General features: G+C 69.1%; 53 protein-coding genes and 3 tRNA genes (1 of these 56 only partly in view). 21 read left to right on the plus strand and 35 right to left on the minus strand.

Annotated features, from left to right (window positions below):
- The 8 genes from pulA to FHG54_RS00325 all read right to left on the minus strand — a co-directional run.
- Positions 1-1,669, minus strand: partial view of a pullulanase-type alpha-1,6-glucosidase gene (pulA, locus tag FHG54_RS00290; protein WP_139415386.1) — the start only. Its footprint begins 4,406 nt before the window's first position; only the first 1,669 of its 6,075 coding nucleotides appear in the window; its start codon is at positions 1,667-1,669; the stop codon falls past the left edge of the window.
- Positions 1,670-1,867: 198 nt separating this feature from the next.
- A complete protein-coding gene (locus FHG54_RS00295) occupies positions 1,868-2,098 on the minus strand; it encodes a hypothetical protein (RefSeq protein WP_139415387.1) in 231 nt (76 codons plus the stop codon).
- Between the two features lie 126 nt (positions 2,099-2,224).
- Positions 2,225-4,807: an ATP-binding protein gene (locus FHG54_RS00300; RefSeq protein WP_139415388.1), complete on the minus strand. Its 2,583-nt coding sequence runs from the start codon at positions 4,805-4,807 to the stop codon at positions 2,225-2,227.
- A 56-nt stretch (positions 4,808-4,863) separates the two neighbouring features.
- Positions 4,864-5,823: a c-type cytochrome biogenesis protein CcsB gene (ccsB, locus tag FHG54_RS00305; RefSeq protein ID WP_139418208.1), complete on the minus strand. Its 960-nt coding sequence runs from the start codon at positions 5,821-5,823 to the stop codon at positions 4,864-4,866.
- Between the two features lie 57 nt (positions 5,824-5,880).
- Positions 5,881-7,677: a cytochrome c biogenesis protein ResB gene (gene resB / locus FHG54_RS00310; RefSeq protein WP_233437814.1), complete on the minus strand. Its 1,797-nt coding sequence runs from the start codon at positions 7,675-7,677 to the stop codon at positions 5,881-5,883.
- The gene (locus FHG54_RS00315) at positions 7,661-8,413 is read right to left on the minus strand and encodes a cytochrome c biogenesis CcdA family protein (protein WP_139415389.1); all 753 of its coding nucleotides are present in this window, start codon (positions 8,411-8,413) and stop codon (positions 7,661-7,663) included. Before FHG54_RS00315 ends, resB begins: the two co-directional genes overlap by 17 nt.
- A 3-nt stretch (positions 8,414-8,416) precedes the next feature.
- Positions 8,417-9,010 carry a TlpA family protein disulfide reductase gene (locus tag FHG54_RS00320; protein WP_139415390.1) on the minus strand — a complete coding sequence of 198 codons (594 nt, stop codon included), beginning with the start codon at positions 9,008-9,010 and terminating at the stop codon, positions 8,417-8,419.
- The gene (locus FHG54_RS00325) at positions 9,010-9,654 is read right to left on the minus strand and encodes a histidine phosphatase family protein (RefSeq protein ID WP_139415391.1); all 645 of its coding nucleotides are present in this window, start codon (positions 9,652-9,654) and stop codon (positions 9,010-9,012) included. The genes FHG54_RS00320 and FHG54_RS00325 overlap by 1 nt, the downstream gene beginning before the upstream one ends.
- Positions 9,655-9,744: 90 nt before the next feature.
- Between FHG54_RS00325 and aspS the strand changes: the two genes are divergently transcribed.
- The gene (aspS, locus tag FHG54_RS00330) at positions 9,745-11,103 is read left to right on the plus strand and encodes an aspartate--tRNA(Asn) ligase (RefSeq protein ID WP_232333779.1); all 1,359 of its coding nucleotides are present in this window, start codon (positions 9,745-9,747) and stop codon (positions 11,101-11,103) included.
- Between the two features lie 59 nt (positions 11,104-11,162).
- Positions 11,163-12,080, plus strand: coding sequence for a formylglycine-generating enzyme family protein (locus FHG54_RS00335; RefSeq protein WP_139418210.1), 918 nt, complete (start codon positions 11,163-11,165; stop codon positions 12,078-12,080).
- A 360-nt stretch (positions 12,081-12,440) separates the two neighbouring features.
- Here FHG54_RS00335 and FHG54_RS00340 read toward each other — a convergent pair whose 3' ends face one another.
- Both FHG54_RS00340 and FHG54_RS00345 read right to left on the minus strand, forming a co-directional pair.
- Complete coding sequence (locus FHG54_RS00340) at positions 12,441-12,710, minus strand: glutaredoxin family protein (protein WP_139415393.1); 270 nt, start codon at positions 12,708-12,710, stop codon at positions 12,441-12,443.
- 75 nt (positions 12,711-12,785) lie between these two features.
- On the minus strand, positions 12,786-12,884 hold the full coding sequence (locus FHG54_RS00345) for a 30S ribosomal protein bS22 (protein ID WP_003792170.1): 99 nt from the start codon (positions 12,882-12,884) through the stop codon (positions 12,786-12,788).
- A 118-nt stretch (positions 12,885-13,002) separates the two neighbouring features.
- Here FHG54_RS00345 and FHG54_RS00350 point away from each other — a divergent pair, with 118 nt between their 5' ends.
- Both FHG54_RS00350 and FHG54_RS00355 read left to right on the plus strand, forming a co-directional pair.
- Entirely contained in the window at positions 13,003-13,512 is a 510-nt protein-coding gene (locus tag FHG54_RS00350; protein WP_233437815.1) for a GNAT family N-acetyltransferase, read from the plus strand.
- 25 nt (positions 13,513-13,537) lie between these two features.
- Positions 13,538-13,717: an anthrone oxygenase family protein gene (locus FHG54_RS00355; protein WP_139415394.1), complete on the plus strand. Its 180-nt coding sequence runs from the start codon at positions 13,538-13,540 to the stop codon at positions 13,715-13,717.
- Positions 13,718-13,723: 6 nt separating this feature from the next.
- On the opposite strand, the gene FHG54_RS00360 is transcribed toward FHG54_RS00355, so the two are convergent.
- A complete protein-coding gene (locus FHG54_RS00360) occupies positions 13,724-14,164 on the minus strand; it encodes an ArsR/SmtB family transcription factor (RefSeq protein WP_139415395.1) in 441 nt (146 codons plus the stop codon).
- A gap of 72 nt (positions 14,165-14,236) precedes the next feature.
- Here FHG54_RS00360 and FHG54_RS00365 point away from each other — a divergent pair, with 72 nt between their 5' ends.
- On the plus strand, positions 14,237-15,682 hold the full coding sequence (locus tag FHG54_RS00365; protein ID WP_233437816.1) for a TrkH family potassium uptake protein: 1,446 nt from the start codon (positions 14,237-14,239) through the stop codon (positions 15,680-15,682).
- Entirely contained in the window at positions 15,675-16,343 is a 669-nt protein-coding gene (locus tag FHG54_RS00370) for a potassium channel family protein (RefSeq protein ID WP_139415396.1), read from the plus strand. The genes FHG54_RS00365 and FHG54_RS00370 overlap by 8 nt, the downstream gene beginning before the upstream one ends.
- A 30-nt stretch (positions 16,344-16,373) precedes the next feature.
- Here the strand turns inward: FHG54_RS00370 and FHG54_RS16190 are convergent, their stop codons facing one another.
- A complete protein-coding gene (locus FHG54_RS16190) occupies positions 16,374-16,769 on the minus strand; it encodes a hypothetical protein (protein WP_168197029.1) in 396 nt (131 codons plus the stop codon).
- Between the two features lie 184 nt (positions 16,770-16,953).
- Positions 16,954-17,532, minus strand: a complete 579-nt coding sequence (locus FHG54_RS00385) for a ribonuclease FAU-1 family protein (protein ID WP_168197042.1) — start codon at positions 17,530-17,532, stop codon at positions 16,954-16,956.
- Between the two features lie 33 nt (positions 17,533-17,565).
- On the opposite strand from FHG54_RS00385, the gene rlmC reads away from it, so the two are divergent.
- Positions 17,566-18,690 carry a 23S rRNA (uracil(747)-C(5))-methyltransferase RlmC gene (rlmC, locus tag FHG54_RS00390; protein ID WP_139415399.1) on the plus strand — a complete coding sequence of 375 codons (1,125 nt, stop codon included), beginning with the start codon at positions 17,566-17,568 and terminating at the stop codon, positions 18,688-18,690.
- A 102-nt stretch (positions 18,691-18,792) separates the two neighbouring features.
- Positions 18,793-19,044 carry a hypothetical protein gene (locus FHG54_RS00395; protein WP_139415400.1) on the plus strand — a complete coding sequence of 84 codons (252 nt, stop codon included), beginning with the start codon at positions 18,793-18,795 and terminating at the stop codon, positions 19,042-19,044.
- A 165-nt stretch (positions 19,045-19,209) separates the two neighbouring features.
- Here the strand turns inward: FHG54_RS00395 and proC are convergent, their stop codons facing one another.
- Positions 19,210-20,061, minus strand: a complete 852-nt coding sequence (proC, locus tag FHG54_RS00400; RefSeq protein ID WP_139415401.1) for a pyrroline-5-carboxylate reductase — start codon at positions 20,059-20,061, stop codon at positions 19,210-19,212.
- Between the two features lie 79 nt (positions 20,062-20,140).
- On the opposite strand from proC, the gene FHG54_RS00405 reads away from it, so the two are divergent.
- On the plus strand, positions 20,141-21,103 hold the full coding sequence (locus FHG54_RS00405) for a cation diffusion facilitator family transporter (protein WP_139415402.1): 963 nt from the start codon (positions 20,141-20,143) through the stop codon (positions 21,101-21,103).
- 165 nt (positions 21,104-21,268) lie between these two features.
- Here FHG54_RS00405 and FHG54_RS00410 read toward each other — a convergent pair whose 3' ends face one another.
- Positions 21,269-21,709, minus strand: coding sequence for a nucleoside deaminase (locus tag FHG54_RS00410; protein ID WP_139418213.1), 441 nt, complete (start codon positions 21,707-21,709; stop codon positions 21,269-21,271).
- A gap of 72 nt (positions 21,710-21,781) precedes the next feature.
- On the opposite strand from FHG54_RS00410, the gene upp reads away from it, so the two are divergent.
- The 3 genes from upp (at position 21,782) to FHG54_RS00425 (ending at position 24,685) form a co-directional block, all read left to right on the plus strand.
- Entirely contained in the window at positions 21,782-22,417 is a 636-nt protein-coding gene (upp, locus tag FHG54_RS00415) for a uracil phosphoribosyltransferase (RefSeq protein ID WP_139415403.1), read from the plus strand.
- 655 nt (positions 22,418-23,072) lie between these two features.
- Positions 23,073-23,768 (plus strand): winged helix-turn-helix domain-containing protein, encoded by a 696-nt coding sequence (locus tag FHG54_RS00420; RefSeq protein WP_233437817.1) that lies wholly within the window; start codon positions 23,073-23,075, stop codon positions 23,766-23,768.
- A 473-nt stretch (positions 23,769-24,241) separates the two neighbouring features.
- Positions 24,242-24,685 carry a MarR family winged helix-turn-helix transcriptional regulator gene (locus FHG54_RS00425; RefSeq protein WP_139415405.1) on the plus strand — a complete coding sequence of 148 codons (444 nt, stop codon included), beginning with the start codon at positions 24,242-24,244 and terminating at the stop codon, positions 24,683-24,685.
- Between the two features lie 345 nt (positions 24,686-25,030).
- Here the strand turns inward: FHG54_RS00425 and FHG54_RS00430 are convergent, their stop codons facing one another.
- The 6 genes from FHG54_RS00430 to FHG54_RS00455 form a co-directional block, all read right to left on the minus strand.
- Positions 25,031-25,324, minus strand: a complete 294-nt coding sequence (locus FHG54_RS00430; RefSeq protein WP_139415406.1) for a GNAT family N-acetyltransferase — start codon at positions 25,322-25,324, stop codon at positions 25,031-25,033.
- Positions 25,287-26,663 (minus strand): DUF998 domain-containing protein, encoded by a 1,377-nt coding sequence (locus FHG54_RS00435; RefSeq protein WP_139415407.1) that lies wholly within the window; start codon positions 26,661-26,663, stop codon positions 25,287-25,289. Before FHG54_RS00435 ends, FHG54_RS00430 begins: the two co-directional genes overlap by 38 nt.
- Before the next feature lie 95 nt (positions 26,664-26,758).
- Positions 26,759-26,831: transfer RNA gene (locus FHG54_RS00440), tRNA-Arg, on the minus strand.
- A gap of 100 nt (positions 26,832-26,931) precedes the next feature.
- Positions 26,932-27,312 (minus strand): MmcQ/YjbR family DNA-binding protein, encoded by a 381-nt coding sequence (locus FHG54_RS00445; protein ID WP_168197043.1) that lies wholly within the window; start codon positions 27,310-27,312, stop codon positions 26,932-26,934.
- A gap of 98 nt (positions 27,313-27,410) precedes the next feature.
- Positions 27,411-27,641, minus strand: coding sequence for a hypothetical protein (locus FHG54_RS00450; RefSeq protein WP_139415409.1), 231 nt, complete (start codon positions 27,639-27,641; stop codon positions 27,411-27,413).
- A 69-nt stretch (positions 27,642-27,710) separates the two neighbouring features.
- Positions 27,711-28,109: a DUF7882 family protein gene (locus FHG54_RS00455; RefSeq protein ID WP_232331352.1), complete on the minus strand. Its 399-nt coding sequence runs from the start codon at positions 28,107-28,109 to the stop codon at positions 27,711-27,713.
- Between the two features lie 154 nt (positions 28,110-28,263).
- Between FHG54_RS00455 and FHG54_RS00460 the strand changes: the two genes are divergently transcribed.
- Both FHG54_RS00460 and FHG54_RS00465 read left to right on the plus strand, forming a co-directional pair.
- Positions 28,264-28,530: a DUF7218 family protein gene (locus tag FHG54_RS00460; RefSeq protein ID WP_139415410.1), complete on the plus strand. Its 267-nt coding sequence runs from the start codon at positions 28,264-28,266 to the stop codon at positions 28,528-28,530.
- 12 nt (positions 28,531-28,542) lie between these two features.
- The gene (locus tag FHG54_RS00465) at positions 28,543-29,520 is read left to right on the plus strand and encodes a DNA topoisomerase IB (protein ID WP_139415411.1); all 978 of its coding nucleotides are present in this window, start codon (positions 28,543-28,545) and stop codon (positions 29,518-29,520) included.
- A 40-nt stretch (positions 29,521-29,560) separates the two neighbouring features.
- Here the strand turns inward: FHG54_RS00465 and FHG54_RS00470 are convergent, their stop codons facing one another.
- Positions 29,561-32,044: an ATP-dependent DNA ligase gene (locus FHG54_RS00470; RefSeq protein WP_139415412.1), complete on the minus strand. Its 2,484-nt coding sequence runs from the start codon at positions 32,042-32,044 to the stop codon at positions 29,561-29,563.
- 84 nt (positions 32,045-32,128) lie between these two features.
- On the opposite strand from FHG54_RS00470, the gene ku reads away from it, so the two are divergent.
- Positions 32,129-33,085, plus strand: coding sequence for a non-homologous end joining protein Ku (gene ku / locus FHG54_RS00475; protein ID WP_139415413.1), 957 nt, complete (start codon positions 32,129-32,131; stop codon positions 33,083-33,085).
- 81 nt (positions 33,086-33,166) lie between these two features.
- Here ku and FHG54_RS00480 read toward each other — a convergent pair whose 3' ends face one another.
- Entirely contained in the window at positions 33,167-33,607 is a 441-nt protein-coding gene (locus FHG54_RS00480) for a hypothetical protein (RefSeq protein WP_139415414.1), read from the minus strand.
- 173 nt (positions 33,608-33,780) lie between these two features.
- Here FHG54_RS00480 and FHG54_RS00485 point away from each other — a divergent pair, with 173 nt between their 5' ends.
- Complete coding sequence (locus FHG54_RS00485; protein ID WP_139415415.1) at positions 33,781-34,155, plus strand: sigma-70 family RNA polymerase sigma factor family protein; 375 nt, start codon at positions 33,781-33,783, stop codon at positions 34,153-34,155.
- Positions 34,156-34,216: 61 nt separating this feature from the next.
- Here the strand turns inward: FHG54_RS00485 and FHG54_RS00490 are convergent, their stop codons facing one another.
- A complete protein-coding gene (locus tag FHG54_RS00490) occupies positions 34,217-35,263 on the minus strand; it encodes a nitronate monooxygenase (protein WP_233437818.1) in 1,047 nt (348 codons plus the stop codon).
- A 3-nt stretch (positions 35,264-35,266) separates the two neighbouring features.
- Positions 35,267-35,355: transfer RNA gene (locus FHG54_RS00495), tRNA-Ser, on the minus strand.
- 226 nt (positions 35,356-35,581) lie between these two features.
- Here FHG54_RS00495 and FHG54_RS16195 point away from each other — a divergent pair.
- The 4 genes from FHG54_RS16195 to FHG54_RS00520 all read left to right on the plus strand — a co-directional run bounded on the left by FHG54_RS16195 (position 35,582) and on the right by FHG54_RS00520 (position 41,620).
- Positions 35,582-37,522, plus strand: a complete 1,941-nt coding sequence (locus FHG54_RS16195; RefSeq protein ID WP_168197044.1) for an Hsp70 family protein — start codon at positions 35,582-35,584, stop codon at positions 37,520-37,522.
- Entirely contained in the window at positions 37,519-40,122 is a 2,604-nt protein-coding gene (locus tag FHG54_RS00510) for a LuxR C-terminal-related transcriptional regulator (RefSeq protein ID WP_139415416.1), read from the plus strand. The genes FHG54_RS16195 and FHG54_RS00510 overlap by 4 nt, the downstream gene beginning before the upstream one ends.
- A gap of 120 nt (positions 40,123-40,242) precedes the next feature.
- Positions 40,243-40,995, plus strand: a complete 753-nt coding sequence (locus tag FHG54_RS00515; protein ID WP_139415417.1) for an IniB N-terminal domain-containing protein — start codon at positions 40,243-40,245, stop codon at positions 40,993-40,995.
- A 49-nt stretch (positions 40,996-41,044) separates the two neighbouring features.
- On the plus strand, positions 41,045-41,620 hold the full coding sequence (locus tag FHG54_RS00520) for a hypothetical protein (RefSeq protein ID WP_139415418.1): 576 nt from the start codon (positions 41,045-41,047) through the stop codon (positions 41,618-41,620).
- Here FHG54_RS00520 and FHG54_RS00525 read toward each other — a convergent pair.
- The 9 genes from FHG54_RS00525 to serS all read right to left on the minus strand — a co-directional run bounded on the left by FHG54_RS00525 (position 41,510) and on the right by serS (position 51,856).
- Complete coding sequence (locus FHG54_RS00525) at positions 41,510-43,072, minus strand: dynamin family protein (protein WP_139415419.1); 1,563 nt, start codon at positions 43,070-43,072, stop codon at positions 41,510-41,512. The genes FHG54_RS00520 and FHG54_RS00525 overlap by 111 nt on opposite strands.
- The gene (locus tag FHG54_RS00530; RefSeq protein WP_338025687.1) at positions 43,069-44,967 is read right to left on the minus strand and encodes a dynamin family protein; all 1,899 of its coding nucleotides are present in this window, start codon (positions 44,965-44,967) and stop codon (positions 43,069-43,071) included. Before FHG54_RS00530 ends, FHG54_RS00525 begins: the two co-directional genes overlap by 4 nt.
- Before the next feature lie 103 nt (positions 44,968-45,070).
- The gene (locus tag FHG54_RS00535; protein ID WP_139415420.1) at positions 45,071-45,331 is read right to left on the minus strand and encodes a hypothetical protein; all 261 of its coding nucleotides are present in this window, start codon (positions 45,329-45,331) and stop codon (positions 45,071-45,073) included.
- The gene (locus tag FHG54_RS16200; protein WP_168197030.1) at positions 45,321-46,637 is read right to left on the minus strand and encodes a hypothetical protein; all 1,317 of its coding nucleotides are present in this window, start codon (positions 46,635-46,637) and stop codon (positions 45,321-45,323) included. Before FHG54_RS16200 ends, FHG54_RS00535 begins: the two co-directional genes overlap by 11 nt.
- Before the next feature lie 210 nt (positions 46,638-46,847).
- Complete coding sequence (locus tag FHG54_RS00545; protein WP_232333777.1) at positions 46,848-48,146, minus strand: LCP family protein; 1,299 nt, start codon at positions 48,144-48,146, stop codon at positions 46,848-46,850.
- 33 nt (positions 48,147-48,179) lie between these two features.
- A tRNA-Ser gene (locus FHG54_RS00550) sits at positions 48,180-48,264 on the minus strand.
- A 116-nt stretch (positions 48,265-48,380) separates the two neighbouring features.
- Positions 48,381-49,691 carry an LCP family protein gene (locus FHG54_RS00555; RefSeq protein ID WP_139415422.1) on the minus strand — a complete coding sequence of 437 codons (1,311 nt, stop codon included), beginning with the start codon at positions 49,689-49,691 and terminating at the stop codon, positions 48,381-48,383.
- 72 nt (positions 49,692-49,763) lie between these two features.
- A complete protein-coding gene (locus FHG54_RS00560; protein WP_232331349.1) occupies positions 49,764-50,594 on the minus strand; it encodes an HAD family hydrolase in 831 nt (276 codons plus the stop codon).
- The gene (serS, locus tag FHG54_RS00565; protein WP_139415423.1) at positions 50,591-51,856 is read right to left on the minus strand and encodes a serine--tRNA ligase; all 1,266 of its coding nucleotides are present in this window, start codon (positions 51,854-51,856) and stop codon (positions 50,591-50,593) included. Before serS ends, FHG54_RS00560 begins: the two co-directional genes overlap by 4 nt.
- Before the next feature lie 46 nt (positions 51,857-51,902).
- Here serS and FHG54_RS00570 point away from each other — a divergent pair, with 46 nt between their 5' ends.
- Complete coding sequence (locus FHG54_RS00570; RefSeq protein WP_168197045.1) at positions 51,903-52,910, plus strand: diacylglycerol/lipid kinase family protein; 1,008 nt, start codon at positions 51,903-51,905, stop codon at positions 52,908-52,910.
- Positions 52,911-52,960: 50 nt separating this feature from the next.
- Here the strand turns inward: FHG54_RS00570 and FHG54_RS00575 are convergent, their stop codons facing one another.
- A complete protein-coding gene (locus tag FHG54_RS00575) occupies positions 52,961-56,026 on the minus strand; it encodes an alpha-N-acetylglucosaminidase TIM-barrel domain-containing protein (protein WP_139415425.1) in 3,066 nt (1,021 codons plus the stop codon).
- Positions 56,027-56,141: the final 115 nt, after the last annotated feature.

The following is a 56,141-nucleotide window of genomic DNA, read 5'->3' on the forward strand; positions in this document are numbered from 1 at the left end:
CGGGCTGGCCGCGCGTGAGGAAGAGCAGCTCGTGCGCGAGCTCGTCTCGTGCGAGCGGGGCATCCGTCGACTGCAGGAAGTAGCCCACGCGGCCCATGTCGTGGTTGCCGAGGAAGGTCGGCAGCGCCGTCGCCGAGGAGTCAGGCGTCGTGTAGTAGTCGTCGCCGGCGAAGAGCGACTGCAGGTTCTTCGCCGAGTTGCCGGCCGCGAAGCTCACAGCCTGCGACTGGAACGTGAAGTCGAGCACCGAGTTCATGTCGGTCCCCCGCACATAGGGGCTCAGCTTCACGGGGTCGGCGTCGTAGACCTCGCCGAACATGAAGAAGTCGGGCTTGCCTGCCGCGTGCGCGTAGTCGAGCACCTCGGTCGACCACTGCTCCCAGAACTCGAAGTTCACGTGCTTGGCGGTGTCGATGCGGAAGCCGTCGATGCCGAGATCGACCCACTGCTCGTACACGTCGACGAAGCCGTTCACGACGGTCGGGTGCTCGGTCATGAGGTCGTCGAGACCCGAGAAGTCGCCGTAGGTGACCGACTCCCCCTCCCACGTCGAGTCGCCGCGGTTGTGGTAGAGCGTGGGGTCGTTGAGCCAGGCGGGCACCTTGAGCTCGGCGTCGTCGGCCGTGAGGCTCGGCGTGTAGGGAAAGCTCGTCGCGGGGTCGAGCGTCGGGAAGCCTGCACCGGTGTCAGCGTCGGCGAAGTCGGCCGGGTCGAACGCGGCGCCGTCGGCGTCGAGGTACGGCGACGTGGCCTGATCGATGTAGGAGTACTGCTGCTCCTCGTAGTCGATGACGTCGGCCGTGTGGTTCGTGATGATGTCGAAGTAGACCTTGATGCCCTTGGCGTGGGCCTCGGCGATGAGCGCCTCGAGCTCGGCGTTCGTGCCGAGGTGCGGGTCGATCTGGGTGAAGTCGGTGATCCAGTAGCCGTGGTAGCCGGCGCTCGCGTTCGCGCCCTCGCCCTGCACGGGGCGGTTCTTGAAGCTCGGCGTGAGCCAGATCGCGGTCGTACCGAGTCCGTCGATGTAGTCGAGCTGCTGACGGAGGCCCGCGAGGTCGCCGCCGTTGTAGAAGCCCTTGTCGGTGGGGTCGTACCCCGTCGTGAGGCGGTCGCCGGTGAGCCCGCCCTCGTCGTTCGTCGGGTCGCCGTTGGCGAACCGGTCGGTCATCACGAAGTAGAAGACCTCGTCGCTGCCCGGCTGGCGCACGGGGTCGACGACGAGGGCGGCATCGGATGCCTCGTCGTAGGCGCCGCGGAGCGTCGCGTCGGTGGCCTCGAGCCCGACCTTCTTCAGGGTGTCGTCGAACACGACGCGAACCGGAGTGTCGCCGGCGACCGTGAGCGGGATGTTGTCGCCGCCGCCGTTCAACCCGTACGCCTCGTCCCACGAGTCGTTCACGGCGACCTTGTACTCCCACGTGCCGGCGGGAACCGTGAACTCGGCCGCGTAGACGCCGGGCGTGCCGGTCGCGGTCAGTTCGGTCTCGGCGCAGGCGGGCTGCCAGTCTTCGGCGCATCCGAGCTCGTGCTGCAGGTCGCCGACGAGGGCGAAGGTGCGTGGTTCGTCTGCCGCGGCGGTGAGGCCCGGCAACACGGTGAGCATGGATGCCGCGAGCCCTCCTGCCACCACGAGGGCGAACCAACTGCGGGCATGTGCGCGTTGCGTCATCCTTGACTCCCGATTCCCGGCACGACCCCGTGCCTCCGACCACTGCGGGTGACGCTAGCAGCGGATCGCGGATTAATGCAAGCGTTTACACGTCACGACCTCAGTTGACCCGCCGAACGCACGTCAGCCTTGCATTCCGGGCTGTCGCCCCCGGCTCAGGAGTGGAAGCGCTCCCAGCGGCTGTCACCTCTTCGCGGGTCACAGGAGTCGGCCGACGGCAACGCTGCTGAAGCGTTCGCTGCGAAGGCGCTCAGCCTCGACGCGTCGCTCATGCAGCTCGGCCAGGTACTCGCGGCTGTGCCGTTCCTCGTCGGCCCGGCTCCACTCGACGAGTCGGGTGCCGATCCGCCGGGCGAGGCCCGCGAGACCGCGAACGGTGTTGCCGCCGCGTGCCGGGGCGGTGGTGCTCATCGGGAATGCGGTGTCCATGATGATCCTTCTTCGGTGCACGGCCGCCGTGTCGCGAGCCGTGCATCCAGTTCAGCGCCACCGAGGTTCAGCCTCATCGGCGACGAGTACCGAGATCAGCCGTCGGACTACCGAGATCCGACCGCCTCACGCTGAGAGCACACCGTGGCCGCGCGCGACGCGAACGGCGTCCTGCCGGGACATCGCGCCGAGCTTTGCGAGCACCGCGGCCACGTGGCTGTCGATCGTGCGCACCGAGACGACGAGCCGTTCGGCGATCTCGGCGTTGGTGAGCCCATCCGCCACGAGCCGCAGCACCTCGACCTGCCGGTCGGTCAGCCCCGCAGGGTTGCGTCGGGTGGGATTCGACGGCCCGCGGGGGATGCTGCGCGCACCGCGCTCGCGGAGCTCCGCCCTGACCCGGCGGGCGAGCGGAACCGCGCCGATGCGGTCGAGGATCGCCAGCGCCGTGAGCAGGTCGGCCTCGTGCGGACTCTCCGCCAGGGCGGATGCCTCGTGGTAGGGGCACCCGATCGCGCGCCAGAGCTCGGCGGCACGCTTCCAGTCGCCCCGCGCCTGCACGGCGAAGGGATGATCGCCCTCGGGAGCCGGAACCTCCTCCCCCGCCCGGCGGAGCAGCGACGCGAGCTCCGCCTGCAGGTTGACGTCCTGCCGCGTCACCGCCTCGTCGTACATCGGCCGGGCGATCGCTCGTGCCGCGCCGAGGTCACCGCGCAACAGCGCCGCCTCGGCGAGCGCCGCTGCCGCCGGACCCGCACGTTGCAGCTCTCCGAGGCGAGCGGCCAGCCGGGCCGCCTCGTCGAGGGTCGCCTCGCCGGCCGGATCGCCCCGGCGGATTCCGGCCAGGCCCTTGACCAGCAGTGCGACGAAATGCAGCGGGGGCTGCGACTCGATGGGGTGGCCCGCGGCGGCCACGGCGTCGTCCCACTGCGCCCGCGCGAGATGGAGACGCCCGCGCTCCGCCTGCTGGTAGCCCCAGAGCCCCATGATCTCGGTGCGTTCCGAGAGCTCGAGCGCCGGCCCGAGATAGTGCTCGGCGAGGTCGAGACGATACTCATCGAGCAGGCTCCAGACGAGGTTCACGTGGGCACGGGCCGCGTCGTCCATGAAGTTGCCGGCGACCGCGATATCGGCCGCTTCGACGAGTTCGGCAATGCCCTCGTCACGGTTCTGCAGCATGTGCGCGGTGCCGAGGTTGTTCAGGGCGTGCGACAGCGCCCTCCGTTCGCCGACCTCCCGCGCCAGCGCGACGGCGCGGTTCGCCAACTCGATCGCTCGCGGCAGGTCGTGGGCGAGCATCGCGAGCTGCGCCTCGTTGCTCAGCGCCAGGGCGAGCAACCCTCGATCGTCGGACCCGGCGAGCACCGCCGATGCCTCGCTCGCCGCGGCCTCGGCGACGGACCGGTTGCCCGCGAGCCATTCGAACCTGGAGAGCCAGCGCAGACTGGCGCCGAGCGCGGTGGGGCCCGACATCTCTCGCCGGAGGCGCACGACTTCAGTCTGGGTCTCGACCGATTCGGGACCACGGCCGAGCGTGTACGCCTCGATCGCGTACCCCTCGAGGAGCTCGACGCGCTCAGCCGGGTCGAACCGATCGAGGTGCGCGAGCGCTGCCCTGAAATGCTCGGCCGACTGGCGATGGGCACCGGATGCCGCGGCGTCACGCGCGGCGCGCGGCGCCCACGCGACGACCGCGTCGACGTCGCCGGCGGCGAGCGCGTGGTGCACGAGCGTCGACGGGTCGGCGGCACCCGATGCGAGCAACGCGGCGAGCACACGGCCCTCGAGCTCGATGCGGCGCGAGGCGGGCAGCGAGTCGACGACCGCCCGACGGCTCAGCTCGTGACGGAACCGGACACTGTCGGGCCGAACCTCCAGCAGCCCGGCCTCCTCCGCGGTGCGCAGCGCACCGGCGGCCCCCGCAACCAAGCTCGCGAGCAGACCGGCATCGACCGCCGACGGCACCACGGCGAGCTGCTCGACGTGGTGCTGCGTCACCTCGTCGAGACGTCGCAACCGACCGGTCACCGCGTCGACGACCGTCGCGGGAACCGCCGATTCGTCGGCAGAGGCGATGAGCTCGCTGACGAAGTAGGGATTGCCGTCCGTCGTGGCGTAGACGCGGTCGGCGTCGAGGCCGCTGGCGGCCGACAATGCGCCGACCGCGGCCGACGAGAGGCGATGCGGCGCGATGCGATCGACCCGGTCGCCGTGGCCGAGGTCGCCGAGGAGCCGGGCGAGGGGGTGGTCGCGGTCGAGCTCGTCGCGATAGGTGAGCACGAGCACGGCCGGCAGCGCGTCGATGCGACGCGCGAGGAACCGCAACGCGTCGAGCGTGGCTTCGTCGGCCCAGTGCACGTCTTCGACGATGAGCACCGTTCCCGCGGCATCCGAGAGCTCGTCTCTGAGCGCGCCGAACACCTCCTCACGGTCGCCCGTGCGCAGTGCCTCGCCGAGTCGTGGCCCGACGACGGCCGCAAGGTCGCGCAGCGGCCCGAGCGGGCGCGGCGTCGACATGGGGTCGCACGACCCGACGAGCACTCGGAGGCCGCCCGGCGACTCCGCCCGCAGGGCGTTGACGAGACTCGTCTTGCCGATGCCGGCCTCGCCGTGGAGCAGCACCACGCGACCGCGACCGGCCGATGCCTCCCGCACCGCGGCGCGCAGCTCGCCGAGCTCCGATTCGCGCTCGAGCAGGGCCGTGCTCATAGAGCGAGCATGCTCCCGCGCGGTCGGGGCTGCAACCTGGCGTGCCCTGAGGTCGCCTACAGGCCCGAGTAGGCGTGCAATCCCTTGAAGAAGAGGTTGACGACGGTGAAGTTGAAGAGCACCGTCGAGAAGCCGATGATCGCGAGCCACGCCGAGCGCGAGCCACGCCAGCCGCGCGTCGCGCGAGCGTGGATGTAGCCCGCGTAGACCACCCAGATGATGAAGGTCCACACCTCCTTGGTGTCCCAGCCCCAGTACCGGCCCCAGGCCTTCTCGGCCCAGATCGCGCCCGCCATGAGCGTGAACGTCCAGGTGATGAAGCCGATGATGTTGATGCGGTACGCGAGGTTCTCGAGCGTCTGCGCACTCGGCAGCGTCGCGAGGAAGGTGAGCTTCGCGGCGTTCGCGGTGGCCGCAACCGCCTCGCGGCGCGCCTGCATGAGCTGCACGACCGAGAGCGCGAACCCGAGTGCGAAGAGGCCGACCGACGCGCTCGCGACGAACACGTGGATGACGAGCCACACCGACTGCAGCGCCGGCGGCAGCGGCACCGGGCTGACGTAGAAGTTCAGTGCCGCGACGCCCAGCAGCACGAGCACGAGGCCCGTGATGAAGGTGCCGAGGAATCGCAGGTCGTGCTTGGAGACCACGAGCACGATGAGGAACACCGTGGTGACGATGAGCGTGCCCGTGAGCGCGAACTCGTACATGTTCGCCCACGGCACCCGGCCGGCGGCGAGGCCGCGCAGCACCGTGGCCGAGAGGTGCAGGATCCACGCGAGCACCGTCATCGCGACGCCGACACGGAGCGCGGGCGAACGACCGTAGGCGATCGCACCTTCCTGACGACCGGATGCGGCCGGCTTCGCCGCGACCGCCGGGCCGGCCGCCGCACCCACCGCGACGGCCTCTTTCACCTCGGCGGGAGCCGTGGCATCCGCGGCCGCCGTCGCTGCCGCCGAGCGTTTCGCGAGGTCGATCGAGAACGCGATGAAGGCGATCGCGTACACGACCATGGCCGAGTACACGCAGAGGATGGAGATCTCGTCGAGCGTCAACTGCACCGTTCTACCTTACGTCGAAGACTTCTCGATGGCACCGGCGGTTTCGTCGGCTGCCGCCGGGCCGGCGTGCTTGTCGGCGAAGGCCGTCACGGCGTCGGCGAGGCCGGGGTCATCGCCTCGGGCGAGCGCCGCGTACTCGAGCACGACCGAGCCGCCCGGCTTCGTCACGGCCTTGACCCACAGGCGGCGCCGGGGCACGAACAGCGAGACGAGCAGCCCGCCGAGGATGAGGGCCGCGAAGGCGAGCACCCACATCTGGGTCGGGTCGTGGTGGATGTCGAAGCTCGCGAAGCGCGAGACGCTCTGCGCATAGTTGCGATCTGCGGCGTCGGCGTCGGCGTTGCCGTCGCTGTCGGCGTCGGCGTCGGCGTCGCTGTCGGCGTCGGCGTCGCTGGCGCTGTCGGCCGCAGGAGCCGCACCGGGCGTGACGTCTTCGAACGTCACCGTGCCGAGGCCGTTCGGCAGTTCGACCGTCTCGCCCGGCTTCAGCTCGATCGAGTCGACGCCCGTATCGCCGCCGCTCAACTGGGTCAGGGTCGAGGTGTCGAGCGTGTACACCGAGGTCGGAGTGCCCTCGTCGATGCCGAGGTCGCCCTCGTAGACGTTGAGGGTGAGCACCGGCAGGATCAGGTCGGGGTAGCTCGAGGTGTACGCGCCGGAGGTGAGCTCGGTCTGCGTCGGGTAGAAGAAGCCCACCATGCCGAGCTGCTCGGGCATGCCGTCGGGAACCTTCACGACGCCGATCGAGGTGAGGTTCGCGTCTTGCGGCAGGAACGGCACCGCGTCGGTGAAGACGACCTCGCCCTCGGCGTTCTTCACGGTGATCGTCGGCGCATAGCCGTTGCCGAGCAGGTAGACGTCGGTGCCGTGCGTGTAGAGCGGCTCGTTCACCTTCACGGTGCGTTCCTCGGCATCTTCGCCCTGGCCCTGCACCGTCACGTGGGCCGTGAAGTCGAGGGGCTGGCCGATCGCCTCCTGGTTGCGCGTCTCGTACACCGCATCGAGGTTCTCGAGCGAGAGCCGGTACGGGGTGAGCCACGTGTCGGTGAAGAAGCGCCCGGGATTGAACGAGTCGAACGCCGCGAGCGTGTTCACGAAGGTCTGCCCCTCGACGATCACGCGCTGGCCCGAGAAGCCGAAGCCGCCGCCGAAGCCGACGGCCACGAGCACGCCGACGAGTGCGGAGTGGAAGACGAGGTTGCCGGTCTCGCGGAGGTAGCCGCGCTCGGCCGAGACCGAAGGCACGCCGCGCAGCTCGTACCGCTCGACGCGGTAGCCGGCTTGCCGCAACTGCTTCGCGGCCGAGTCGATCGCGGCCGCAGCGGTGTCGCCCTCGGGCAGCGCGCGCTCGGTGTACCCGGCGAGCCGCGACAGGCGCGCCGGGGTGCGCGGCGGCCGAGCGCGCAGCGCCTCGAAATGGTGCTTCGTGCGCGGGATGATGCAGCCGATGAGCGAGACGAAGAGCAGCAGGTAGATCGCCGAGAACCAGGCCGAGGTGTACACGTCGAACATCTGGAAGCCGTCGAGGATCGGCGCCAGCCCCGGGTTGTCGTTGAAGTACTGCGTGACGCCGTTGGGGTCGCTCGAACGTTGCGGCACGAGCGAGCCGGGCACCGCCGCGATCGCGAGGAGCAGGAGCAGCAGCAACGCGGTGCGCATGCTCGTGAGCTGCCGCCAGGCGAAGCGCAGCCAGCCGGCGAATCCGAGCTTCGGCTGGGTGATGGGCGTCTCGCCGGGGTCCTGCTCGGCCGAGTCGATGTGGTCGGCGGGCCGCGACGGCGCACCGGGATCAGATTGCGGGGACAAAACCGGTGATCACCGCCTGCAGTTCGTACATCCAGATCGACCAGATGCCCGTCACCATGAGCACGCCGATCACGATGAGCAGCCCGCCTCCCGCGATGTTGATCGCGCGGATGTGACGACGGAGGAAGGCGAGCGAGCCCGTGACCCAGCCGAAGCCGGCGGCCACGAGCAGGAACGGGATGCCGAGGCCGATGCAGTAGGCGAGACCGAGCAGCACGCCCCGGCCGGCTGAGGCGGAGTCGGCGCTGAGTGCGAGCACGACGGCGAGCGTCGGGCCGATGCACGGGGTCCAGCCGAGGCCGAACACGAGGCCGAGCAGCGGTGCGCCGGCGAGGCCCGTCGCCGGGCGCCATGACGGCTTGATCGTGCGCTGCATGAAGGTGAACTGCCCGACGAACACGAGCCCCATGAGGATGAGCAGCACCCCGGCGATGCGCACGATCACGTCGGCGTAGCGCACGAGCCATGACCCGGCGAAGCCCGCGACGAGGTTGAAGCTCACGAAGACGACCGTGAACCCGGCGACGAAGAGCAGTACGCCGAGCAGCAGGCGGCGGCGGTTCTTCCGCTCGGTGACGGCGTCGGCCGAGGCATCCGTGAAGCCGCCCAGGTAGCCGAGGTAGCCGGGCACGAGCGGCAGCACGCACGGGGAGAGGAACGAGACGAGCCCCGCGGCGAGCGCGATGGGCATCGCCGCGAGCAATTGCCCGTTCAGCACGATATCGCCCACGCCCATGCGCTAGGCCTGCTCGGCGAGGAGGTCGTCGATGATCGTCTGCAGGATCGAGGCGTCCTTCACCTGGCCGAGCACCCGGGCCGCGACCCTGCCGCTCTGGTCGAGCACGATCGTCGTCGGCACGGCGGCGGGCGGCACCCGGCCGGCGAACGCGAGCTGGGCCTCACCGGTCTCGACGTCGAGCACCGAGGGGTAGGTGATGCCGTAGTCCGCCTCGAAGGGGGCGGCGGTGCCGGCCTGGTCGCGCACGTTGACGCCGACGAAGCTCACTTCGTCGGCGTCGACGGCGGTGTGCACCTCCTGCAGGATCGGCGCTTCGGCTCGGCACGGCGCGCAGCCCGCGTACCAGAAGTTGACGACCTGCACCTTGCCCGCGTCGTCTGCGGAGTCGTACTGCTCGCCCTCGACGGTCGCACCACCGAACTCGATGGGCTCGCCGCGGTCGCCGGCGTCGTAGACGGTGATCGTGCCGTCGCCCGCGATGTAGTTCTTTCCGCTGCCCTCGCGGAACTGGTCGGCGAGCGGATCGCTCGTGCAGCCCGTGAGCAGCAGGGCGAACGCCACGGCCATCGCCGTCAACGACCGACGACCGCGCATCACACTGCTCCCACGTCGGTGGCCTGGGCGGCGAGTCCCGCGGCGGGGTCGGTGTAGCCGACCTCGACGAATCGCTCGCCGCGCCGCTCGAGCGTCGTGATGCTCGAGAGCGCGCAGCGACGACGTCGGGGGTCGTGCGAGAGCGAGACGCCGGCGAGGCGCCGGTGCGCCATCCAGATCGGCAGCTGATGGCTGACGATCACGGCGTCGCCGTCGTCGGCCGCGTTCCACGCGTCATCGATGGCCGCGAGCATGCGGTCGGCGATCGAACGGAAGGGCTCACCCCAGCTCGGCTCCCACGGGTTCGCGAGCAACGGCCAATTCCGGATGTCGCGGAGCGCCCCGCCCGGACCGCGCATGCGCTTGCCTTCGAAGCGGTTCTCGGGCTCGATCACGCGCTCGTCGAGCACCGGCTCGAGACCGAACGCCGCGGCGATCGGCTCGGCCGACTGCTGCGTACGCTGCAGCGGCGACGAGACGAGCGCGGTGACCGGCCGTTCGCGCGCGGCGAGGTCGTCGGCGGCGGCCTGCGCCATGTTGCGACCGAGGTCGGAGAGGCCGAATCCCGGGAGTCGTCCGTAGAGCACGCCCTGGGGGTTGAACACCTCGCCGTGGCGCACGAGATGGATCTGGTCGGCCGACACGGCTTCCAGTCTAGAGAGCGCTTGCCTTTGAATCCGCCGAGCGCCCGAACTCACGGGTGGGCGGAGCCCCCACGGGTAGGATGGTCGATCGTGAGTACCCGCACCCTCGTCAAGAACCTCGCCGCCCTCCCCGACGGCCCCGTCACCGTGTCCGGATGGGTCGAGACCGTGCGAGATCAGAAGAAGGTGCAGTTCGTCATCCTTCGCGACGAGTCGGGTGCCGTGCAGCTCGTGAACCCCGCGACGCGCGAGCTCCCGGAGCCCGGTGAAGCGGGTGGCGCCGACGCCGAGGCATCCGCTCGATTGGCGACGACCGAGGCCATCTCGGCGCTCGCCCATGGCTCGTTCATCACCGTGACCGGCGAGCTGAAGCACGACGAGCGCGTCAAGCTCGGCGGCCTCGAGGTGAAGATCGCCTCGCTCGAGGTCGTCACCGCCGCCAATCCCGAGACGCCGATCGCGGCCGACTCGAGCCTCGACAAGCGCATGGACTGGCGCTTCCTCGACCTGCGCCACCCGAAGCAGGCACTCATCTTCCGCATCCAGACCACCTTCCTCCATGCGCTCCGCGGCGTCTGGGTCGAGAAGGGCCTCATCGAGATCCACACCCCGAAGCTCATGGCCTCGGCGTCGGAGTCACGGGCGGAGCTCTTCGAGGTCGAGTACTTCGAGACCAAGGCGTACCTCGCCCAGAGTCCGCAGTTCTTCAAGCAGATGGCGCAGGCGGCCGGCTTCGGCGGTGTCTTCGAGGTCGGCCCCGCGTTCCGCGCCGACCCGTCGTTCACGTCGCGGCACGCGACGGAGTTCACCTCGGTCGACACCGAGATCAGCTGGATCGACTCGCACGAAGACGTCATGGCCCTGCATGAAGAGCTGCTGGTCGCGGGCTTCCAGGCCGTCGTCGACAAGCACGGCGCCGAGATCGCCGAGCAGTTCGGCATCGAGCTCGCGGTGCCGTCGCGGCCGTTCCCGCGAATCCCGCTCGCCGAGGCGAAGCAGATCGTCGCCGATCGCGGCTACGTGATCCCGCGCGACGACGCCGACATGGACCCCGAGGGCGAGCGCCAGATCTCGGCGTACGTGAAAGAGGCGTTCGGGCACGACTTCGTCTTCCTCACCGACTACGCGTCGAGCATCCGGCCGTTCTACCACATGCGCCACGAGGGCGACCCGAGCCTCACGAACTCGTACGATCTCATCTACAACGGCGTCGAGATCTCGACCGGTGCCCAGCGCGAGCACCGCATCGACGTGCTCACCGCCCAGGCGCTCGACAAGGGCATGGACCCGGAGGAGCTCGAGTTCTACCTCGACTTCTTCCGCTACGGCGTACCGCCGCACGGCGGATTCGGCATGGGCCTGGCCCGCGTGCTCATGCTCATGCTCGAGGAGCACTCGATCCGCGAGACCACGTACCTCTTCCGCGGGCCGACGCGCCTGCTGCCGTAGCCCGCGCGCCGCTCGGCGACGGCTCCCCGTAGGCTCGGAGGGTGACCGACACCACAGCCATGGCCCGCATCGAGGGCGGCACGTTCCGCATGGGCTCAGCGGAGTTCTACGCCGATGAGACGCCGGTGCACGAGCGCACCGTCGCGCCCTTCGAGCTCGACCTGCACCCCGTCACGAACGAGCAGTTCGGCGCGTTCGTCGAAGCGACCGGGTATGTCACGGTCGCTGAGCGCCCGCTCGACCCGGTCGACTTCCCGGGCGTCGACCCCGCCGACCTCGTGCCCGGCGGGCTCGTGTTCACGCCCACCGCCGGCCCCGTCGACCTGCGCGAGTGGCGGCAGTGGTGGCGCTGGGGAGCCGGCGCGAGTTGGCGGCATCCGTTCGGCCCCGAGGCATCCGCCGCGTTCGTCGACGCGCTCGCCGACCGCCCCACTCATCCGGTCGTGCAAGTGAGCTTCGCGGATGCCTCGGCCTACGCCGAATGGGCGGGCAAGCGCCTGCCCACCGAGGCCGAGGCCGAGTTCGCCGCCCGCGGCGGACTCGATGGTGCGCGCTTCGCCTGGGGCGACGAGGAGTTCCCGGGCGGCCGGCTCATGGTGAACCGCTGGCAGGGTTCCTTCCCGTACCGCAACACCGGCGCAGAGGGGTGGGTCGGCACCTCGCCCGTCATGACGTTCCCGGCGAACGGCTACGGCCTCTTCGACGTCACCGGCAATGTCTGGGAGTGGACCACCGACTTCTACACCGCGCGCCACAATCCGCCGGGCACGGAAGCGGTCGATGCCGAACGACGCCCCAACCTGCTCGCCGCGGCGTCCGCCGAACCGGGCTCGCGCATCCCCCGCCGCGTGCTCAAGGGCGGCTCCCACCTCTGCTCCCCCGACTACTGCCTGCGCTACCGCCCGTCGGCACGATCGCCGCAGGCCGACGACTCGGCGACGACGCACATCGGATTCCGCTGCGCCCGCGACGCCTGACCGCACGTCGACCCCTCGTCGACCCCACGACCTCAACCTCTCGCCCTCACGCTTGCGCTCACGCGTGCATGCACGCACGCACGCACGCACGCACGCTGCGATTGATCCCGAATTCCGTATGCCAGTTCCCCCTCAATAGACCAACGATCCACAACGTCAGACCAACGATCCACAACGTCCTGAGACATGAACCATCCACGAGGTCATGAGACTTCACACCTCATCGATGAGGCGGAACTGGCATACGTGATACGCGAAGAACGCAGCAGGTAGTCGGTACCCGTGAACGCCACGAGCGATGCGAGCCGGCCGTGACAACCGCCGGTGGAGAAGGCGCGGGCGAGTTCGATCAGTCGACGATCAGCCGGCGAGGAGCGCCGTCTTCAGCCGCACCGGGTCGATGCGCCAGTAGTTGTGCACGACGTCGTCGATGAGCACGACCGGGATCTCTTCCGCGTACCGGGCGCGCAGTTCGTCATCGTCGAGGATCGAGACCTCGTCGAGGTGCATGCGCAGCGGGGCATCCGTCGCCTCGATCTCGGCCATCACCGCCTGGACGACCTCCCGCGCGTCATCGCACAGGTGGCAGCCGGGCTTGCCGACCAGGGTGAGACGGATGTCGCGTGGCATGGTTCGATGCTACGTCGCGGGCGCAGCGAAAAGCGCCAGGCCGCAGGGCCTGACGCTCAGCCGAGTCTCGAAGGACTACTTCTTGTTGCGACGCTGGTGGCGCGTCTTGCGAAGCAGCTTGCGGTGCTTCTTCTTCGCCATACGCTTGCGGCGCTTCTTGATGACGGAACCCATCAGAACCTCACAGAAAAGATCGAGTCGGACGCGCGTGCCGCGTCCGGAGGCCAGAGAGCCTCGGGGTAGTCTACCGGATCGAAACAGCAGCCTTCGCCCGATGAGCTAGCGTCGAGGGGTGCCCCGCCCCGATCTCGTGATCCGAACGACCGAAGAGTCGGACTGGCAGGCCGTTCGCACGCTGCGTCTCGAGATGCTGCGCGACACCCCGCTCGCCTACGGTGAGACGCTCGCCGCGGCCCTCGAGGTCGGCGAACCGGTGTGGCGTGCACGTGCCGCCCGCGGCACGACGCCCGGCCAGACCTCGATCGTCGCGATCGACGGCGACCGCTGGATCGGCCACATGGGCGGCTACATTCCGGATGCCTCGACGGGCCCGCTGCTCGTCGGCGTCTACGTCAGCCCCGACCACCGCGGCGACGCGGCCGGCGTCTCACGACTGTTGCTCGGCGCCGTCGAGGAGTGGGCGCGCGGGTTCGGCCGCACGCTGCGGCTCGAGGTGCACGAAGGCAATCCGCGGGCGATCCGCTTCTACGAGAAGCTCGGATTCACGCTCACGGGCCGGAGCCGCGAATACGAACTCGCGCCCGGCGGCCTCGAACTCGAGATGATCAAGCCGCTCGCTTGAGACAGAGGGGCTCGGCGTCGTCGGCGTGACGGGCGGTGCGAACGTGCCGCGCAACAACCGGCTTGCCGCGCCGGCCGAGAAGGATGCCGCGGCGCTCGCCGCCGCCTGGCAGGAGTTCCGCCCGGGCTGGCTCGCGTGTAACCACGTGCGCACGACCACCTCGACCGCGGCGTGTCTGGCATTCGTGCTCGCCCTCGCGGGCTGAGCAGGGTCAGCGTCGCTTCTTCGGAGCCACGACCGCGGTGACCTGGTGTGCGGTCTCGGCGAACGCCTTGCCGATGGCCGAGGCGAACGCGACCTGCTCCTCGTTCAGCGGCACCTCGCCTCGCGCACCGGCACTCGCGAGCGTCGCGGCGTCGGCCGCGGCATCCGTCGACACGAAGGGGATGAGCCAATCTTCGAGGGTCTCGAGCGGGGCGCGGTCGAGCCGGTAGTAGCGGTGCTGGCCCTCTTCGCGCACGGCGACGAGACCGGACTCGCGCAGTACCTTCAGGTGCTTGGAGACCGTCGGCTGACTTGCGCCGAGCGCAGTCACGATCTCGGAGACGCTGATCTCGCCGCCCGACGTCGGCACGTCCGATTCGCGCTCGAGAAGAACGGCGAGAATATCGCGCCGCGTCGAATCCGCCACCACGTCGAAGATGTCCGCCATGCCCCAAGGCTAGTCACTCCCGACGGGGAGTACCATGACTCACGCGTTCGGTGACGGCACAGAGGGGGCTCGATGCGCGCACAGCCGATGGGCCGTCTTGGTCGTCTCGATCGACGGTCGTGGCTCGGCAAAGTGCGCGACGCGGTCGACGGGCTCGTCAAGCACTCGCCGTCTCGGTTCGCGATCCTCATCTTCGCGGCGCTGATCCTCGTCACCACGCTCCTGTTGTCGCTGCCGATCGCGCGGGCTGGTGAACGCAGTGTCAGCCCGCTGGCCGATGCCTTCTTCACCGCCGTCGCGACGATCTGCGTCACCGGCCTCAGCACCGTGGATATGGCGACGTACTGGTCGCCGTTCGGCAACGCGGTGGTCTTCATCGGCATGAACGTCGGCGGAATGGGCGTGCTGACCCTCGCGTCCATCCTCGGCCTCGTGATCTCGCGCCGGCTGGGGCTCCGCGCCAAGCTCATGGCCGCGAGCGACACGAACCCGTCGCGTCTGCACGTCGGCCCGGTGTCCGAGCGTCAGGCGGTCCGCTTGGGCGAGGTGGGCGGGCTCCTCGTCACCGTCGCGGTGAGCACCCTGGCGATCGAGGCGGTGATCACCCTGGCGATGATCCCGAGCGTGCTCGCCGCCGGCTACGACCTCGGCACGAGCATCTGGTACTCGGCGTACTACTCGGTGAGCGCATTCACGAACACGGGGTTCGCCCCCAACGTTGCCGGCCCGGTGCAGTTCTTCGACGACTACTGGTTCCAGTCGCTCCTGATGATCGGCGTGTTCCTCGGCAGTGTCGGCTTCCCGGTCATCTTCGCCCTCTCCAAGCTGTGGCGGAATCCCCGCCGGTGGAGCGTGCACGTGAAGCTCACCCTGGCGACCACGGGCATCCTCTTCGCACTCGGTGCCATCGCGTTCCTCGTGCTCGAGTACGACAACCCGAAGACCTACGGGGGCTTCAGCTTCGGCAAGACGCTGTTCGAGGCCCTGTTCATGTCGACCATGACCAGGTCGGGTGGGTTCTCGACCATCAACATGCACGACCTCAACAGCTCGAGCCTGCTCGTCTCCGACATGCTCATGTTCGTCGGCGGCGGCTCGGCCTCCACCGCGGGCGGCATCAAGGTGACCACTCTGGCGGTGCTCTTCCTTGCGGCGATCGCCGAGGCTCGCGGTGCCCCCTCGATGGAGGCGTTCGGACGGCGCATCCCCCGCGACATGCTTCGACTCGCGGTGAGCGTCGTGCTGTGGGGCGCGACGATCGTGGCCGTCTCGACGATCATCCTGACCCAGATGACGAAGGCTCCCCTCGACTTCGTGTTGTTCGACGTGATCTCGGGCTTCGCCACGTGCGGGCTCTCGACGGGATTCACCGCCGACCTTCCACCCGAAGGCAAATACGTCATGGCCGCCACGATGTTCATGGGGCGGGTTGGTACAGTGACACTCGCCGCCGCGCTGGCGGCGAGCCAGCGCCGGCAGTTGTACAAGCGTCCGGAAGAGAGGCCCATCGTTGGTTGATCGAATCAGGCACGACGCCCCGGTGCTCGTGATCGGCCTCGGCCGATTCGGCGCGGCCACCGCGGGTCAGCTCGACCGGCTCGGCCGCGAAGTCCTCGCGGTCGACGAGAGCGAAGCCCTCGTGCAGAAGTGGTCTGATCGGGTCACGCACGCGGTCGTCGCCGACGCCCGATCGATCGATGCGCTCAAGCAGATCGGCGCGCAGGACTTCTCCATCGCGGTCTGCGCGGTGGGTTCGTCGATCGAGGCATCTGTGCTCATCACGGCGAACCTCGTCGACCTGAAGATCCCGCAGATCTGGACGAAGGCGATCTCGGCCTCGCACGGCAAGATCCTGCAGCGCATCGGCGCGAGCCACGTGATCTACCCCGAGCGCGAAGCGGGCGAACGCACCGCACACCTCGTGAGCGGACGCATGCTCGACTTCATCGAGTTCGACGATGACTTCGCCCTCGTGAAGATGTATCCGCCGAAGCCGATCAGGGGCAAGAACCTCACCGAGTCGGGAGTGCGATCCAAGCACCGCGTCACGGTGGTCGGCGTGAAGAGTCCCGGCAAGCCGTTCACCTATGCGACCGAGAACACCGTGGTCTCCAACCACGACCTCATCATCGTCTCGGGCACCGAGGGCGACATCGAGAAGTTCGCGGCGCTCGAGTAGTGCACCGGATGCCGCGTCTTGATGCGGTGATCAGCCGGCGAACATCAGCACGAGACCGACGGCGGCCGACGCCGCGGCGATGCCGATGAAGACGATCCCGAGGATGCGGATCACCCGACGACCCGGCGGCGGCTCGTGGAGTCGCAAGCGGTAGGGCTCCCGCTCCTTGTAGTACGCGGGCTCTTCGTCGGGCCGGGTCACGTGCGCACGCTCGTCCTCGCTCAGGCGGCGCGACTGGAAACCGTCGTCGGTGAACCACCGCACGACGCTGCCGCCGTCTTCATCGATGACGACCGCCTCGGTGCGCAGCCAACGGCCATCGGCCAGACGGATGAGGAGCGCGAGCCCCAGCAGCACGAGCCCTGCGGCGAGCGCGAACCATCCGATGACCTCGGCGATCACCGAGACGGTATCCGCCGCATTCATGAGGTAAACGTATCGCCCCGCGAACACTGTCGAACGCACCGACGGCGAGTACGTCTGGGGTGGCGCCTTTCAGGATCGCGTTGCCGAAACGAGTGCGGATGTGCCGCGCTCGCTCGACCTCGAGGATCTCGGTCGGGCTCGCCATCCGGCCGAACCACACCGTGTATCGCGCCCCGACCGTGCGTCAAACCCCACGGTTTCCACTCGACCCCTGGGCACCCAGCCCGTCTCGCTCGAGCCATGCCGCAGACGTCGCCCCGTCGAACGGAGCGTCTCGCCGCTGCACCGCACGAAGCACGGCGTCGGCGTCGGCACGAGCACGCGCCACGACCTCGGGCGGGTACCCGAACTCCACCGCATGCTCGGCGAACTCGTCTTCGTCCTCGATGAACGCCGGCGCACCTGCACGCTCGACGACGTCGAGATCGAGGTCGACGTACGAGAGCGTGGGCACCGAGGCATCCGCTCGCCACTCGGAAACCGTCGCGATGTCGACGTAGATGCCGACCCCCCGCGGGTGCCCCGTGCAGAACGTGGCCGCCCAGCCCTCGCGTGGGAAGAGCGTCACCGAGTCCCACGTCGCGATGAAGCCGTGACCCGGTCGGTCGAACCGGGTGCCCGCGGGGAATCCGATCCAGTCGCCGTGCTCGTCGGAGCCGAGCCAGCGCCCGTCGAACTCCCAGTGCGGTTGCTCGGGCCATTTCATCGCTCGCACGCGCACGAGGTCTCCGGGGACACTGGGACGGTCATCCGGGCTGCTCATCCGACCACCGTATCCGCACCTACGCTGGAACCCGTGGACTGCTCCTACTTCGACGCCGGGCGCTGCACCTCGTGCTCGCTCATGGGGCAGCCCTACGAGCGACAGCTCGCCGACAAGCAGCGGCATGCCGAAGAGCTTCTCGCCGCGCACGACGGCCTCGACTGGCTGCCACCGGTCGGCAGCAGCGAAGCCGGCTACCGCAACAAGGCGAAGATGGTGATCGGCGGCACCGTCGACGCTCCGACGATCGGCATCCTCGATGCCGACGGCCACGGCATCGACCTCGAGGCGTGCGGCATCTGCTCACCGGGCCACCGGGCGGCGTTCCCCGTGATCTCGGCGTTCATCACGCGGGCAGGGCTCATCCCCTACGACGTGCCGAGCCGCAGGGGCGAACTCAAGCACCTGATCATCACCGAGTCGCCCGACGGCGAGCTCATGGTGCGCTTCGTCGTGCGCTCGACCGAGCCGGTCAGTCGCATCCGCAAGCACCTGCCGTGGCTGCTCGCCGCACTGCCCGACGCCCGCGTCGTCACGGCGAACGTGTTGCCCGAGCACAAGGCGGTGCTCGAGGGCGCGCACGAGATCGTCTTCACCGAGGCATCGACCCTGCCGATGCGGCTCGGCGACGTCACGATGCACCTGCGGCCGCAGAGCTTCTTCCAGACGAACACCGAGATCGCCGAGGCGCTCTACGTCGAGGCGCGCGACTGGGTGCGCGCGCTCGCGCCCGATTCGGCCTGGGACCTCTACTCCGGCGTCGGCGGCTTCGCCCTGCACATCGCGGATGCCGCGGCATCCGTCACGGGAATCGAGACGAGCGTCGAAGCGGTCGCAAGCGCAGAGCTCAGCCGAACGGATGCCGCGCTCTCACGCGTGCGGTTCGAGGCGGGTGACGCGACGGCCTTCGCGTCGGGCGCCGGCGCGGCCCCCGATCTCGTGATCGTGAACCCGCCCCGGCGGGGCATCGGCCGTGAGCTGAGTGGATGGCTCGAGGCATCCGCGGTTCGTCACGTGCTCTATTCGAGCTGCAACGCGGCCTCGCTCGCGCGCGACCTCGAGGCGATGCCGTCGCTGCGGCCGGTGCGCGGTCGAGTCTTCGACATGTTTCCGCAGACGACGCACTTCGAGGTGATGGTGCTGCTCGAGCGGGTCTGAGCTCGAGGCCAGGTCCTCCCTCTGCCGCGTTCGAAATCAGCCGTGTTCAGGCATTCTCTTCCGACATGAGCTACGCTGGAAGGTCACGTCGAAGGAGGTGACATGAGGAGAATCACACCGTTCTTCGCGACGATGATCGTCGCGAGCTGGTTGTTCGTGATCGGCTTCGCGGTCGGTTTCGAGGGCGAGCTGGCAGCCGACCCGGCGCTCACCCGCGAACACCCCGACGCGCTGTTCGCCGGGCTCGCCATGGGCCTCGGCGCCGTCGGTGCTGCGCTCGTGATCGTCGCCGGTGTGCGGCTCACGACGGCGCTCGTCAGAACCCGCTCCGACAAGGCGCACGCCGCGCACTGACCCCGCGACACATCCTTTCAGGAGGGCCGGCGACGCCCTCCCCGCTTTTCTCAGGAGCTGCCACTCACGAACGCACCCTTCTCAGGAGATTTCGCCCGTTTCCGACCGGATCTGACCGAAAACTCCTGAGAAGAGTGGTTGCGACGGCGACGACGCGGGCGAACGTCAGGCTCCGGCGGCGAGCTCGCGCGCGCGGGCGAGGGCGGCATCGGTCGCCCGGTCGAAGATCTGCTTGAGCGACGCCGACTCGAGCAACGCGACCGCGCGCTCGGTCGTGCCGTTCGGGCTCGTCACCCGGCGGCGCAGTTCGCCGGGGCCGTCGTCTGATGCGGCGAGCAGCTCGCTCGCACCGCGGAACGTGCCCTCGACCATGACCGCCGCCTGCTCGGGCGTGAATCCCTTGCCGACCGCTGTCGCCGTGAGCTGCTCGATCAGGTAGAAGACGTAGGCGGGGCCCGATCCCGAGATCGTCGAGAGCGCGTCGATCTGATCCTCCGGCACGACGAGCACCTCGCCGACGGTCTCGAAGAGCGCCACCGCGAGCGCGAGGTCGGCGTCGCTCGCGCGCGTGCCCGCCGAGATGCCCGTGACCGCTCGCCCGACGACGGCCGGCGTGTTCGGCATCGCGCGGATCACCGCGACGGACGCGGGCAGTAGCGACTCGAACGTCGCAACGGTGACCCCGGCCGCGACGCTCACGACGATCGTGCCGGGCACGAGCGCGTCGGCGATCTCCTCGAGCAGCGCGGGCACCATCGCGGGTTTCACGGCGACGACCACGATCTTCGCGCCGGCGACGGCCGTGCGATTGGCCGCGGCATCCGACTCGGTCGCGAATGCCGCGACGCCCGGAAGCTCCGCGAGCTCGGCCGCCTTCTCAGCACCGCGATTCGTTGCACGGATGCCGCCGTCGACCTCGATGCCCGGCTGCAGCAGGCCGGTGAGGATGGCGCGGGCCATCGACCCGGCGCCGAGGAACGCGATCGCGGGCAGACGGACGGTGGCTTCGGCACTCATGCGCCCATCCTAGGTTCGGAGTCTGATGCTGTGGTCGACGCGCACATCGCCCACCCGACGCGCCGCTTAGGATTGCTCCATGAGCGCATCGGGCGGCACCAAGGCCATCATCGCGGCATTCCTGGCGAACACGGGCATCGCCCTCACGAAGTTCATCGCCTGGTTCTTCTCCGGGTCGGCCTCGATGCTCGCCGAGGCGGTGCACTCGGTCGCCGACGCGGGCAACCAGCTGCTCCTCATCCTCGGCGGGCGCCAGGCGAAGAAGAAGGCCGACAAGGAGCATCCCTTCGGCTACGGCCGCGAGCGGTACGTCTACGCGTTCGTCGTCTCGATCATCCTCTTCTCGGTCGGCGGCATCTTCTCGATCTACGAGGGCGTCGACAAGCTGACGCACCCGCACGAGCTCGAGAACGCGTGGCTGCCGTTGCTCGTGCTGACGATCGCGATCGTGCTCGAGTCGTTCTCGCTGCGCACCGCGGTCAAGGAGTCGAACCTCGTGCGCGGTCGTCAGAGCTGGGTGCAGTTCGTGCGCCGGGCGAAGGCGCCGGAACTGCCCGTCGTGCTGCTCGAAGACATCGCGGCCCTGATCGGCCTCGTCTTCGCGTTCATCGCGGTCGGCCTCACCGTCATCACCGGAAACCCCCTGTTCGATGCGATCGGCACCCTCATGATCGGCACGCTCCTCGTGCTCGTCGCCATCGTGCTCGGCATCGAGACGAAGTCGCTGCTCGTCGGTGAGGGCGCCAACGACGACGACCTGGCCCGCATCGAGCAGGCGATCCTCGCCGGTCCCGAAGTCGAGCGCATCATCCACATGAAGACCCTGTACCTCGGACCCGACGAACTGCTCGTCGGGGCGAAGCTCGGCTTCGCCGCCGACGCACGGCTGCTCGAGGTTGCGGCCGCGACGAACGCGATCGAACACCGCATCCGCGACGCGGCGCCGTCGGCGCGGGTCATCTACATCGAGCCCGACGTCTACGTCGAGCCGAACCACCCCGCCCCGCCGACCGACGCCATCGTCATCAAGGGCCTCGAGTGACGCGAGCCGATCGCACCGCCCTCGTACTGCGGCACGACGCGGCGATCGGCCTCGGCAATCTGGGCCCCACACTCGAAGCGCACGGGTTCGAGGTCGTCACGGTCGACGTTCCATCGACGGATGTCGCGGCGTCACTCTGGGCCGAGGTCTTCAGAGGCGGCGCGCTCATGGCCGGCGCAGCGGATCCTCGAAGAAGTCGAGCAGCAGCTTCGCCGCGGCATCCGCTTCGACGCCCGCGAACACCTCGACCCGGTGATTCAGCCGCCGATCGCGAAGTACGTCGTAGAGGGAGCCGGCGGCGCCCGCCCGCTCGTCCCACGCGCCGAACACGACGGTCGGGATGCGCGCCGCGAGGATCGCGCCGGCGCACATGACGCAGGGCTCGAGCGTGACGACGAGCGTGGACCCGGTGAGACGCCAGTCGCCCGTGACCTCGGCGGCCGTGCGAAGCGCCAGGAGCTCGGCGTGGGCCGTCGGATCGCCGAGCAGCTCACGCTCGTTCCGGCGGGCCGCGATCACCTCGCCTGAGTCGTCGACGACGATCGCGCCGACGGGCACATCCCGCGTGGCGGGCGCTTGGGCGGCCTCGGCGAGCGCGAGTCGCATCCACTCGCGGTGCTGCGGCAGCTCCACGATCTCCCCCTCCGTGCGACGACCCTCCGAACTAGACTCGAGCCTATGCGAGTCCACGTTGCCGACCACCCGCTCATCACGCACAAGCTGACAGTGCTCCGCAACGTGAACACCCCGTCTCCGGTCTTCCGTTCGCTCGTCGAAGAGCTCATGACGCTGCTCGCGTACGAGGGCACTCGCGGGGTGCGGGTCGAGCCCGTCGAGATCATGACGCCCGTCGCCCCGACGACCGGGGTGCGCATCGCCGACCCGCGGCCGCTCATCGTTCCGATCCTGCGCGCGGGGCTCGGCATGCTCGAGGGCATGACGAAGCTCGTGCCGACGGCAGAGGTCGGCTTCCTCGGCATGGCTCGCAACGAAGAGACGCTCGAGCCCACCACCTATGCCGAGCGCCTGCCCGACGACCTCAGCGACCGCCAATGCTTCGTGCTCGACCCGATGCTCGCCACCGGCGGCTCGCTCATCGCCGCGGTCGAGTTCCTCTTGAAGCGCGGGGCGACGGATGTCACGGCGATCTGCATCCTCGCGGCGCCCGAGGGGCTCGCGGCGGTCGAGAAGGCACTCGAGGGCCGGGGCGAGGTCTCCATCGTGCTCGGCGCCGTCGACGAGCGACTGAACGAGGTGGGCTACATCGTGCCAGGCCTCGGCGACGCCGGCGATCGGCTGTACGGCACGGTGTAAGGGTCTCCGCGGCATCCGCTGCCGAAGGATCTTCGAGCTTCGACACGCCCTGACGTGGGTGAAGCGCGGAAGATTTCTTCTTTTCGTCTTCTATCGCAGAGTCTTGCGAACGTTCCGCCGTGCTGAGCGATCCTGCCGGATGCCTCACGGCATCACGCACCGCGTGCGATGTCACACCCCGTCATGCGATGGTCACGAATTGACACATGCTCAGCGATCGGTTTGACTCTGCTCATGACAGACAACGCACGCAACCTGACCGCCCCCGGCGCTCTCAGGACGGCCGGCATGATGATGCCGGCGCGTGCCCCCATGTGTTGTCGAATGTGCCGCTGACCGCGACCCCACCGCCGAGTTCCGCCGCCGATCCGCATCCAGATCGGCACCGACTCCTCTGAACCCACCGCAACCGGGGGTTCGCCCGGCCGTTCGGCCATTCGCTCGGACCCTGACTCTCGGGGCCCGTCGCTGCACCCTTCACGCAAGGATCCTCGTCATGTCTCTCGCTTTCGCTCCCGCTCCCGCTCGCACTGCTTCCGTTCGCACTGCTCCTGATCGCACAGCTCCTGCCCGCACCGTTCAGGCCCGCACCGCACCGTCCCTTTCCGCGCCTCTGGCGTCCCCCGCTGCTCCGCTCCGGTCGGTTCCGGCCTCCGTGACCGAACTCGACGGCGCCGTCCGGTCAGTCGCCGCTGAGGCCGCACCTGCCGCCGCGCCCGCTGCGCCGCGAGTCCGCGCCGTGCCCGAGGGCACCGAGGCCCGCGGCTTCGTGCTCTATGTCGGCATCGACGAGGCCAAGGCCCTCGCCGACGGCACCTCGCTCCACCGCATCGTCGAAGCACTGCGCGCGCTCACTTCCGAGGTCTCCCCCTCGGCCGAGACCTACGCCGCGGTCGCCCTGGCCCCCGAGGGAGCCGGCGGCCGCGACGTCGACGTCGTGCGCCTCGCCCTGCAGGACCCGTCGGCGCTCGCGAAGCAGCGCGAGGGCCACGGCGTGCGCGACGACGCCGACCGCCACCCCAACGGCGTGATCATCGACATCTCGCGCAAGCGCGTGCTGCTCGACGGCGAAGCCGCCGGCCTCACCTACAAGGAGTTCGAACTGCTGCAGTACCTCGTGCTGCGCGAGGGCCGCACGATCGACCGCCACGAACTCATCGAGAACCTCTGGGACGCCGACGACGAGGCGCCCAGCGAACGCACGATCGACGTGCACGTTCGCCGTCTGCGCTCGAAGCTCGCGCACTACCAGGACATCGTGCGCACCGTTCGCGGCGTGGGCTACCGCTTCGATCGGCATGCGGATGTCTCGATCCGCCAGGCATCGACGCCGTCGCCCGACCTGTACTGAGGTTACGTGCCGGTACTCGGCGGCTGCATGTCGAGCACGTGACTCGCGTCGGGGCTACGGAAGTCGTGTCAGAGGACGCACGTCGTGTCGGAGGCAACGGGCAGGTTGCCTCCGACGTCATTCGCGTCCTCCGACGCGCGTCACGCCGATGCTCGTGACCCGCGCCGCTGACGAATCTTGAAAATAACGGAACGATAACTAGCGCCTGTTACCGATCCGTTATATATTCGTTGTGCACCGGTTGTTTGCTGTGGCAGCCGGTGCGGAATGTGATTGCAGGACACTCTTGGTGCAAGGGCGAGGGCCGGTCGTCAGCCTCTACGACCGGCCCTCAACCGATTCCAGACGGCAACAGACGAGGCACAACACCCAGCACCGTCAGCCTCTACGACCGGCCCTCAACCGATTCCGGCCGCGGTTCTCTATTGTGGGATCAGCATTGTGGGATCAGCCCACAACCGGAAGGGACCCGCATGGCAGACCGCGCGATCACTGTCGCCGCATGGGAGTCGCTGTTCCGTGCGCAAGTCACGATCATGCGCGCGCTCGCGGCCGAGTTCCCGAGCGACGTCATCTCGCTGAACGAGTACGACGTGCTCTTCAACATCGCACGCGCGCCGCAGCGACGCTTGCGCCTCAAGGAATTGAACCAGCACGTGCTCATCACGCAGCCGAGCGTGAGCCGACTTGTCGACCGCCTCACGGCTCGCGGCCTGATCGAAAAGCTGCCCGACCTGAACGACGGGCGGGGCACGATCGTCGCGATCACCGACGAGGGCTTCGCCCTCTTCCGCCGCATCGCGATCATCCATATGGAGGCGATCAACCGCCAGTTCGGCGACACCCTCTCTGAGGACGAACTCCACACGCTCGCCGAGCTCTGCAACCGGCTGCGTCTCGAACTCGAACGGGTGTGATCGGCGCGCGGCCGCAGGTCATGGCACAGCAGCCGTGCCGGCATCCCCGCCGGCGGACGTGACGGTGGGGCGGGAACCCTACCTCCCGCCCCACCGCGGCCTCCAGTGGAGACCCGTCTCGCCGAGCGACCCGAACTGAGCCCGACGAGCCTTCCCCCGGGCGAACGGCTGTGCTCCGTCGCGCGACTCGCCGGGACATGGCGAGCGGTCGGTTCGGGTCCGACTCGGGTCTGCTGGAATCGTAGCCGTCAGCTTGATCCGGGGATATTCCCCCATCGTGGGGGTGCGGAACGTGTGAAGCTCCAGGCGCGAGACTGCGAGCCGGGCGCCGTGCAGCCGGGGTGGTCAGGGCCAGTCGACGGATGCCTCGTACCCCTCGTGCCTGCGGAGGTAGGCCGCGATGAACGGGCACTCCGGCACGATGCGCTCGCCGCGTGCGACGGCATCGTCGAGCACGAAGCGGGCGAGTTTGCTGCCGAGCCCCCGGCCCTCGAACTCGGGCAGCACCACCGTGTGGTGGAAGACGATCGCACCGTCTCTCAGCCGGTACTGTGCGAACCCCGCGGGTTCGCCGCCGAACGAGAGTTCGTAGCGGTGGCGGTCATCGTTGCGGACGATTTCGACGATGTCGGTAGCCATGGCGCGACTCTACCGGGCCGCCCCGGGAAGCTCCCCGAGATCGGCGCAGACGCCGTCGCCGCGCGGCTCCGCGCGGAGCCGCCGCGGTTGCCGCACGTGCGACCAGCACGGCGCGATACCTTCGTCGGCCCGAGCACAGCCATCGATCCGCAAACCTGCGGCGCGACGGCGCCAGAGCCGGCAGCGGCCGACGGATGCGTCGTGGGTGCGCCGCGGCATCCGCTCGGGTGTCGCCGTGGCCGTCGACGGTCGCGACGACGAGCGCGATGAGCCACGCGAAGACGAGCGTGAATGCGACGATCTCGAACACCGTGAGGCTGAAGAGGCCGAGGCGGTCGTACGCGACCATCGCCATCGCCTCGACCGCGAGTGAAAGGTACGAGAACCGGGCGAACGCTCGTGGGATTCCCGGTGCGAAGAACCGCACTCCGAGGCACAGCGCGGCGAAGGCCGCCGCCACGGCGAGCGCGAAGGCGTTGTGCAGTTCGGTGTCGGTATCGATCGGAACGAAGCCGACGCCAGCAAGGCCCACCCCGACGAACACGACAAGCAGGCGCATGACGGTTCGCGCCCCGTGCCGGAGCGCGAACGGGCCATGCGCGAGCCCGCGCGTGAGCAGTGAAGAGAGCACCGCCATGCCGAGCCCTGACACGATGAGTGCGACGTTGAAACATACCGCGGCGAGGTCGTTCGAGGTGCCGAGTGTGCTGAAGTTGCGGGTCCACCACTCCCCCGTCGGGGTGATGGACATGCTCGCGAGGCTTCCGACCGCGAGCAGCATCGCGACGAGGTTGAACGTGCGGTAGGCCTCATGCTCGATCGCGTGATGGTGCAGGCGAAACGCGCCGACGCCGAACCCGACGCCGAGCATGGTGCCGGCCGCATGGTGCCCGCCAGGGAGCACGTCGAAGGCGCTGGATGTGAAGTGCACGGCGAGCATTGCAATCGCTGCCCACGTGAGGCCGTTGGCGATCGCGCGCGACTCGACCGGCACCCCCGGCAGCCCGAGCTTGGCGAGTCCGGCGATCCCGCGACTCGAGGCCGACGTCACGACGAGGCACGCCCCGACCGCGGCGCCACCGGCGAGCGCGGGCACCATCCAGAACACGTCGATGCCATGCTGACCGCTCACGGGCGAGAATCGAGGGTCGAGTGCGCGATAGAGCACGATCGAGACCCCCACCGCGATGAGGAGGGCGAACAGCCGGCGCAAGTGAGCTGCCAGTGGCGGCAGGCGCAGACTTCCGAGCCGCGCGGCGGCACGCACCACCGCGCCCGGTGGCGCGACGAGGCCGCGATTGAACGAGACCGGGCCGCCCCCGGCGAACGCACGCCTCATATCCGAACTCTCGATCCCGGGAATCAGATGTGAAGGCGAGTTTAAACGAAAACGGCCCGCTTTCGCGAGCCGTTCTCCTACTGTCTCAACCAGTGTGCGCCCGGAGGGATTCGAACCCCCAACCTTCTGATCCGTAGTCAGATGCTCTATCCGTTGAGCTACGGGCGCGTTGGATGTCGCCAGCGCTTACTTCGCGATCAGGCAACCACGTAACTCTAACGCACGTGCTCAGATCGCGCGAATCGAACACGGCACGCGCGGCTGCAGCTCAGTCTTCGGCGTGTGCGGGTCGCAACGCGTCGAGCGCTGTGAGTTGCCGGCGGTTCGCGACCTGTCGGTACGAGGTCTCGATGAGCTCGGCGAGCAGCGCCCAATCGGTGTCGGGTTGATCGAGATCGACCCCCACCCAGTGGTCGCGGTCGTAGTAGGGGGGGCCGAAGAACCGCGCGTCTTGCACGAGCGCCAAATGCTCGTCGGGGTCGGTCTTCACCACGATCGAGAGCGGGCGCTCCATGGAGGCGCTCACGTGCACGAAGATCGGCTTCGCCGCCCGGAACGTCGGGCGACCCCACGCCTCGACCTCGACAGCCTCGGGCAGCGCAAGGCACACGGCGCGCACGCGCTCGACGAGCGGATGCTGCGGATCCACGACTCGGGGATGCTCCACGTCTCATACGGTACGCCGCACCGCCGACATCGGGCGAGCCGCGGCATCCGCTGCCCGCTGCCCGCTGCGAGCGCTCTGACTCAGTCGACCGATTCGATCTGCGTGCGCACGAAGGCCTCATCGGCCGGCGTCAGCCGCACGGGCGCCGGCTCGCCGCAGAGCTCCTCGATCTCGTGCGCGGTCTCGGCGTCGATCGGCGCACTCATGTCGGCCAGCACGCGATGCTTGGCCCCGATCGACAGCCGCGGCCACCAATGCTCCACCGACGCCGTTGGGCCGCCGGCACGATCGCCTCGGCCGTCATCGTTCATCGGACGCTCCGACATGTCTGCCCCGTTTCTCGTGCTCCCGGGTGTCATGGTCGCGCACCAGCTCGATCGCTACGGCTGAACCGGCACGTGCTCCTCTGCGGGCTCGACCTCCTGCACATCGACGCCGACCTGCACCGGCTGCGCCGGAATCGTGGGAATGGCAGCGGTGTCGAGTTGTTCTGGAATCAGCCGGATGCCTCCAGTGGAGTTCGCGGAGCGCATCAGGTCTTCGATCCACTGGCGGCTGAGCTCGGGCGCGACGGGCGCATCGAAGACGAATCGCAGCGGGATGCTCGGGTGCAGCCAGAGGGTACTCCGGCCGCGTGCCTGGTCGTCGGTGTGCTGCCACGACAGCGTGAACGACTCACCGCGCCGAAGCTTCGTCGTGATGGCGATCTTCAGATGAGCGAGTGCGCGGTCTTCGATGCCGATCGGAGTGCCGGAGTCGCCGTAGTAGAGGGTTCCCACACCCACAGCATACGGCGCGAACCGGCGGGACAGGAGCGCCGAGCGCCACTCGTTCCGAGGTCGCCGCGAGCATCGGCGTGGATGTCAATCCCCTGCCCCGCCGGCGGCATCAGGCGTAGCGTGAATCGTCGACGACTGGGCGGAAGGAGCAGCCATGCCAGGGCGCAGGAACGACTCGCTGAAGGACCCGGAGCTCTACGAGGAGCTCCGGGATGACGGAGCGTCGAAGGAGAAGGCCGCACGCATCTCGAATGCCGCTGCCAAGCAGGGCCGGAGTGCCATCGGCCGCAAGGGCGGTCAGAGCGGAGACTACGAGGACTGGACGGTCGACGCACTGCGCAAACGAGCGAAGGAGCTGGGACTCAGCGGCTACAGCGGCAAGCGCAAGGCCGACCTCATCTCAGCCCTCCGCAACCACTGACGGTCTTCGCCCATGCCGCGGCTCCGACGGGTCGAGCCGTACGTCTCCCCCGGGTTCGCGCGAATCGCGCGTGGCCGGGGGTTCGGCTACGTGCACAGCTCGGGCGGTGCAGCGGGGCGCGCAGAGCGGGCGCGCATCACCGATCTCGCGATTCCGCCCGCGTGGCGGGACGTCTGGATCGCCGACGCCCCGAACGCGCACATCCTCGCCGTCGGGGTGGACGCCGCAGGCCGCCGGCAATACCTGTACCACCCGGCGTGGCGCGAACGGCAGGACGCCGAGAAGTTCCAGCGCATGACCGCGCTGGCGGAGGCGCTTCCCACCGCCCGCCGGAGTGTCGCCCGCGATCTCGCGCTCGACGGGTCCCCTCGTGAGCTGGTGCTCGCGGCCGCCTTCCGCACGCTCGACCTCGGAGGCATCCGAATCGGCTCGGAGGAATCGCTCGCCGGCTTCCGCAGCCGCGGCCTGACGACCCTCCTGGTGCGCAACGCCCGGCTCGTCGACGACGAGACCGTGCGGTTCCGGTTCCGTGCGAAGGGCGGAGTCACACAGAAACTGTGTGTGACGGATGCCGCGCTCGCCGCGTTCATCGGGCGTGCCGGCGAACGATCGCCCGCCAGCCGTCTCTACGCGTGGCCGGCAGGACGGTCGACACGGGCCGCAGCTCCGGTCGACGTCAATGACGACATCCGCGATCGCACCGGCGGCGACTTCACCGCGAAGGACTTCCGCACGCTGCGCGGCACGATCGCCGCCGCCGACCACCTGGCGGGTGCCGGCCCCTCGAGCACCGAGCGCGCGCGCAAGGCGACCGTTCGCGGGGCGATCGAGGCGGCCGCGGCCGCGCTCGGCAACACACCGGCCATCGCTCGGGGCAGTTACGTCGACCCGCGAGTGCTCGCCGCGTACGAGGAAGGCGTCGTCGTGGCATCCGGTGCCGATCGCGAGCGGAGGTTGATCGAGCTGCTCGGGCGCGTCGACGAATCATGACCCCGACGCCGTGGGCGAGCCGCGGCATCCGCTCGACCGCTCAGGTCTCGCGAACGACGTCGGCGGGCGACTCGTCGGGTCGAAGGCCTCGCCAGCGCGGATGCCGCGCCACCCCGGTGCTCGTCCAGTCGCCGAGCTCGATCTCGCCGACGAGGGCGGGGCGCACCCACACCGCATCGTTCATGTCGGCCGCGGGAACCTGCACGAAGGGCGACTCAGGCTGCTCGAGAGGGCGCAGCGTGGTGAGCAGCCGCTCGAGCTCGCGCTCGCCGAGGCCGGAACCGACACGGCCGGCGTACTCGAGCCTCAGACCCTCGGTGCTGGTGCGCCCGGAGCCCGCACGCTCGCGGTCGGCGTCGCTCGGGATCCCGACGAGCAGCGAACGGATGCGCCCCGTGCGCGTGCCGATGCCGCGTCGGTAGCCGCCGATCACGACCTCCTGCGTGCGGGTGAGCTTGAGTTTCAGCCAGTCGTTGCTTCGGGCACCCGGCCGGTACCGGGAGTCGGGTCGTTTCGCGACGAGACCCTCGAGTCCGAGCCGGCGGCTCTCCTCGAGCGCTTCGGCCGGGCTGCCGCTCGTCGGCGCAGGCACCTCGACCGGCACGCCGCGCCGAACCCGCACGAGACCGGCGAGCCGCGCGCGTCGCTCGCGGTAGGGCTCGTCGACGACGGGTCGGCCGTCGACCTCGAGCACGTCGAAGAGCAGCAGCCGCACGGGCACGGATGCCGCGACGCGCTCGACCTCGCGCGGCTTCGTGAGATTCATCCGATGCTGCAGGCGACCGAAATCGGGGCGACCGTCGGCATCGAGCGCGACGATCTCGCCGTCGAGGAGTGCTTCGCCGCGAACGACTGCCGGCAGCGCGGCGAGCTCAGGGTAGCGCGCGGTGATGTCGACCCCGTTGCGGCTGAGCAGTCGCACTCCCCCGGCCTCGACGCGGGCGAGCACCCGGATGCCGTCCCACTTCCACTCGATCGCCCAGTCCTCGCCCGCGAGCATGCCGAGGGTCGACGCGGTGGCGAGCATGGGACGCTGCGTGATCTGGCCGACGACGCCGTCCGCTCGCGGCACCGGCGCTGCTGCCGGCACCGGCGCTGCTGCCTGCGCTGCCGCCGCCTGCGGCGGTTCCTCGTGGCGCACGGTCTGGTCCTTCATGCGATGCAGCAGCCACGAGCTCTTCTCGCCCTGCCCGTCGGTGCGGATCAGCGCGAGTCGCACCTGGCCGCCGAGCGGCCCGCCCGGTCGTCCGTCGATGTCGATGATGATCTCGTCGTCGCGCCACTTCTCGGCCGCGTAGGTGCCCGCATCCCAGATCGTCATCGCGCCGGCGCCGTACTCTCCCTTCGGGATAGTGCCCTCGAACGCGGCGTACTCCATCGGGTGGTCCTCGGTCTGCACTGCCAGGTGGTTCGTGCCCGAGCTCTCCGGCACGCCCTTCGGCACGGCCCAACTCTTCAGCACCCCGTCGCGCTCGAGGCGCAGGTCGAAGTGCAGGCGCCTCGCGCGGTGCTCCTGGATCACGAAGCGCGGCTCGCCCGGGCTCGCCTCACCCCACGCCGACTCCGGCATGGGTTCTGGCGTGGCCGTGGCGCTTCGCATCGACAGGTACTGCGTGAGCGGTCCGCCGTGCGAACGCTCGGTGATCGCACGCATCGGGTCATCCGACGCCGCGACCCGTTCGAGCACTTCGGATGCCTCGAGCTGACGGAGCCCTGCGTCGTCGAGTTCCTCCCAGGTACGCGGCGCCGCGACCGTCGGGCGCGGTCGCCCGCGCAGCGAGTATGGCGCGATCGTCGTCTTCTTTCCGTTGTTCTGGCTCCAGTCGATGAGCACCCGGCCCGTTCTCAGGGTCTTGCGCATGCTCGAGACGACGAGCTCGGGGTGATCGGCCTCGAGCGCCCGCGCGAGCTCGTGCGCCACAGCTGAGACCTGGTCCGAACTCTGCGATCCGTCGAGCGCCGCGTACAGGTGAATGCCCTTGCTGCCGCTCGTCACGGGCACCGCCTCGAGGCCCATACCGGCGATGAGGTCGCGCACGAGTCGCGCGACCTCGGCGCACTCTGCGAGCCCCATGCCGTCACCGGGGTCGAGATCGAAGACCATGCGATCGGGATTCGCCGGCTCCCCGGCGGCATCGAAGCGCCACTGCGGCACGTGCAGCTCGAGTGCCGCCTGCTGCGCGAGCCAGACGAGCGTCGCCCGGTCGCCGGCGATCGGATACGCCTTGTCACCGTCGGAGTGATGCTGGATGCCGCGGCGCACCCACTCGGGCGCGTGGTCGGCGAGGTTCTTCTCGAAGAACGGCTGCTCAGGGGCATCCGCTGTGCCGACACCGTGCACCCAGCGTTTGCGGGTGACCGGACGCCCGGCGACGAGGGGCACCATGGCAGCGGCGATCTCCGCGTAATAGGAGATCACCTCGCCCTTCGTCATGCCCGTCTCGGGATACATGACCTTGTCGAGGTTCGTCAGCCGCAGGCGGCGGCCGTCGACCTCGACGAGTTGGCGCGTGCCGTCGGCCATCCCCCCATCATGCCGGTGTCGGCACCGGATCACGAGAACCTCGAGGGGTATCGCGCACGTATGCCCCTGGTGTGTACTGGAGGCATGCGAGCCGTCTGGAAGGGCGCGGTCACATTCGGCCTGGTCAATGTGCCCGTCAAGCTGTACAGCGCCACCGAAGACCACGACGTGTCACTGCATCAGGTGCACGACGAAGACGGGGGGCGCATCAGGTACCAGCGCAAGTGCGAGGTCTGCGGCAAGGTCGTCGACTACAAGAACATCGACAAGGCCTACGACGACGGCGAGCAGACCGTCGTCATCACCGACGCCGACCTCAAGGCGCTGCCCGCCGAGCGCAGCCGCGAGATCGAGGTCGTCGAGTTCGTGCCGAGCGAGCAGCTCGACCCGATCATGTTCGATCGCAGCTACTACCTCGAGCCCGACTCGGCGTCGTCGAAGGCGTACGTGCTGCTGCGTGAGACCCTCGAGTCCACCGACCGCACCGCGATCGTGCAGATGGCGCTGCGGCAGAAGACACGCCTCGCGGCGTTGCGGGTGCACGGCGACGTGCTCATGGTGCAGACCCTGCTCTGGAGCGACGAGGTGCGTGCCGCCGAGTTCGCCTCGCTCGACGAGCCGGTGAAGATCTCGGCGAAAGAGCTCGACCTCTCGAAACAGCTCGTCGAGAGCCTCGTCTCCGACTTCGACCCCGAGCAGTACGTCGATGAGTACCAGCAGGAGCTGCGCACCCTCATCTCGGCCAAGCTCGAGCAGGGCGAGGGCATCGACACCGCCGCGACCTTCGGCGAAGAGCCCGAGGAGGAAGCCGGCGGCGAGGTCATCGACCTCATGGAGGCGCTGCGTCAGTCGGTCGCCGCGAAGCGCGAGGCGGGCGGCGCCACGGGCACGAGCTCTGGCGCGGGTTCGAAGGGCACGAGTTCGAAGGGCACGAGTTCGAAGGGCACGAGCTCGAAGGGAACGAAGAAGAAGTCGACCTCGAAGTCATCGGATTCGCCGAAGAAGGCCGCCGGCACGCGAAAGCGCGCGGCGTCCGAGTGAACGGATGCCGCGCGCTCGACCCGCGCGGTCGGACTCGACGCCTTCGCGGCTGACCGCCGAGCGCCGAGCGATCGGCGATCGCTACTCCGCGGCGCACACCTCGGTGACCTTGATCGCCGCGGCCTGGATGCCCTCGGCCTGTGCTGTCTGCGCGTCGGCGTCGACCTCGGCGCCGGCCTCGACCTCGGCCTCGGTGGGCACCGTCTCGGCCCAGTCGCTCGCGGCGTCGATCTTCTCGTCGAGGGCATCGAGCGCGTCTGCGACGGCCGAGTCGTCGGCGGCCTCCTCACCGAGGGCATCGACACGCTCGGAGAGCGCGTCGAGGGAGGACGCGAGTTCTGCCGGGTCCGAAACGGCCAGGATCGCGTTCTGCGCCCCGTTCGAGATGTCGCGCGCCTCGACGCGAACGACCTCGCAGGAGTCGGCCGATGGGCTCGCCTCGGTGCCGCCGCTTGTGGCGCAGCCCGAGAGAAGCAGCGCGCCCGCGAAGACGAGCGCCGTTGAAGTGATGATTCGTCGCATGTGCAATGCCCCCTGATCGTGTGACCAGAAGAGTCTACTCGCGGGGCGCAAGCGCACCGCCGAAACCTCTGATCGGGATCAGACCACGACCGGCCGATGTCACAAATCAGCCGCTTCAGCCGTCGTATGTGCAGGACCCGAGATCGGCGTCCTCCAGACGAGGGGAAGAGATCATGTGGCTGAAACGCCCGACGCACCACCGGGCGGTGCACGAGTTCCGCGACGCGGCCGAGAGCGGTGACGCCGAACGGCTTTCGGCGCTGCTTGACCCCGAGGTCGCGGTCGTCGTCGACAGCGGAGACCGGCAACATCCTGCGATCAGAGTCGTGAGAGGCGCCTACGAAGCGGTCGCACTGCTCATGCACGGAATGGCGGCCAGATCGGGCGTCGTCATCGAAGAGCGTGCCGTCAACGCGCAGGCCGGGCTCATGCTCAACCGCGGCGATGAAGCCGTCGCCGCGATGACCGTCGACTTCACCGGAGGGCTCATCAGCGTGGTGTGGATCCGCTTGCAACCCGTGCAGCTGCGGCACTGGAACGAGGTGTGACGGGGGCCGCCCCGAGGTCGATCAGCGTCGAGGACCGGATTCAGAACAGCGTCCAGCCGCGTCACAGGGCGGAACTGAGACGGCCCAGGATGTCGGCGAGGGGTTCTGCCGTTGCCGATCGGTACCCGGTGCCGGCCCAGAGGTGGGCGCCCTGCGGGTCGCCGGCTGCCACAGCGGCCTTGCGCAACGGGCCGGTCAGGTGGTGCAGCGCCGGGTACCCGGCAGGCGCGGACTCTCCGAAACGGTCGGTGAAGGAGTTTCGGAGGGCTCGGGCCGGGCGACCGGTGAAGGCACGGGTCACGACCGTCGAATCGAACGCGGGGTTCGCGAGAGCAGTCCTGTGCGTCTCGGATGCTCCGCTCTCGTCAGCACGAAGCAGAAGCGTGCCGACAGAGACGGCCGTGGCCCCCGCATGCAACGCGGCGGCAACGTCGGCGCTCGATGCGATGCCGCCCGCACCGATGACGGGGATCGACGCCACGGCGGCGACTCGGGCAACGAGCTCGGTGAGCGGAATCGCTGCCGGCATCTGCAACGGCGTCAGCGTTCCGGAGTGCCCGCCGGCGGCCGTCGCCTGCACCACGAGCACGTCGACCCCGGCCTCCGCGGCCAGCCGGGCTTCCGCAGCAGACGTCACCGTCTGAACGGCGATGGTGCCCGCCCTCCGGAAAGCGGCAACCTCTCGGCTCGACGGGATCCCGAAGGTGAAGCTGACGACGGGAACCGGCTCGGTCAGCAGGAGGGAGACCTTCTCGTTCCACAGGTCATCGTCTTCGCGCAGTTCGATCGCGCTGAGGTCGAGGTCGTAGCGGTCAGCCTCCGGCTGGAGCAACCGGGCGTAGGCCCGATATTCGTTCGGCGTGATCGGTATCGGGTTCGGGGCGAACAGGTTCACGCCGAAGGCGACACCCGTGGCTCTTGCCGCGGCGACCTGCTCGGCGAGCGCGTCGGCGGTCTTGTACCCGGCGGCGACGAAGCCGAGACCACCCGCTCGGCCTGCCGCTTCGACGAGCTCAGGCGTCGACGGCCCGCCCGCCATCGGTGCCGCCAGAATCGGCGCTGCGACACCGATCTCCGTGATCGGTGATCGTGAAATCTGAACCCCCAAGAGCGGAGACGAGGGGATTTGAACCCCTGGTCCCCTTACGGGGACTCCACCTTAGCAGGGTGGTGCACTCGGCCGGACTATGCGACGTCTCCTCGCATGTGCTCGTGCGCACACGCGACAGCCATCATAACCCGGCGACCGTCTGAACGACGATTCCGAGAATCCACCGCCCGACGAACACCCCGGTGTCGCCCGAACTGGGGGTACTTGAGATGCTCGCCGTCTCTCGCGGACCCACCCGCATCGTCTTAGAGTTGGCGCTGTTCACACTTGTGGTGAATGCCATTCATACCGAGATGGAAACGTGGTTTGGGGACCATGGGGGACACTTCGTACGTTCTCGCGGTCGACATCGGCACGAGCCGCGTGGCAGCGGCGACTGCCAGGGTCGAGCGAGACGGAAGCTTCAGCGCCACGCCCTTCGCGCTGGGGCGCAACGGCGACTGCGTCGCGACCGTCGTCTTCGTGTCGGACGACGGCGATCTGCTGTTCGGCGATGCCGCCGAACGGCGAGGTGTCGCCCAACCCGAGCGCCTCGTGCGCGAGTTCAAGCGCAGCATCGGCGATGACATTCCGCTCGTGGTGGGCGGGCGCTCCCTGGCGCCCGAGCTGCTGTATGCAGAGACCTTCGCGTCGGTCGTCGCCGCCGTCACGGAACGCATGGGCTCGCGGCCCGAATCGATCTCGCTCACGCATCCGACGGCCTGGGGGGCGCACCGCCTCGGCCTGATCCGAGCGGCACTCGCCCGTCTCGGCGTCGACGACGTGTCCATGATCACCGAGCCCGAGGCGGCTGCACGACAGTACGAGGCGACGCGGCCGCTCGAGCCCGGGCAGTCGATCGCGGTGTACGACCTGGGCGGAGGCACGTTCGACTCCGTGGTGCTGCGCAAAGGCGCGGACTCGGAGTTCACGCTCGTCGGCGACCCCGCAGGTCTCGACGACCTGGGCGGCGCGAACTTCGACGACGACGTCTTCCGGCACGTCATCTCGGTCTCCGGTCTGGACGTCTCCGCCCTGTCCGTCGATGACCCCGATACCCGCATGGCCCTCTCCAGGCTGCGCCGGGAGTCGATCGACGCGAAAGAGGCGCTCTCGTTCGATTCGGATGCCACGATCCCGGTGCTGATGCCGCAGAGCCGCTCGACCGTGCGCCTGACCCGCTCGGAGTTCGAGCACATGATCGACGGGGCGCTCGACACGACGCTGGGCGTGCTCGAGACCGCGATCGACTCCGCCGACCTGACCGCCGATCAGCTCGAAGCGATCCTCCTCATCGGGGGTTCGTCGCGGATTCCACTCGTCGCCCAGCGCCTGTCGGAGCGGTTCGACCGACCGCTGGCCGTCGATGCAGACCCCAAGGCCTCCATCGCCCTGGGTGCGGCGCGTACCGTGCTCGGCCAGCAGGCCCAACGCAACGCCGCCGCCGCAGCACTCGTGCCGGTGGCGTTCGAGGTCGCAGCCGACGATGCCGACGTGGAGACCGAGGCAGAGGTGGCGGAGGGGCGCGGGCTCGTGCTCGCGCGCATCACCGGGGCCTTCGCTCTCGCCCGCCCCGCGCCGAACGGCCCCGTGTCGACCCGAGCGCGCCGCGGATCGCCGTGGCTGCTGGCGGGCGCCGTCGCGCTGATCTCAGGGGCCATCATCTTCGGCGGCACGATGGCCGCGGGCACGCGGATGTACGACTACGACACTGCCGCATCCTCCGACGGCGACAACGCGTCCGACCCGACGGTGGCGTCACTGCCCGCCGGCCCCGCGGCGAAGGCGTTCGTTCCGTTCGCGCAGGTGTACCCCGTGGTCTCGCCAGTCGTCGATCCGGGCGTGTTCAGGCGGGCCGATGACTCCGGCGACGCCAAGCCGCCGAGTGCACGACCCAGCCCGAGCGATGAGCGCTCACCGGCTCCGCGCGCGGCGGGGCCGCGCAACGCGCCGCCGGCCGCAACGCCGCCGTCGGGTCAGGCCGACAACACGCCGCTGCCCCCCGAAGACACGGTCCTTCCTCCCGAACCCACGACTCCGCCCGCGACGGAGCCGCCCACCCCAGCCCCCACCACCGAAACTCCCGCACCCGAACCGCCCGCCCCAGCCCCCACCACCGAAACTCCCGCACCCGAACCGCCGCCCCAGCCCCCACGACCGAAACACCCGCACCCGAGCCCGAGCCACCCGCACCCTCCACGGAGACACCCGCGTCCGCACCCGCAACGACCACCGAGACCGCCTGATCAGGCGCCGAGGAGCGGCCCACGCCAATGACCTCCCTACACGTGTCGAGCACCGTGCTCTCCGAGACCGAGCCTCCCTTCGTCGGGGAGCGTCAGGTGCGCCCGGCGGTAGATGCGATCGTCGCACCGTGGGCCGAGTTCCCCCGCGCGATCGTCGTGGGCAACGCCGGTTCCGGCAAGTCGACCGTGCTGCGTCATCTGCATCGCAAGCTCGCGGCAGATGATCGTGATGCGAGCCTGCTCGCCGGCACCGACCTGGACGTCACGCGCGTCCCCGGGTCGCATGTGCTCCTGGTCGATGATCTGCACCTGATGAGCGCCGCGCAGCTCGAAGGCGTGCGAATTCGCTCGAACGATCCCGCTGCCGCGCTCGTGGTGGCGAGCCGCCCGTGGCCGGCGTCCGACGCCCTGACCGCGATCTCGCGACGACTCGAGCAGACGCGACCGGCGATCGTCCTCGGCCATGTCTCGCGGTCCGACGTGCTCACCTTTCTCGAGACCCGCGACGAACGGCTCTCGAATCGTTGCCTCGATCACATCCTCCTGGCCACCGGCGGCGTGTCATGGCTCGTGACCGAGGCGCTGGCCGCGCACGACGAGCGCGACTGCGTCGACGACGAGGAGCACCGCGAACTCGCCCGCATCCTCGAGGAGCGGATCGCACACCGGCTCGACACCGTCGACTCCGACCTGCGCCGAACGATCGAGGTGCTCGCCATCGTCGGCGGGCGCTCGCGACCGATCGTCGGAACCCCCGAGCACAGCGATGAGAGCATCATGAAGGGATACGCCGAGGGCCTGTTGACGCGCAACGGCCAGCCGGTGCCGCTCGTGCGTGCCACCATCAGGGCGACGATCCCCGCACGGCGCATCATCGATGTGAGCAGCAGCCTGGCGGAGGTCATCGCGCGCTCCGCAGGGTCGGATGACTCCGGAAACGACGATTGGGCGGGCCTCATCGGCGATCCGCAGGTCGGCGCTGCGCTCGTGCAGCACGGCGATGGAATGCTGGAGGACCACCCGCGCCGGGCGCTCGAGCTCTATGGCGCGGCACTCGACTCCGGTGTCGACCCGGCGAGTATCGCTGCGCGTCGCGCGCAGGCGGCGTGGGCGGCGAACGATCTCGATGCCGCCGGCGCGCTCATCGATGCGGCACCGGCCCGCAGCACCGACCGCGACCGGCTGGCGGATGTCGCAGCTGCGACCTGGGCCGGCCGCGGCATGATGGAACAGGCGTCGGCCGTGTACCGCGCGACGCGGCCCGGCGACCCCGATTCGAGAGTGCGGGCGATGATCGCCGAGTACGGCGTGGGCGAGTTCGACGAGGCGACCGAGATCGCCCACGAGTTCGCCGCCGCCGGCAGCACCGGCACGCCGACGGCACTGGGCGTTTCGATGCAGTTGCTCGGTCGCGGTCTCGCCGCCTCGGTCGCCCGTGAGGCCGCACCGGCGTTGCTCGTCGATCTGGTGCGCGCGTCGGAGATGTACACGTCCTCCCGCACCTCCGCGGCGATCCCCGAGTTGCCGGCCGTCATCGCGGCGACGGTCGCGATGAACCTCGGCGACCTTGCGACCGCGCACTCCGTGATCGACGACGCGATCGCCGGCAGGCAGGGCGGCGAATGGGCGCGGCAGCGACTGCTGCTCTGGCGTGCGTGGGTCGCGGTGCAGCGAGCCTGGCCCGCCGAGGCGCGCGAGTCGCTCGCGCGGGCGCTCGATTGTGCACCGGCCCTGTCGCCACGTGACGCATTGCTCGCCCATGCGGTGCAGGTTGCGATCGCACGCCGGTACGAGGATGCAGCCGGCCTCGAGGCCGCTTGGCGTCAGGCCCGACCGAGCATCCTTCGCACCGAGATCGACCTCTACCTGTTGCTTCCGCTGGTCGAACTCGTCTGCTCGGCGGCGAAGGTGGGCGACTCCGAGCACGTCGAGTCGCACGTGGCCCGCGGCTTCGAGATCGTCGAAGGGCTCGGAGCACCCGCGCTGTGGTCGGCCCAACTGCGTTGGGCGGGCATCCAGCAGGGCATCCTGCTGAATCGGCCCGACGATCTCACCCCGCACGCGCACGCACTGGTGGCAGCGGCCCCGACGAGCCGCATCGCCGCAGTCATGGCGAAGGCCGGCAGGGTGTGGACGTCGGTGCTCGCCGGCACGGTGAACGCCGACGCCGTCGAGAGTTCCGCCCGGGGTCTCGCCTCGGCAGGACTCGCCTGGGACGCGGCACGCCTGGCCGGGCACGGCGCCGCACGCACCACCGACCGAAAGGTCGCCGCCCGTCTGTTGTCGTGTGCGCGCGACCTGCACCCCAACGAGGCCGCACGCCGGCCCGCGGCATCCGCAACCGAGGCGTCACCGGCCCCGGCGCAGTCTGCTCCTGGCACCGAAGTGCTGAGCGATCGCGAACTCGAGGTCGCCAGACTCGTGCTGCAGGGCAAGACCTACGCCGAGATCGGCGAGACCATCTTCATCTCGCCCCGCACTGCCGAGCACCATATCGCTCACATCCGTCGCCGTCTCGGCGCGTCGTCGCGTTCCGAGGTGATCGCCAAACTGCGAGTGCTGATCGAGGAATCGGGCACTGCAGAAGGCGTGTCGGCGGCCGGGGGCGGGAACACGGACGCACCCCCCTAGGGCCCCCGCGCGACGTTCGGGGATAGCCCCGATGCCACGCCGGGCACGACCGGCATACGTTGGGAACAGACCAGCTTCGTACTTGCGTGAATCTCGCCTATCGACCGCTGAGGAGTCGACATGAACACACCGGTAACGACCATCGCCGACGCGTTGATCGCATTCATCCTGAGTCTTCTCCGCGACCCCGAGGCGGCCGAGCAGTTCAACGCGACACCAGAGAAGGTCATCGCCGAGAACGGCCTGCAGAACGCCTGCGCCGCAGACGTGAAGGCGGTCGCACCGGTGGTCATCGACGACCCGACGGTGGTCGCGAAGGCGATGGTGCCGGCGCGGCCCGTCGAACCGAACGAACCGAACGAGGTCGTCAACGAGATCTCCCGCATCATCAACCAGTTCACCACCACGATCGACAACCGAGCGACGATCATCGACCAGTCGACGAACCAGAACATCTGGGCCGGCGGCGATGTGACGCAGATCTTCGATCAGGAGGCCGTCGTGGCATCCGGCGACAACGCCGTCGCGGCAGGCAACGATGCTTCGGTCGACGCCTCCGACTCCACGATCACGACGGGCGACATCGCGGTGGGCAACACCAGCGGCTCGCACAACACGACGGGCGAGACGCCGGTCGACGACGCGACCACGCCCGCACCCGACGCAGGCGCGGACGCCCCGGTCGACACGGTGACCGAGACCCCGGTCACGGATGTCGCGGCCGCACCTGTCGAGCAGGCCGTCGACGCGACCGTCGAGGCGACCGAGCCCTTGATGGCGGACCTCACCGAGACGGAGTCGTACAGCGCCGACGAGCCCCTCACAGCGCCGGAGCCCGAGCCGTACGCCGAAGATCTGACCGAGGAGCCGTGACCTGCGATACGTGACGGAGCAGACGAATCCACAAGCCGGCGCGCCGGCGATGAATGAGGCCATCACCACGGGCCGCAAGCGAGACGCGCCGGAACGCCCGTCCGTCGTCAATCCCAACGCGGCCCCGGTGCTCGTCAAGCTCACCCCGCCGTTCTCCGTGCGGGCGAGCCAGTTCTTCTGGATCCTCAGTTTCGCCGTGGGCGGGTTCGCGGTGGTGTACTTCTTCGTCATCCGGAAGACCCAGCTTCCCCTGATCGCCGACGTCGTTCGCGGAGTCGGCGATGCGCGCGCCGAGCAGACGTACGAGACCGCCGCCGACATCGTGTTCTGGATCGTCTTCGGCGTGATGGTGACGGTGCTCCTGGCCCAGATCACGCTGCTCGTCTCGTTCATGAGCAGGCGCCCCAAGATTCGCTGGTGGCAGCTCTCGACGTTGGTGGTGCAGATCCTCCTGCTGCTGCTGGCGATGGACCTGGTGGCGATCGGTGAACGCGGCGAGCCGTTGCGGCTCCTGCTAGCCGCCCAATGCGGGCTCGTGCTGATCGCGTTGCTCGCGAGCGTGCTCCCCGGCGCCATCGCCTGGACCGCCCGGCAGCACGACATCCGCCGCGGGCCGCAGTTCTGACGCGATCTCCTCCAGACTCCGGATCACCACCCGGCAGGCACCCACCGCAGCGCGATCGGTCAGCGGAGACTCGGCCAGACGGCGCCAGTGCACCAAGAGGTCATCCACACGGTCTCGGAGGGAGTCGCCGGCTGCGTTCTCCGCCATGCCGAGGCGTACGTGAGTCGGAGTGCCCTTGGCGCCGATGATCGTCTGGGCGTCCTCGGCATCCTGCGCCGTCAGCGGCAACCCCTCGGATCGCGCACTGGCCAGCAGCGAGAGCTCGCGCAGCGCGTGTGCGCCGGCGGTGATGCGCTCGATGCCGCCGCGAATCTCCTCCGTTCCCTCACGCGGCTTCTCGCGGATGAGCTGGTCGAGGCCGAGCAGCACGCCGCGCACCTTGAGCGTCGACGCACGAGTGCGGAACTGCACGCGCACGAACTGCTGGAGCTCGATCAGTCCGCTCTGCTGCACCAACTGCTCCGACAGGTCGGACGAGCTTTCGACCCCGCCGCGGATCAGTGCGGTGGCCAGTCGCACCCCGAACAGTCCGAACCGGCCGAGCAGATGCCGGCGCTCTGCCGCGCTGAGCTCGGTCACGTCGGACGTCATCGTGAATCGGTCGGCCGACACGAGGAGGCGCTCACGGTCGGCGCGTTCGAGTTCGGCCAGTTGGCGGAAGGCCGTGTACTCGCTCTCGCGAAGTGTGCGAGCCCCCTCTGCCAGGAGCCCCGCGACCGGGATGACGCCGAGCACCAGCGAGGCCAGGTCTCCGTCGAGTTCGTAGCGACGCGCCACCTTGCCCGCCGACAGCAGCGAACCGATGCGACCGGAACCGATCTCGTCTGAACGGGAGAGCACGCCGAGCGCGCAGATGGTCTGCGCCGCCCCGGCCGCGGTGTCGCGGAAGGCCTCGAGGAACTTGACGTCCGATGCGTGCAGGTGTCGCATGAGGTAGACGACGGCATCTGCTGACGACGGCGCCTCCTCAGGAGTGAGGAACAGTGTCGCGCGCGCAGAGGTGTCTTCAGAGAGGGAGGCGATGCCCGGAGTGTCGATGAGGATCATCGACTTCAGCCCGACGAGCGGCCACCCGACGTCGATCCAGCCCACCTCCTCGGCGGGTGTGTCACCGAGGTCCATCACCAGGCGTCCTTGATCTCGTCGCACCGGCAGCCGCTTGGGCTCACCCTCCTTCGGGTGCAGCGTGATGGTCGGAGTGGCCGAGTAGCGGTACCAGGTGACGACCCGCGTGCACTCACCGGCATCCGTCGGTGCGATCTGCTCGCCGAGCAGGGCGTTCAGCAACGTCGACTTGCCCGCCTTCACCATGCCGGCGACCGCGAGCCGCAGGGGTTCGTTCAGGCGCCGCTCGAGTTCGGCGATCGAGACCTGCGCCGCGGAATCACCGGCGTAGACGCTGCGTGCCGTTCGCAGCAGGCCCTCTGCATCGTCCCTCGCCTGTGCCGTCACTGCTGAATCGCCTCGGTGCGGGCGGGCGGAAGCTCTGGGATCTCGGCGCGAAGCGCCTCGAGCTGACGGATCTGGGCCTGCAGCTGCGCCACTCGCTGGTCGCGCTTGGACGTATACGTGGTCGCCGTCTGCTTCGCCGTGACGAGCGCGTCGGACAGGGAGCGGTGGAGCTCTTCGGCCATCGTCCCGAAGTGGTCGCGGGCAGCACGCTGCACCAGGCGCAACCGGTCTTTGAGCTGCTTGCCGACCTGGAAGGTCACCTCGTCGATGTAGCGGCGCACATGACCCTTGGCCTCCTGCTTCCTGCGGACCAGTCGCGCGCTCATGTCTTCGCGGTAGGCACGCCGGCCGACCAGCACCCCGGCGAGCAGCGACAGCGGATTGATCAGCGTCATGCCGATCAGCCCGGTGGCGAGGCCCACCATGAGCACGCCGCCGTAAGAACCGCGCACGCCGATGTAGATGCGCTCTCCTGCGCCGAGACGACCCGAGTCGAGCACGGAGATGTCCTCGACCGGATCGAGCACTCCCTGGGTGTCACCGACGTCGATCGCCGGGAGCGCGGCCTCCCCTTCACTGAACAGCTCGGCCACCTCCTCCGACAACCATCGCGAGCGTTCGTCGGTCCACACGAACGTCTCGGAGACCGCAGTGGCGACTCGCTGGTCGAGCCATTCGGTGATCTGATCCCAGATCGGCCCGGGGTCGCCCTGCTCGATCGCATCCTCGGCCTCGCGCTGCACCTTGCGCAGCCGATCACGCAGATCGTGCTCCATATCGGCGATGAGGTCGGCGACACCGTCGGTGAGCGTCACCTGCCAGCGCGCGGACCGGCCCCGGAACTCGTCGGCACGCACCTTCGCCGTCTCCAGCTGGGCGATCATGCGCGGTGTGTCTTCGGGATGCAGGATCGCGTTCAGCTCGGAGCGAAGCGACATCGTGAGCTGCTCGACCACCGAGACGAGGTCGTGCACGGCGCTGCGCTCGTGGATCACCTCGGCGCGACCGAGCACCTCGCGGCGCAGATGCGTGACGAGCGCCGGAAACCCCGACTCGTCGTTCAGGGCGCGGTCTTGCAGCTCGGCCGCGAGCAGGCGCAGATCACTGGAGACGGAGAACATCGGCACATCGCCGGCGTCGCGGAGGTGCCCGCGGTCGATCTGCTCGATCTCACGCCACGACGGGTAGAGATCGGTCTTGGCGAGCACGGCGGCGACGTTCGGCGAGATGCGCATCGCGTGCTTGAGAAACTGCACCTCGGGTTCGGTGTACTCCTGCGAGGCATCCGACACCAACAGCACAGCGTGCGCCGACGACAGTGCCGACAGCGTCGCGAGCGCATTGGATGACTCCATGCCGCCCACACCTGGCGAGTCGACGAGCTTCAGACCGCCCCTGAGGATCTCGCGCGGCAGCAGCACCTCGGCCGACACGATGCGTCGCTCGTTGCGCGGGTTGCCCCGCTCGGAGACGAAATCCGAGATCTCCTCGAGTGCGATCTGCTTGCGTTCGACGGTGGCCGCACCCGTGACCGGGTCCTGGTGCTGCTCGAGCACCCACGCGGAGGGTTCGTCGGCGTACCCAACCGCCGTCGGCACACTCGTCGCGATGTCGTCGTCGACGGCGCATGCCGGCGCATTGACGAGCGCGTTGATGAGCTTGCTCTTGCCCTGCTTGAATTCGCCGACCACGATGACCCTGATGTCGGGGTCGACGAGACGAGCCTGCGTCTGCTGCATGCGCCGGGCGAGATCGGCACGGCCGGATGCCTCGGCGAGTCGCCCCACGTCGCGCACGACCTCCATCATGGCCGACTTCTCGGCTCCGGGATCTGGAGCGTCGCGCCGGTTCGCCTGCTGGTCTTCGGGGATCGCAGTATGCTCGCGTTCGACCACTGCAGGCTCCTCGGCATTGACGGCTTCCGGCACGGCTTCCTCGTCTCTCCATCGTGACAGAAGACGGGGTGGAGTGCACCCCGTCTCGTCTTCGAACTCGACGTCACAGTGGGAAGTCGAGCCCCATGCTTCCGTCGACCCCCATGTCGCCGCTGTCGACGACGTCATCGACCTCGTCGCCCCAGATGAGCGCGGTGTCGACATCCCAATCGGATGCATCGACGTGCTCGATCTCGGCGGTGAAGAGGTTCACCGCCGTCGGGTCGGAGAAGGCGTCGGCGGGATCGCTCTCCCACGCACTGTCATCTGACTCGCCGTCGAACGGCAGATCGCTCCAGCCGCTCGCGGCCTCGTCACCAGACATCTCGTACACCTTCAGACCTGTGGGGAACTTCGCTCAGCATTGCAGATCGAGATCGGCACTGCCGGCAACGGGACGATCGCAGTTGCGGCCGCCCCAGGATGGGGGTGTGCCCGGCCGCCCCTGAGGGGGCGACCGGGCGATACTGCGAGAACCTACAGCGTGATGTCGTCGACCTGCACTGCGACGGCGTCGGGGCTGAGGATGTTGGCGTTGTCGACGTCCACATCCACATCCGTCGAGTAGTCGTCGTTGAACGAGTCATCGACGTCGACGTCCCAGTTGTGCGAGTCCCAGGTGTTGCCGATCGAGACGTCGCCCACCGAGATGTCGGTGCTGGAGTTGTCGACCCAGGCGTTGTGCCCGGCGGCGACCGAACCGTCACCGGAAGCGGTGTTCGCCTCCTGCCCGAAGTACTGGGAGACGTTGCCGCCGCCGCCGTCGCCACCGATGGCTCCGACGTTGCCACCGTCGCCGCCGGGGCCGTTGCCGCCGCTGCCACCGGTGCCGCTGCCGCCCGTGCCGGATCCGCCGGATCCGCCGCTGCCGCCGTTGCCGCCTGCACCGCCGTCGCCGCCGTCGCCGCTGCCGCCGCCGGGGAGGAAGTCGAGGAGACCGCCACCGCCGCCTGCACCGCCTGCACCGCCTGCGCGCCTGCGCCGCCTGCGCCGCCTGCGCCGCCGGTTCCGTCGCCGCCGGTGCCCGCACCGCCGTTGCCGCCGCTGCCGTTGCCACCGGACGCATCTGCGACTGCCACTCCGGCTGCGCCTGCGCCGCCGACGGCCGAGATGTTCTGGTTGACCGACTGGTCGACGACCGTCGAACGGTTGTCGATGTTCACCTCGGTGTCGCTGCCGCCCCAGCCACCGCCGTGACCGCCGCCGTATCCGGCTGCCGCCGCGCCGCCGCCGCCGGCGCCGACGATGTTGAGGTCCTCGAAGCCGACGTTGTACTGGCGAACGCCCGCGTTGATCGAGTGGTCGTTGATCGTCGTGTTGCCCGAGTCGCGGATCGTCGTGTTGCCCGAGTCGTTGATCGAGTGGTCGTCGTTGTTCGAGTTGATCTTGTTGTCGTTGAACGAGTCGAGGTTGTTGTCGTTCAGCGAGTCGACGTTGTTGTCGTTCAGCGAGTCGACGTTGTTGTCGTTGAACGAGTCGAGGTTGTTGTCGTTCAGCGAGTCGACGTTGTTGTCGTTGAGCGAGTGGACGTTGTTGTCATTCAGCGAGTCGACGTTGTTGTCTTGGATCGGCACGTTCACGTTGAACGAGTCGCGGACGCGAGACCACAGAATGTTGTCTTCGAAAGCCATGAGTGAATTCCTTCGCTTCCCCGGACGCTCTCACGCCCTGTTGTCGGTTACGTGTCTCACGGTACGAGCGAGGCGCGATGGTCGGCATCGGGGGCTTTCCCGAGGGATCGCGGGGTGGCGTAGGGGCCCCCGGCGCCGGATCAGGGGGGCGCAGTGGGGCAGCTCAGTTGCAGGAAACGATCACGCGCTGTCGCGGATCGGCGCGGACGCCTACTGTTCGCCGAGCGTGCGGCCGGCGGAGCAGCGGGTCTCTGCCGCGGTCTGACCGGTGATGTCACCCGGCAACGCCTCGGCCGTCGGCACGGGGGCCGGCGCGGCGGGATCGACCGGGGCCTCTTCGACGGGAGCCTCTTCGGCCGGAGCCTCAGCGGCCGGGGCGATGGCGTTCGGGTCGCCAGCGGACGCGAACGCGGCCTGCTGGGCCGCCGCGTCGAAGGTCACGGGCAGGTCGTTCGTCAGCGCCGTTCTGATGTATTCCGCCGACGACGTCGGGGCCACCGCACCGCCGCCTTCGACGTACGCGGTGGGGTACTGGATGAAGGCGATCTTGTTGAGATCGGTGTCTTTCAGCGCCTTGGCGATCGAGATCATGCGCGTCGGGTTCATGAGGCTCTCGGAGAGCTGCATGTTGGCGAGAGCGGCCTTGGCGATCGAGTAGAGCTTCACCGGGTCGCCGAGCGTGCCGTTCGACTGCAGGGTGCGGGCGAGTGACGAGAGGAAGACCTGCTGGTTCGAGATGCGGGCGAGGTCGCTGCCGTCGCCGACGCCGTGACGAGTGCGCAGGAACTGGAGTGCCGCCATGCCCGAGAGGGTGTGCGTGCCCGCGTCGAGGAAGGTGCCGGTGTACTCGTCTTCGATGGGTTCCGCAACGCAGACCTCGACGCCGCCGACGGCTTCGGAGAGCCCCGCGACGCCCAGGAACTGCACGCTTCCGGCGAAGAGGATCGGGATGCCGAGCTCATCTTCGACGGTCTTCACGACGCAGCCGAGCCCGCCGTGCGAGAGCACCGAGTTGATCTTCACGCCCGAAAGCGAAGAGAGCTGCTCGTCGGGATTCTCGGGGTCGGCGCACTCGGGAACGTCGACGAGCATGTCGCGGGGAAAGCTCACGACGGAGGCGTTCGAGTGATCCTCCGAGATGTGAAGCAGCATGGTGACGTCGTTCAGCACAGCGGTCTCTTCGTCGGGGTCTCCGAACGCTTCGCCCTGACCCTGCCGGCTGTCGCTGCCGACGATGAGCATGTTCAGGCCGCCCTCCATGGCGCCCACGTCGGGCACGCCTTCGAGCACGTCTTCATTGCCGAGGCTGACGGTGGGCTGCACGGTGTCGGCGAGGTCCCACGCGGCGTAGGCCGCGATGGAGACCCCGGAGACGGCCGTGATCGCGACCACCGACGCGGCCACCTTCGCGAGGGTGCGCCACGCTGAGCGGCGCTTGAGACGGCCGTGCCTGACGACGGGAGCGGAGGCCGCCGCACGGCGGGCACTGCTGCGCAACTCTTCGGGCACCGGGATCCTCTCAGGAGACGTGTCGTGCATGTGCGGAGGGCGTGGGATTCGAACCCACGAGACATTTCTGCCCACTGGTTTTCAAGACCAGCTCCATCGGCCGCTCGGACAGCCCTCCATGCCCGCGCGATGCATCCCGAAGGAGGCGGATCGTGCAGGCAGGCACCGATTCTAGCCGAAGCAGATTCCACCACCCTCGCAGGCCAGCCTGAAAAGGTGCTGATGCCGCCGTCATCAGCCTTCGTTGGCGGTCGAGCAGCGCACTTCGGCCCCCGACTGGCCGGTGATGTCGCCGGGCAGCACGACGGGCGTGTCGGGGGTGGCCGGAACCTCGGTGCCGGGCACAGGCTCGGCGGGAACAGGCTCAGCCTCGGTCGGCGCGGGCTCAGCAGGTGCCGGCTCAGCGGGCGCGGCCTCGCCGGGCGCGGTGCCGAACTCGGTGCTGCCGGTCGCGTTCGGATCGACGGTGACGGTCGCGTCGGCCTGCAGATCGGCGTTCAGCTGAGCGGCGGACTCGGCGGGTACCACCGCGGTGCCGTCGTCGCTGTACACGGTCGGGTACTGGATGAACACGACCTTCGACAGATCGACGTCTTGCATCGCACGTGCGACCGAGACGAGCTTGACCGGGTCCTGCAGCGCCGGCGACAGGCTCATGTTCGAGGTGACGGCCTTGGCGATGGAGTACAGCTTGGCCGGGTCGCTCAGCGTGCCGTCGGCCTGCAGGGTGCGCATGAGCGAGGCGAGGAAGATCTGCTGGTTCGAGATGCGGCCGAGGTCGCTGCCGTCGCCGACGCCGTGCCGGGAGCGCAGGAAGGCGAGCGCGTCGTACCCCGAGATCGTGTGCGTGCCGGCGTCGAGGTGCAGACCCGAGTAGTCGTCGTCGATGCGTTCGGCCACGCAGACCTCGACGCCGCCGACCGCTGTGCTGAGCGCGGCGACCCCATCGAACTCGACGATCCCGCCGACCGGGATCGTCACCCCGGTCAGTTGCTCCACCGCCTCTGCGACGCAACCGATGCCGCCGTGCCCGAGCACCGTGTTGATCTTGACGCCCGACATCGCCGGGAGCGGATCGCCGTCGGGGTCGTCGGGGTTCGGGCACTCCGGCACGGGCACGATCATGTCGCGCGGAAAGCTGACGACCTCGACGTGCGAGTGGTCCTGCGCGATGTGCAGCAGCATCGTGACGTCGTTGAGCTCGGCCGACTCCTCTTCGGGGTCGCCGAAGGCGCCGCTCTCGGGCCGCTTGTCACTGCCGACGAGCAGGAAGTTGAGTCCGCCGTCCATCGCACCGATGTCGGGCACGTCGTCGAGCAGGTGCTCGCTCGCGAGCTCAGTACCTGGCTTGACCGACTGCACCAGGTCGACCGCGGCGTACGCGACGACCGAGGCGGCACTGACGGCGAGCACGGCAACGACGGATGCCGCGAGCTTCAGGTACGTCGCCGCGGCACCCTGCTTCGGCAGCCGCCCGTGACGAGGCACGACCGGCGGCACCGCCGACCCCGCGGCATCCCGATGCTGCTCGCCGATTTCGCTCATCGCACCCCTCTGACTGGGCCGAGTCTATGCGTGCAACACCACGGATTCCTGAAGATTCGGTGCAGTCTGTCGTCAGGGCAGCGAGTCGAGCACCGCTGCGAGGCCCGCGTCGGCGATCGAGCCTCCGACCTCGTTCGCGGCCGCGCGCACCTCGTCGGGTGCCTGACCCATCGCGACCGCTCGACCGGCAGCGCCGGCCCACGCGAACATCTCGAGGTCGTTGCGACCGTCACCGGCGGCGAGCACCCGGTCGCTCGGCAGGTCGAGCCACCCGCGCACCCGCTCGAGCGCGGTCGCCTTGTTGACGCCGTCGGGCGCGATGTCGAGCCACGCGGTCCAGCCGATCGCATAGCTCACGTGGTGCAGGCCCATCTGGTCGACGATCTCGAAGAACTCGTCGAAGCCGTGCTCGAGGCTCGTCACGACGACCCGCGTCGCGCGCTGATCGAGCAGTTCCTCGAAGAGCACCTCGCGGGCGTTGTCGAAGTTCCACTCCGTCATGCCCTCGGTGTAGAGGCGGTAGCCGTCGGGCAGTTCGATCATGAACTTGCCTGCCGGCAGGTGCCCGCGGATGCGTTCGAGCACCGCGGTCGGGTCGAAGGTCTCGACGTGACGACGAATGTAGCCGTCGGATGCCGCGTCGTCGCGCTGCATCGTGACGGCGCCGTTCGCGCACACCACGTACTCGGGCTTCAGCCCCAGCTGCTCGAGCACGGGCGCCGTGCCCGCCCAGGATCGACCGGTCGCGAGTGTCAGCACATGACCGCGGCTTCGGGCCTCGGCGACGGCCTCGGCGACGGCGCCGTCGATCGACCCGTCTTCGTGCATGATCGTGCCGTCGACGTCGAGCGCGACGAACCACTGCTCGTCTTCGCCCGGCCGAGGCATCCGCTCGATGCTCATGCGATCGGCTCGAGCACTTCGATGCCGCCGAGGTGACCGCGCAGCGCCTCGGGCACCACGACCGAGCCGTCGGCCTGCTGGTGGGTCTCGAGGATCGCGACGAGCCAGCGCGTCGTCGCGAGCGTGCCGTTGAGCGTCGCGACGGGGGCGGTCCTGCCGGTCTCGGTGCGGTGGCGGATGTCGAGGCGGCGGGCCTGGAAGGTCGTGCAGTTCGATGTGGAGGTGAGTTCGCGGTACGCGTTCTGCGTGGGCACCCACGCCTCGACGTCGTACTTGCGGGCGGCGCTCGAGCCGAGATCGCCGGCGGCCGTGTCGATGACGCGGTAGGTGAGCCCGAGGTCTTGCAGCATGCCCTCCTGCCAGCCGAGCAGGCGCTCGTGCTCGGCCTCGGCGTCAGCCGGGTCGATGTAGGTGAACATCTCGAGCTTGTTGAACTGGTGCACTCGGATGATGCCGCGCGTGTCTTTGCCGTGACTGCCGGCCTCGCTGCGGTAGCACGTCGACCAGCCCGCATAGCGGATGGGTCCCTTCGACACGTCGATGATCTCGTCGGCGTGGTAGCCGGCGAGCGCGACCTCGCTCGTGCCCGTGAGGTAGAGCTCCTGTTCGGGCAGGTAGTAGACCTCGTCGGAGTGCGCGCCGAGGAATCCGGTGCCCTGCATGATCTCGGGTCGCACGAGCGTGGGCGTGATGAGCGGAGTGAAGCCCGCAGCGATCGCCCGGTCGAGGCCCATGTTCATGAGCGCGAGTTCGAGGCGGGCACCGATGCCCTTGAGGTAGTGGAAGCGGGCGCCCGAGACCTTCGCTCCGCGCTGCATGTCGATGGCATCGAGCAGCTCGCCGATCTCGAGGTGGTCGCGCGGCTCGAAGTCGAAGGCCGGAATCTCGCCGACCTCGCGCAGCACGACGAAGTCGTCTTCGCCGCCCGCGGGTACGCCGTCGATCACCACGTTGCCGAGTCGCTGCACGGCGAGCGTGAACTCGGCTTCGGCATCGCTCGCCGCCTGGTTCGCGGCCTTCACCCGGCCGGCGAGCTCCTGCGCCTCGGCGACGAGGGCGGCCTTGGCCTCTTTCGGTGCCTGCGCGACCTGCTTGCCGAAGGCGTTCTGCTCGGCGCGCAGCGCTTCGAAGACCGTGATCGCGGTGCGGCGCGAGGCATCCGCTTCGACGGCCTCGTCGACGAGCGCCGTGGATTCGCCTCGGAGCTCTTGCGAACGCTTGATCAGGTCGGGGTTCTCGCGAAGCAGCACGGGGTCGATCACCCGAGCAAGTGTAGCCGGGGATCGATTATGGAATACCGTAGGCTGCGTGACGGCCCTCGAGCAGCAGGCGACGGATGCCGCGAGCCGAAGCCCGCGGGCGGCCGTGATCTTCAACCCCACGAAGCAGGGCGTCGATTCGCTGCGTGCGATCGTCGCCGCCGCCGAGTCCCGGCAGCACTTCGCGCCGTCGCTCTGGATCGAGACGACGGCCGACGACCCGGGCAAGGGCATGGCGCTCGAAGCGATCGAGGCCGGCGTCGATCTCGTGATCGCGGCGGGCGGAGACGGCACGGTGCGCTCGGTCGCCGCCGCCCTGCGCGGCACCGGCGTGCCGCTCGGCCTCGTGCCCCTCGGCACCGGCAATCTCTTCGCGCGAAACCTCGAGATCCCCGTGAACGACCGCGCCGACGCCGTCGTGCTGGCCTTCGCGGGCCTCGACCGTGCCGTCGACGTCATCGTGGCCGACGTCACCCGGCCCGACGGCAGCGACGAGACGCACGTCTCACTCGTGATGAGCGGCATCGGCATCGACGCCGCGATGATCTCGAACACGAACTCCGACCTGAAGAAACGCGTCGGCTGGCTCGCCTACGTCGACGCCGGCATCCGCGCGCTGCCGGCCTCGAAGCCGTATCGGGTCGAGCACCGCATCGACGACGGCAGGAGCCACCGGTCGAAGGTGTCGAGCATCCTGGTCGCGAACCTCGGCTACCTGCCGGGCAACATCGAGCTGATCCCCGACGCTGCGATCGACGACGGCCGCCTCGACGTGGTCGTGCTCGCGCCCCGCAACCTGTTCGGCTGGCTGCTCATCTGGCGCAAGGTCACCTGGGAGAACCGGGTGCTGCGCAAGTCGATGCTCGGGCGACAGCTCCTCGACCTCACGGGCGGCAATCGGCGCCGCGAGATCGTCTACCTGCGCGGGCGCTCGGTCGACCTCGACATCGACGGCGACGCCGAGGAGTTCGAGATCGACGGCGACCAGTTCGGGCGAGTGACCGCGGCGCGGTTCACCGTCGATGCGGCCGCGCTGATCGTGCGCGTACCGCGCTGACGACGCGGCGGGCCACCGCGTCGTCAGCGCCTCGTCAGCGCCCAGGCCCGTCAGCCGCAGCTGCGCGCGTCGTACGGAACGGTGAGTGACGTGGCGGCGCCATCCGACAGCCTGGTCGCCTCGACGACCACGTCACCGGCCGGCAGCTCGCTCGCTCGCGTCGCGAACGCGTGCACGGCGTTGCCGCCTGCGGCGACCGACGCGAACGACTTCTCGCCGAACTCGCTCTGCAGGCGGAACGAGACCGGTGCGGTCTCGTCGTTCGTCGCCTTCACGACCACGAACGCCTTCGACCCGATGCAGCGCGCCTCGGCCGCAGCCGTCAGTTGCGGCCCGGCGTCGCCGCAGTCCACGGTCGCGTCGGCCCAGTCGGCGCGATCCCACCACTCCGCCTGGCCGGCAGGGGACGCGGCGGCGTTGGGATCGACGACGAGTTCGAGCAGCTGCACACCGGAGACATCTGCCGACACCTCGGCGGCGAGACCCTTCGTCATCGCCCCGCTGTCGTAGAGCAGTTCGCCGTCGCCGAGCACCCGGAAGATGACGTTCGGCGATGCCCCCGCCTTGTTCATGATGTCGTCGATGCCGACGACGGCCGCGAAGCTCGAGCACCGGCCGCCGAGGTTGAACCCGATCGTCGCCGGCGAGTTCACCCCGATGCCCTTGGCGTACTCGACCCCCGCGAGCCGGATGGGAGCGCCGTCCCCCGGGGCCGACTCGCCGATCTCGGTGTCGCGCTCGACAGGGCCGTAGGCCGCGTTGACCGACACCGACGCGAACGCCAGGTCCGACAGGAAGTGGGTGCCGTCGCTCGGCGGTTCTGGCAGTTCCGGCACGGTCGCGTCATGGGCGGCCTGCGCGAGCCCTGCCAGCGACACGATGTCGCCCTCGGGCTCGGTGAGGTAGCCGGAGGTGTCGGTCGATCCCGTGAACTCCGCGCCGACGGCGGCCCAGTCGATGGCCGCGGGTGCGGCCCCCGAGTCGAACGACGCCTGGATGCTCTGGAAGTAACGCTCCCAGCGGTCCTTGTAGTAGTCGCCGACGAGACCCTGCCACTCGCGATTCGCGTAATCGTTCAGACCGGCGTTCACGGCGTTCCGGCCGCCCCAGGTCGTCACGATGGCGCGCGCGTCGAACTCGAGGCGATCGGCCTCCGCCTCGTCGGCCGCGGCCGCCCGGGCGTCGGCGATCCAGCGACCGAGCAGCATCTGCGGCTGCGTCGCGACGATGTCGTCGAGCAGGTCGATGTTGCCGAGCCATTCGTCACTGAGCTGCGTGAAGGCCTCACGGTCTCGCGCGCCGTAGGCTGCCTGCAGCTGCGGAAGCAGCACGCGCGAGGTGTTCGAGGTCACCTGCCGTGCGACATCCATCAGGTCGTAGCGGAATGCCGGCACGTCGGCCGCCGTCGGTGCGGCGGCGAGGAGGTGATCGAGTGCCTCTGCGAAGCGGTCGTGGTCGTAGGAGAACCCGCCCGGCGACCACGTCGCGGCGCGACTGGCCGACAGCGACGGCGTGGCGCCGAAGAGCCCGTCATGCGCCTCGCTGAATCCGTCGTTCGACGGCAGGGTGTACGCGGTCTCGGCGAGGACGCGCCACGCGGCCTTCAACTCGGGATCGTCCACGCCGTAGCGCCGCTCGGTCCAGGCGTCGAACCAGTCGTTCACCTCGACCGGCCCGTTGCGCCAGGCGAGGCCCGCGAAGAAGTCGATGGCGGCGGGGTTGTTGAGACCGCCCTCGGGCAGCGCGGCGATGCCGTCGACTCGGCTGCCCTCCTTGCCGAGCCACTCGAAGTAGCGCTCGTTCCAGGTGGTGAGCTCGGCGCCCATCGTCGTGTGGCCGCCGAAGTTCCAGATGGTGCCGAAGGCGTACGGAATCCCGCTCCACTGCGTCTCGAGGTCGTTCCGGTCGTCGTAGCGATCGGAGAGGCCGTCGACGATGAACGTGGTCTCGGGGTCGGCCGCGGCGGCCACGTCGGCGGGCGGGTTGTTCTGCCAGCCGAGCAGCACCCACGTGGCATCCGGATGCGCCGTCTGCAGTGCCGTCTCGATCGCGCGGGTCGCTGCGGGCACATCGACCTGGCCGCGGCGACCGCCCTCGTGCAGCACGTCCATCTTGTAGGCCGAGGAGCCGCCGAGCAGGCGGTCGGAGGCCTCGTAGAAGGCGCCGGCGATCTCGGGGAACACGCTGGAGTTCGGGTCGAGCCAGCCGGGGCGCTCGAACCCGACCCAGCTGCCCTGCGGCTCCACGCGCGCCCCGTCGTTGCGGTCGGCGAAGTCGGTGGGCACGGTGCCGAAGTACCCCGGAAGCACCGGGGTCATGTCGAGCTCGCGCAGACGGTCGGCGATCTTCCTGCCGAGTTCTGCGCGTTCGGCGAGCAGTGCATCGCTCGTTCCCGCGGGGTAGCTCGACATGTTCTGCAGCAGCCACCACGGCTGGTGCGCCGGCAGCGGGATCCACGCCCGAGACTCTTCAGCGGAGTAGCCGAACTGCTGGAGCACCTCGAAGTACACCGCCTCGGAGCCGACCGGCATGAAGACCTCGTTGAAGCCGAGCGCGGCGAGCTCGTCGATCTCGCGCTCCCACTGCTCCCAGCTGCGATTGGCGCCCGTGTACCCGTCTTCGGTGTCGTTGCCGTAGAAGCGGTGCGACACGTTCGAGTCAGCCGTGATGGGCGACGCCGGCAACGGCAGCGCGGCCGCCGGGTCGAGGTTGCGCACGTTCCAGGAGATCGACTGGCCGATCGTGCCGAGGTAGGCGTTGACCCCGGTGATCGCCGTGGCCGGGTCGGTCGCGGCGACCTGCACATGATCGCCGGTCGAGGTGATCTCGTACCGGTCGATGCCGTCGGCCTCATCGAGCTTCGCGAAGTCGAAACCGTCGGCCGCGTCGCCGAGCAGTCGTTCGGCCGCTTCGCGGGCGGGTTCGAGACCCTCGGCGGTCTCGGCGGGCACATTCACGTTCGCGGTGGGCACGGCACCTTCGGCGTTCGCGGTGGGCACGGCCTCTTGGGCGTTCGCACCGACGGTCGTGCCCGTCACGACGAGGAGCGCGGTGGAGAACGTTGCGAGAGCGGCGAGCGCCGTGCGCACGCGTCGTCGGGGCGGTGGGAGCATCATCGGCCTTTCGCCTGGGTCGGTCAGGGCACGCGTCGTCGCGCGCCATCCTCGACACAAGCAGAGGCCGATCAATTACGCAAGGTTTTATCGTAAAGTTTCGACTAAAGTCGACCCG

This window comes from Agromyces laixinhei (assembly GCF_006337065.1).
In the GTDB taxonomy this organism is placed as follows: Bacteria; Actinomycetota; Actinomycetes; order Actinomycetales; family Microbacteriaceae; genus Agromyces; species Agromyces laixinhei.

Excerpts from the sequence above, each read along its gene's own strand:
- FHG54_RS00295 (WP_139415387.1), bottom strand. The coding sequence starts at position 2,098 with ATGGACACCGCATTCCCGATGAGCACCACCGCCCCGGCACGCGGCGGC.
- FHG54_RS00520 (WP_139415418.1), top strand. The coding sequence starts at position 41,045 with ATGAATGAGGCCATCACCACGGGCCGCAAGCGAGACGCGCCGGAACGC.
- FHG54_RS00320 (WP_139415390.1), bottom strand. The coding sequence starts at position 9,010 with ATGCGCGGTCGTCGGTCGTTGACGGCGATGGCCGTGGCGTTCGCCCTG.
- FHG54_RS00365 (WP_233437816.1), top strand. The coding sequence starts at position 14,237 with ATGCGCGCACAGCCGATGGGCCGTCTTGGTCGTCTCGATCGACGGTCG.
- FHG54_RS00430 (WP_139415406.1), bottom strand. The coding sequence starts at position 25,324 with ATGGCTACCGACATCGTCGAAATCGTCCGCAACGATGACCGCCACCGC.
- ku (WP_139415413.1), top strand. The coding sequence starts at position 32,129 with ATGCGAGCCGTCTGGAAGGGCGCGGTCACATTCGGCCTGGTCAATGTG.
- FHG54_RS00555 (WP_139415422.1), bottom strand. The coding sequence starts at position 49,691 with ATGAGCGAAATCGGCGAGCAGCATCGGGATGCCGCGGGGTCGGCGGTG.
- FHG54_RS00450 (WP_139415409.1), bottom strand. The coding sequence starts at position 27,641 with ATGAACGATGACGGCCGAGGCGATCGTGCCGGCGGCCCAACGGCGTCG.
- FHG54_RS00410 (WP_139418213.1), bottom strand. The coding sequence starts at position 21,709 with ATGCGACTCGCGCTCGCCGAGGCCGCCCAAGCGCCCGCCACGCGGGAT.
- FHG54_RS00435 (WP_139415407.1), bottom strand. The coding sequence starts at position 26,663 with ATGAGGCGTGCGTTCGCCGGGGGCGGCCCGGTCTCGTTCAATCGCGGC.
- ccsB (WP_139418208.1), bottom strand. The coding sequence starts at position 5,823 with ATGGTCGTGTACGCGATCGCCTTCATCGCGTTCTCGATCGACCTCGCG.
- FHG54_RS00510 (WP_139415416.1), top strand. The coding sequence starts at position 37,519 with ATGACCTCCCTACACGTGTCGAGCACCGTGCTCTCCGAGACCGAGCCT.
- FHG54_RS16190 (WP_168197029.1), bottom strand. The coding sequence starts at position 16,769 with ATGAATGCGGCGGATACCGTCTCGGTGATCGCCGAGGTCATCGGATGG.
- FHG54_RS00360 (WP_139415395.1), bottom strand. The coding sequence starts at position 14,164 with ATGGCGGACATCTTCGACGTGGTGGCGGATTCGACGCGGCGCGATATT.
- FHG54_RS00425 (WP_139415405.1), top strand. The coding sequence starts at position 24,242 with ATGGCAGACCGCGCGATCACTGTCGCCGCATGGGAGTCGCTGTTCCGT.
- FHG54_RS16195 (WP_168197044.1), top strand. The coding sequence starts at position 35,582 with ATGGGGGACACTTCGTACGTTCTCGCGGTCGACATCGGCACGAGCCGC.
- FHG54_RS00515 (WP_139415417.1), top strand. The coding sequence starts at position 40,243 with ATGAACACACCGGTAACGACCATCGCCGACGCGTTGATCGCATTCATC.
- FHG54_RS00470 (WP_139415412.1), bottom strand. The coding sequence starts at position 32,044 with ATGGCCGACGGCACGCGCCAACTCGTCGAGGTCGACGGCCGCCGCCTG.
- FHG54_RS00300 (WP_139415388.1), bottom strand. The coding sequence starts at position 4,807 with ATGAGCACGGCCCTGCTCGAGCGCGAATCGGAGCTCGGCGAGCTGCGC.
- FHG54_RS00485 (WP_139415415.1), top strand. The coding sequence starts at position 33,781 with ATGTGGCTGAAACGCCCGACGCACCACCGGGCGGTGCACGAGTTCCGC.
- FHG54_RS00560 (WP_232331349.1), bottom strand. The coding sequence starts at position 50,594 with ATGAGCATCGAGCGGATGCCTCGGCCGGGCGAAGACGAGCAGTGGTTC.
- FHG54_RS00385 (WP_168197042.1), bottom strand. The coding sequence starts at position 17,532 with ATGAGCAGCCCGGATGACCGTCCCAGTGTCCCCGGAGACCTCGTGCGC.
- FHG54_RS00335 (WP_139418210.1), top strand. The coding sequence starts at position 11,163 with ATGGCCCGCATCGAGGGCGGCACGTTCCGCATGGGCTCAGCGGAGTTC.
- proC (WP_139415401.1), bottom strand. The coding sequence starts at position 20,061 with ATGAGTGCCGAAGCCACCGTCCGTCTGCCCGCGATCGCGTTCCTCGGC.
- FHG54_RS00405 (WP_139415402.1), top strand. The coding sequence starts at position 20,141 with ATGAGCGCATCGGGCGGCACCAAGGCCATCATCGCGGCATTCCTGGCG.
- FHG54_RS00315 (WP_139415389.1), bottom strand. The coding sequence starts at position 8,413 with ATGGGCGTGGGCGATATCGTGCTGAACGGGCAATTGCTCGCGGCGATG.
- upp (WP_139415403.1), top strand. The coding sequence starts at position 21,782 with ATGCGAGTCCACGTTGCCGACCACCCGCTCATCACGCACAAGCTGACA.
- FHG54_RS16200 (WP_168197030.1), bottom strand. The coding sequence starts at position 46,637 with ATGGCTTTCGAAGACAACATTCTGTGGTCTCGCGTCCGCGACTCGTTC.
- FHG54_RS00460 (WP_139415410.1), top strand. The coding sequence starts at position 28,264 with ATGCCAGGGCGCAGGAACGACTCGCTGAAGGACCCGGAGCTCTACGAG.
- FHG54_RS00465 (WP_139415411.1), top strand. The coding sequence starts at position 28,543 with ATGCCGCGGCTCCGACGGGTCGAGCCGTACGTCTCCCCCGGGTTCGCG.
- FHG54_RS00340 (WP_139415393.1), bottom strand. The coding sequence starts at position 12,710 with ATGCCACGCGACATCCGTCTCACCCTGGTCGGCAAGCCCGGCTGCCAC.
- FHG54_RS00395 (WP_139415400.1), top strand. The coding sequence starts at position 18,793 with ATGAGGAGAATCACACCGTTCTTCGCGACGATGATCGTCGCGAGCTGG.
- FHG54_RS00575 (WP_139415425.1), bottom strand. The coding sequence starts at position 56,026 with ATGATGCTCCCACCGCCCCGACGACGCGTGCGCACGGCGCTCGCCGCT.
- FHG54_RS00345 (WP_003792170.1), bottom strand. The coding sequence starts at position 12,884 with ATGGGTTCCGTCATCAAGAAGCGCCGCAAGCGTATGGCGAAGAAGAAG.
- FHG54_RS00535 (WP_139415420.1), bottom strand. The coding sequence starts at position 45,331 with ATGTCTGGTGACGAGGCCGCGAGCGGCTGGAGCGATCTGCCGTTCGAC.
- FHG54_RS00480 (WP_139415414.1), bottom strand. The coding sequence starts at position 33,607 with ATGCGACGAATCATCACTTCAACGGCGCTCGTCTTCGCGGGCGCGCTG.